45 protein-coding genes (2 of these 45 cut by a window edge) are annotated in these 57,671 nt (G+C 49.2%); 20 read left to right on the top strand and 25 right to left on the bottom strand.

Annotation, left to right across the window (positions count from 1 at the left end):
- The 8 genes from CBX96_RS12785 to CBX96_RS12750 form a co-directional block, all read right to left on the bottom strand.
- Window positions 1–117, bottom strand: the 5' portion of a protein-coding gene (locus CBX96_RS12785; protein ID WP_089068997.1) for an ion transporter. 708 nt of this gene lie to the left of the window's left edge; 117 of the gene's 825 nt are visible here — the first part of the coding sequence; it begins with the start codon at window positions 115–117; its stop codon lies beyond the left edge, outside the window.
- 133 nt (window positions 118–250) lie between these two features.
- Entirely contained in the window at window positions 251–580 is a 330-nt protein-coding gene (locus CBX96_RS12780) for a hypothetical protein (RefSeq protein ID WP_011715971.1), read from the bottom strand.
- 107 nt (window positions 581–687) lie between these two features.
- Entirely contained in the window at window positions 688–1,341 is a 654-nt protein-coding gene (locus CBX96_RS12775; RefSeq protein WP_109286968.1) for a hypothetical protein, read from the bottom strand.
- A 148-nt stretch (window positions 1,342–1,489) separates the two neighbouring features.
- Complete coding sequence (locus tag CBX96_RS12770; RefSeq protein ID WP_011715973.1) at window positions 1,490–2,179, bottom strand: PspA/IM30 family protein; 690 nt, start codon at window positions 2,177–2,179, stop codon at window positions 1,490–1,492.
- Between the two features lie 12 nt (window positions 2,180–2,191).
- Window positions 2,192–2,605: a YjfI family protein gene (locus tag CBX96_RS12765; RefSeq protein ID WP_007645549.1), complete on the bottom strand. Its 414-nt coding sequence runs from the start codon at window positions 2,603–2,605 to the stop codon at window positions 2,192–2,194.
- Between the two features lie 78 nt (window positions 2,606–2,683).
- Window positions 2,684–4,417 (bottom strand): polyamine aminopropyltransferase, encoded by a 1,734-nt coding sequence (locus tag CBX96_RS12760; protein WP_109286967.1) that lies wholly within the window; start codon window positions 4,415–4,417, stop codon window positions 2,684–2,686.
- Window positions 4,418–4,421: 4 nt separating this feature from the next.
- A complete protein-coding gene (locus CBX96_RS12755; RefSeq protein ID WP_109286966.1) occupies window positions 4,422–5,321 on the bottom strand; it encodes a DUF350 domain-containing protein in 900 nt (299 codons plus the stop codon).
- 15 nt (window positions 5,322–5,336) lie between these two features.
- Window positions 5,337–6,320 carry a hypothetical protein gene (locus CBX96_RS12750; RefSeq protein ID WP_109286965.1) on the bottom strand — a complete coding sequence of 328 codons (984 nt, stop codon included), beginning with the start codon at window positions 6,318–6,320 and terminating at the stop codon, window positions 5,337–5,339.
- A 265-nt stretch (window positions 6,321–6,585) separates the two neighbouring features.
- On the opposite strand from CBX96_RS12750, the gene glnE reads away from it, so the two are divergent.
- Together glnE and CBX96_RS12740 are read left to right on the top strand one after the other, a co-directional pair.
- A complete protein-coding gene (gene glnE, locus CBX96_RS12745; protein WP_109286964.1) occupies window positions 6,586–9,450 on the top strand; it encodes a bifunctional [glutamate--ammonia ligase]-adenylyl-L-tyrosine phosphorylase/[glutamate--ammonia-ligase] adenylyltransferase in 2,865 nt (954 codons plus the stop codon).
- A 59-nt stretch (window positions 9,451–9,509) separates the two neighbouring features.
- Complete coding sequence (locus tag CBX96_RS12740) at window positions 9,510–10,481, top strand: diguanylate cyclase (RefSeq protein ID WP_109286963.1); 972 nt, start codon at window positions 9,510–9,512, stop codon at window positions 10,479–10,481.
- Window positions 10,482–10,562: 81 nt separating this feature from the next.
- Here the strand turns inward: CBX96_RS12740 and CBX96_RS12735 are convergent, their stop codons facing one another.
- Window positions 10,563–11,522, bottom strand: a complete 960-nt coding sequence (locus tag CBX96_RS12735) for a sodium-dependent bicarbonate transport family permease (protein WP_109286962.1) — start codon at window positions 11,520–11,522, stop codon at window positions 10,563–10,565.
- A gap of 136 nt (window positions 11,523–11,658) precedes the next feature.
- On the opposite strand from CBX96_RS12735, the gene CBX96_RS12730 reads away from it, so the two are divergent.
- Window positions 11,659–12,636 (top strand): LysR family transcriptional regulator, encoded by a 978-nt coding sequence (locus tag CBX96_RS12730; protein WP_109286961.1) that lies wholly within the window; start codon window positions 11,659–11,661, stop codon window positions 12,634–12,636.
- 76 nt (window positions 12,637–12,712) lie between these two features.
- The gene (locus CBX96_RS12725; RefSeq protein ID WP_109286960.1) at window positions 12,713–13,339 is read left to right on the top strand and encodes a LysE family translocator; all 627 of its coding nucleotides are present in this window, start codon (window positions 12,713–12,715) and stop codon (window positions 13,337–13,339) included.
- Between the two features lie 95 nt (window positions 13,340–13,434).
- Here CBX96_RS12725 and CBX96_RS12720 read toward each other — a convergent pair whose 3' ends face one another.
- From CBX96_RS12720 to zapE, 3 genes are all read right to left on the bottom strand, one after another.
- Complete coding sequence (locus CBX96_RS12720; protein WP_109286959.1) at window positions 13,435–14,370, bottom strand: NAD-dependent epimerase/dehydratase family protein; 936 nt, start codon at window positions 14,368–14,370, stop codon at window positions 13,435–13,437.
- A gap of 237 nt (window positions 14,371–14,607) precedes the next feature.
- Window positions 14,608–15,045: a MerR family transcriptional regulator gene (locus tag CBX96_RS12715; RefSeq protein ID WP_109286958.1), complete on the bottom strand. Its 438-nt coding sequence runs from the start codon at window positions 15,043–15,045 to the stop codon at window positions 14,608–14,610.
- A gap of 50 nt (window positions 15,046–15,095) precedes the next feature.
- Window positions 15,096–16,298: a cell division protein ZapE gene (gene zapE / locus CBX96_RS12710; protein ID WP_181382200.1), complete on the bottom strand. Its 1,203-nt coding sequence runs from the start codon at window positions 16,296–16,298 to the stop codon at window positions 15,096–15,098.
- 229 nt (window positions 16,299–16,527) lie between these two features.
- On the opposite strand from zapE, the gene CBX96_RS12705 reads away from it, so the two are divergent.
- Window positions 16,528–17,400, top strand: coding sequence for a polymer-forming cytoskeletal protein (locus tag CBX96_RS12705; protein WP_109286957.1), 873 nt, complete (start codon window positions 16,528–16,530; stop codon window positions 17,398–17,400).
- Window positions 17,401–17,403: 3 nt separating this feature from the next.
- Here CBX96_RS12705 and CBX96_RS12700 read toward each other — a convergent pair whose 3' ends face one another.
- Window positions 17,404–18,942 (bottom strand): pitrilysin family protein, encoded by a 1,539-nt coding sequence (locus CBX96_RS12700; RefSeq protein WP_109286956.1) that lies wholly within the window; start codon window positions 18,940–18,942, stop codon window positions 17,404–17,406.
- Entirely contained in the window at window positions 18,939–20,354 is a 1,416-nt protein-coding gene (locus CBX96_RS12695; RefSeq protein WP_109286955.1) for a pitrilysin family protein, read from the bottom strand. The genes CBX96_RS12700 and CBX96_RS12695 overlap by 4 nt, the downstream gene beginning before the upstream one ends.
- A 161-nt stretch (window positions 20,355–20,515) precedes the next feature.
- Here CBX96_RS12695 and CBX96_RS12690 point away from each other — a divergent pair, with 161 nt between their 5' ends.
- Window positions 20,516–21,343: a M14 family metallocarboxypeptidase gene (locus CBX96_RS12690; RefSeq protein WP_109286954.1), complete on the top strand. Its 828-nt coding sequence runs from the start codon at window positions 20,516–20,518 to the stop codon at window positions 21,341–21,343.
- 97 nt (window positions 21,344–21,440) lie between these two features.
- On the opposite strand, the gene CBX96_RS12685 is transcribed toward CBX96_RS12690, so the two are convergent.
- The 3 genes from CBX96_RS12685 to CBX96_RS12675 form a co-directional block, all read right to left on the bottom strand.
- Window positions 21,441–22,355: a L,D-transpeptidase family protein gene (locus CBX96_RS12685; protein WP_011623835.1), complete on the bottom strand. Its 915-nt coding sequence runs from the start codon at window positions 22,353–22,355 to the stop codon at window positions 21,441–21,443.
- A gap of 171 nt (window positions 22,356–22,526) precedes the next feature.
- Window positions 22,527–24,083, bottom strand: coding sequence for a nitric oxide reductase transcriptional regulator NorR (gene norR / locus CBX96_RS12680; RefSeq protein ID WP_109286953.1), 1,557 nt, complete (start codon window positions 24,081–24,083; stop codon window positions 22,527–22,529).
- Window positions 24,084–24,275: 192 nt separating this feature from the next.
- Window positions 24,276–26,561, bottom strand: coding sequence for a nitric-oxide reductase large subunit (locus CBX96_RS12675; RefSeq protein ID WP_109286952.1), 2,286 nt, complete (start codon window positions 26,559–26,561; stop codon window positions 24,276–24,278).
- A 621-nt stretch (window positions 26,562–27,182) separates the two neighbouring features.
- On the opposite strand from CBX96_RS12675, the gene CBX96_RS12670 reads away from it, so the two are divergent.
- Window positions 27,183–28,907: a potassium/proton antiporter gene (locus CBX96_RS12670; RefSeq protein WP_086902080.1), complete on the top strand. Its 1,725-nt coding sequence runs from the start codon at window positions 27,183–27,185 to the stop codon at window positions 28,905–28,907.
- Between the two features lie 166 nt (window positions 28,908–29,073).
- Here CBX96_RS12670 and CBX96_RS12665 read toward each other — a convergent pair whose 3' ends face one another.
- Entirely contained in the window at window positions 29,074–30,000 is a 927-nt protein-coding gene (locus CBX96_RS12665; RefSeq protein ID WP_089068385.1) for an LpxL/LpxP family Kdo(2)-lipid IV(A) lauroyl/palmitoleoyl acyltransferase, read from the bottom strand.
- A gap of 102 nt (window positions 30,001–30,102) precedes the next feature.
- Between CBX96_RS12665 and hldE the strand changes: the two genes are divergently transcribed.
- From hldE to CBX96_RS12650, 3 genes are all read left to right on the top strand, one after another.
- Window positions 30,103–31,533: a bifunctional D-glycero-beta-D-manno-heptose-7-phosphate kinase/D-glycero-beta-D-manno-heptose 1-phosphate adenylyltransferase HldE gene (gene hldE, locus CBX96_RS12660; protein WP_109286951.1), complete on the top strand. Its 1,431-nt coding sequence runs from the start codon at window positions 30,103–30,105 to the stop codon at window positions 31,531–31,533.
- Window positions 31,530–32,357, top strand: coding sequence for a hypothetical protein (locus CBX96_RS12655; protein ID WP_109286950.1), 828 nt, complete (start codon window positions 31,530–31,532; stop codon window positions 32,355–32,357). Before hldE ends, CBX96_RS12655 begins: the two co-directional genes overlap by 4 nt.
- 153 nt (window positions 32,358–32,510) lie before the next feature.
- Window positions 32,511–32,990, top strand: a complete 480-nt coding sequence (locus tag CBX96_RS12650; RefSeq protein ID WP_011623828.1) for a TetR family transcriptional regulator — start codon at window positions 32,511–32,513, stop codon at window positions 32,988–32,990.
- Window positions 32,991–33,077: 87 nt separating this feature from the next.
- Here CBX96_RS12650 and CBX96_RS12645 read toward each other — a convergent pair whose 3' ends face one another.
- The 3 genes from CBX96_RS12645 to CBX96_RS12635 all read right to left on the bottom strand — a co-directional run bounded on the left by CBX96_RS12645 (window position 33,078) and on the right by CBX96_RS12635 (window position 36,644).
- Window positions 33,078–33,467, bottom strand: coding sequence for a hypothetical protein (locus CBX96_RS12645; RefSeq protein ID WP_109286949.1), 390 nt, complete (start codon window positions 33,465–33,467; stop codon window positions 33,078–33,080).
- Window positions 33,468–33,621: 154 nt separating this feature from the next.
- On the bottom strand, window positions 33,622–35,106 hold the full coding sequence (gene pntB, locus CBX96_RS12640) for a Re/Si-specific NAD(P)(+) transhydrogenase subunit beta (RefSeq protein ID WP_109286948.1): 1,485 nt from the start codon (window positions 35,104–35,106) through the stop codon (window positions 33,622–33,624).
- A gap of 11 nt (window positions 35,107–35,117) precedes the next feature.
- A complete protein-coding gene (locus CBX96_RS12635) occupies window positions 35,118–36,644 on the bottom strand; it encodes a Re/Si-specific NAD(P)(+) transhydrogenase subunit alpha (protein WP_109286947.1) in 1,527 nt (508 codons plus the stop codon).
- 417 nt (window positions 36,645–37,061) lie between these two features.
- Here CBX96_RS12635 and CBX96_RS12630 point away from each other — a divergent pair, with 417 nt between their 5' ends.
- From CBX96_RS12630 to CBX96_RS12605, 5 genes are all read left to right on the top strand, one after another.
- Complete coding sequence (locus CBX96_RS12630) at window positions 37,062–38,873, top strand: assimilatory sulfite reductase (NADPH) flavoprotein subunit (protein WP_109286946.1); 1,812 nt, start codon at window positions 37,062–37,064, stop codon at window positions 38,871–38,873.
- A 74-nt stretch (window positions 38,874–38,947) separates the two neighbouring features.
- Entirely contained in the window at window positions 38,948–40,645 is a 1,698-nt protein-coding gene (cysI, locus tag CBX96_RS12625) for an assimilatory sulfite reductase (NADPH) hemoprotein subunit (RefSeq protein WP_109286945.1), read from the top strand.
- Window positions 40,638–41,435 carry a phosphoadenylyl-sulfate reductase gene (locus tag CBX96_RS12620; RefSeq protein ID WP_011623822.1) on the top strand — a complete coding sequence of 266 codons (798 nt, stop codon included), beginning with the start codon at window positions 40,638–40,640 and terminating at the stop codon, window positions 41,433–41,435. Before cysI ends, CBX96_RS12620 begins: the two co-directional genes overlap by 8 nt.
- A gap of 676 nt (window positions 41,436–42,111) precedes the next feature.
- Entirely contained in the window at window positions 42,112–42,897 is a 786-nt protein-coding gene (gene mtgA / locus CBX96_RS12610; protein WP_109286998.1) for a monofunctional biosynthetic peptidoglycan transglycosylase, read from the top strand.
- Window positions 42,898–43,264: 367 nt separating this feature from the next.
- Entirely contained in the window at window positions 43,265–45,001 is a 1,737-nt protein-coding gene (locus CBX96_RS12605; RefSeq protein ID WP_089068379.1) for a hypothetical protein, read from the top strand.
- Window positions 45,002–45,055: 54 nt separating this feature from the next.
- Here CBX96_RS12605 and CBX96_RS12600 read toward each other — a convergent pair whose 3' ends face one another.
- Window positions 45,056–46,603: a S41 family peptidase gene (locus CBX96_RS12600; RefSeq protein ID WP_109286944.1), complete on the bottom strand. Its 1,548-nt coding sequence runs from the start codon at window positions 46,601–46,603 to the stop codon at window positions 45,056–45,058.
- 187 nt (window positions 46,604–46,790) lie between these two features.
- Complete coding sequence (locus CBX96_RS12595; RefSeq protein WP_109286943.1) at window positions 46,791–47,675, bottom strand: phospholipase A; 885 nt, start codon at window positions 47,673–47,675, stop codon at window positions 46,791–46,793.
- 429 nt (window positions 47,676–48,104) lie between these two features.
- Between CBX96_RS12595 and cobA the strand changes: the two genes are divergently transcribed.
- The 5 genes from cobA (at window position 48,105) to cysC (ending at window position 53,885) form a co-directional block, all read left to right on the top strand.
- Window positions 48,105–48,935, top strand: a complete 831-nt coding sequence (gene cobA / locus CBX96_RS12590) for a uroporphyrinogen-III C-methyltransferase (RefSeq protein WP_109286942.1) — start codon at window positions 48,105–48,107, stop codon at window positions 48,933–48,935.
- A gap of 74 nt (window positions 48,936–49,009) precedes the next feature.
- Window positions 49,010–49,918 carry a sulfate adenylyltransferase subunit CysD gene (gene cysD, locus CBX96_RS12585; RefSeq protein ID WP_109286941.1) on the top strand — a complete coding sequence of 303 codons (909 nt, stop codon included), beginning with the start codon at window positions 49,010–49,012 and terminating at the stop codon, window positions 49,916–49,918.
- Between the two features lie 128 nt (window positions 49,919–50,046).
- Window positions 50,047–51,489 carry a sulfate adenylyltransferase subunit CysN gene (gene cysN, locus CBX96_RS12580; protein WP_011623815.1) on the top strand — a complete coding sequence of 481 codons (1,443 nt, stop codon included), beginning with the start codon at window positions 50,047–50,049 and terminating at the stop codon, window positions 51,487–51,489.
- Between the two features lie 3 nt (window positions 51,490–51,492).
- A complete protein-coding gene (locus tag CBX96_RS12575) occupies window positions 51,493–53,217 on the top strand; it encodes an SLC13 family permease (protein ID WP_109286940.1) in 1,725 nt (574 codons plus the stop codon).
- Window positions 53,218–53,267: 50 nt separating this feature from the next.
- Complete coding sequence (gene cysC, locus CBX96_RS12570) at window positions 53,268–53,885, top strand: adenylyl-sulfate kinase (RefSeq protein ID WP_109286939.1); 618 nt, start codon at window positions 53,268–53,270, stop codon at window positions 53,883–53,885.
- Here the strand turns inward: cysC and CBX96_RS12565 are convergent.
- Together CBX96_RS12565 and CBX96_RS12560 are read right to left on the bottom strand one after the other, a co-directional pair.
- Complete coding sequence (locus CBX96_RS12565; RefSeq protein ID WP_258294586.1) at window positions 53,877–55,757, bottom strand: sensor histidine kinase; 1,881 nt, start codon at window positions 55,755–55,757, stop codon at window positions 53,877–53,879. The two genes, cysC and CBX96_RS12565, sit on opposite strands and share 9 nt — an antisense overlap.
- A 14-nt stretch (window positions 55,758–55,771) precedes the next feature.
- A protein-coding gene (locus tag CBX96_RS12560) for an EAL domain-containing protein (protein WP_109286937.1) crosses the window boundary here: on the bottom strand, window positions 55,772–57,671 show its 3' portion. 335 nt of this gene lie beyond the right edge of the window; the window shows 1,900 of its 2,235 coding nt (coding positions 336–2,235); the start codon falls outside the window, past its right edge; it ends in the stop codon at window positions 55,772–55,774.

The following is a 57,671-nucleotide window of genomic DNA, read 5'->3' as shown; positions in this document are numbered from 1 at the left end:
GCCAAAGGTCATCACTAACACTATGATGACCGAGAGCAGCGACAGCAGCATCATGGCGAATTCGAAGGGAGATGGATTACCCAAAGAGCGGAGCGACCAAGGGGTTTTATCTGTCATGCCTAACATGATCCCTGTGTTTTAAGGCGAATGTCTAAGGTAAAAGAGTTTACGCTATGAGTAAATTAACTTTGTGATAAATCGCCCGACTTAGGTTTGTCGGGCGCTTAAATGCTTAGAGGCGTAACTGCGATTAATCTTCGGCGACAAAGCGTACTAAGTCTTCGAGTACGCGGCGTTTAATCTCAAGCTGAGAATCGGCGCTAAGACCATATTTTTCAGCGAGTTGTACATAATCTTCGGCATTTAGTGAGACGGTTAAGCGGGGGCGAGTCGGACGTTTTGAAACACTTAAGCCTAAAATGGTACGGATTTGATCGGAAGGGCTGACACCCGCATCGAGCGCGGCTTTACGAATAGAATATTGAAACTTTTCATCGAGATCGAAGGCCACTTGCGTCGCTTTTGCGGCTTGCTGGTTCTTTTGCCATTGCTCTGGGAGAGGGTGTTTCGTTTTACTCATTAGGCGTTACCTGTTGCTATCAACCGTACATTTCGAGCGAATTCAATTGGGATTGTAATGGCTTAAGCGATAAAGTGCGAGTCGCGCACTTTATCGTATGCCAAACTTTATTGACCGGGCCAGTAGTCGCGAATGTCCGACAGGGGGCGGTATAAGGTCAGTACCACATCGGTATCGCCACCTTCGTACACTTCGACTTCTACCGCGCGGCTTTCGTCATCATCGAGCAGTAAATAATATTCGAAGGGCTCGCCGGTTGCACCATTGGCATCCTGCGGCGGTTTTAGGCCGCGGTAGTCTTCACGGTGAAAATAGCCAAACAGCGCAAAGGTCACTTGATGGTATTGCTTACCCAGCCATTGTTCGAGCTGCTCGGCTAGCTGTGGCGATAACTCTTGGGTGGTAAGTTCGGCATGACCTGGTTCATCGAACAGGGTACTGAATTGCTCTAAATCGAATAACTGTTCCACCTGTGCGCGGGTAATTTTCATAGAGAAGGCGAGGTAAGTTTCATCGTCTTCTTCAAGACTCAAAAATAGCGTCTCGCTACCATGACCTTTTAGCACCCACTCGCTTTGCTGATTGCGTTCAAACTCATAGGTATTCACCGCTTCGACTTTCAGTTGTTGACCGCGCAATTGTGGCGGCAGAGCAAAACTATTGTCGATGGAGATCATATCGCCGATCTTGAGCGCAGAGGGATGATTGAGTTCACGCGCTGGCGGCGCCTTTTTACCAAAAATACTGTTAAAAAATCCCATATTCGCTCCTAAACAGTGCGCACCATGCCAAAGCTCACACCGTGAGTGGCTGATTGGACATATCCGCGTGTCTAAAACAAAAACAAAAAAGCCGAGCACAATAGGGGGTGATGGTCCCATCGGTGCTCGGCGTTTGGTCAATCATGAATTAGCTTTTACGTGCCTTGATACGTTCGAGCACGGCGTTGGCATTCGATTTTTGCTCACCAATGCCAGCTTCGGCTAATTTGGCTTGCAATGATTTATCGCTGCCTTCTTCGGCTAAGGTTTCAGCGGCTTTCAATCTGTCGTCAAACTGTTGTTGACGCGCTTTGATACGCTCTAATGAATCTTTGGCATTCAGCAGCTTAGAGTTGCTTGAGGCAAAAGAGTCGGTAATGGTCGCTGTCGCCTTTTGCACGCTTTCGGTGGTTTTGACCATGCTTAACTGACGTTGATAATCAGACAGTTGACGCTCGGTTTTCTTCACTAAATCTTTCAGACGTACTGCATGGGCGCTGAAGCTATCATTGGCAGTTTGCTGCTCGGCCAGCTCTTGCTCTAATTGAGCAATTTTTTCAGCCACTTCAATGGCTAAGGCTTCGTTGCCTTTATCTAAAGCTTGTGTTGCATAGCCTTCGTGTTCGGCAATTGAGCGCTTTAAGCGGTCAACTTCGCGGCTGGCTTGCATTTCTTTCGCCATCACATCGGTCAGTTCGCGCTTGGCGTTGGTTAAATGTTTCTCGGCATCACGGATTTCCTGTTCGAAAATTCGAGTCGAGTTTGCGTCTACGATGCTTTGGCCTACTTCGGTGGCACCACCGCGAAACGCTGTTAAAATTTTGTTCAGAATGCCCATAATTGTGGCTCCTTATTTCAGATAGTCGACCATTTCATCGATAACTTCTAAGCAGTTATCGGATAAGACTGCTAACTCTTGCTCGATTTCGAGCATGCTAGATTGCAGAGACAGCGCGCCGTAAACTACGTATTTGTCATCAATTTTGGCAAAGGCTGACAATGGCATTGGAATGTTTAATTCGAGCATGGTCTCAAACATTTCGCTGCGACGCTCTTGGTTTACTTCGTTCTCGCCCCACAGGTAGCTGATGCAGAGAATTTGGTTGTCCGTAACCGATACGAATACCGGGATTTCTTCACGGCCGACCACATTCACTTGCAACACTTCGACTTCACCATCAATTGGATAGCAATCGAATTGGAAGCCGGTCTGGCTATTATTGCCAAGGCTGTTGAGGTGATTAGCAAGAGTATGGATATTCATATTTGTCCTTATTGACATATTATGTCTGTGTTCAAAGATAGCACCGAGACATAATATGTCAAGCACTATCTTTATCCGTTAAAAAAGATCCAGTCCTTGGGTTTCGGACCATGCCTGTTGATGGTAATGGTACAACTGCAACGAACCGAGTTCGTTAGGCTTAATATTGGCGGCGTCCTGATAAAAATTGGCAGGAAATTCAAAGGCGCCTTTGACTAAACCTAAGGTTAACCAGTCATCCGCTATCGGCAGTGTTGTCAGCTCGCCAAGGCGATGCTGAGCATCTTTTCCCGATACAGTGGCAATGCTCCAGCCCCATTCTCCAAAGCTTGGGACGTTATGGTGATACTGTTTTACGTCAAACCCTGCTAAAGCCAAGGTTTTCGCGACCGAGATAAAGGCCTTTTGCGCGTGATAGGGCGAGGTTGACTGTACAGTCAGAGCGCCATCACTGCTCATTAGTTCCTTGAGCTTGCGATAGAAATAATCCGAATAGAGCTTATTTAAATCGGGATGGCTAGGATCGGGCAAGTCCACAATAATGGCATCGTATTTATCTCCTGCGGCAATCAATTTATCGACTCCGTTAAAGGCATCGTCGTGGATCACCTTAACGCGAGGATCGTTAAAGGCATTGCCATTGAGGGCTAACAGGGCTTGGCTTAGACGCTTAGGCATATCCGTATCGGGCGTTTTAAAGAGTTGCACCAATGCGGCATCAAGATCGAGCAAGGTCACTTGCTCAGGTTCCCAACGCAGCACTTGCTTTAGGCCCAGTCCATCACCACCACCAATGATTAATACCTTGTTGTGGCGAGCGCTGGCCGCAAGTGTTGGGTGAACTAAAAATGCATGGTAGATATGTTCATCGATACTCGAAAACTGTAATCGGCCATTGATATACAAAGAGTATATGGGGGAGAGGCCATTGCCACGTAAGCGCTCGGTAAAGGTGAGTTGTTGAAAACGCGTGGCCTTAGCGTAAACCACTTTGTCTTTATAGAGCAGATTGTTGAACTGTTGCTCCCAACTCGGCCCTTGAATGGCGAGCAGCAATAATACGCCCGTGACCACAAAATGCCCCGCGAGCAATAATTTCGCCCTTTGGATCTTGGGCCAAAAACGCCAGATAAACACAAAGCCCGCGAGCAAGTTAAAGCTGGCGGTCAGCGCGGCGGCGAGTTGAATATCGATGGCCAGCATAAAGCCGACCCAAATGGCCGCGCCAATCCCTGCGCCAATATAGTCGGCGCCATAAATGGTACCGGCATTATGCAGTAAGTGTTCATCCGACAGGGATTGTCTCACCCTCGCGATCAGCGGGATTTCCATCCCGATCATCAAGCCGAGTAAAACGCCCCAGACATAGGGCAGATGTTCGCTCAACTTTTGCAGCGAGCCAATCATGCCACCCTCAGGCAGTTGATCCGGTGGTAAACCTAGGGTGGAGGCGATAAGCATCGGCAGTTGCTGACCAAAACCTATCACGGCTGCGGTAATTAAAATCGCCAGCGAGCCACAGAGCGCGACCGTGAGTTCCAGCACCACAAAGCCGGTAAAGGCATCTTTAATTTTACGTGCGGCAAAGGCGCCAAGACCCATGGAGACGATCATCAGGCCGATCATAGTGTAAATGGCGGCTTCTAACGCGCCTAAGATCCGGCCTGCGTAGTGGGACAACAGGTATTCGTAGATCAGGCCGCACCCAGCGAGTACGGCCATAATGCCCAATAGTAGGACATCATCGAACCAGCTTAGGCGACTCGTTTTTACCGCTTGAGTCGCCGAGCAGGTTGTTTGGGATTCGTGCATTGGATTACGCCATTAGGGCCGTGAGAATAAGTGCGATAGCAATACTGATGGCCATTTCTACGGCAGCGAGACCAATGTTGTGCTGTCTTTCGACTTCATCCGCTAAATCGATTCGTGCCAGCACCAGCTTTTTGATCACGAATAGCAGCAGTGTCAGTACGACCAACATGATGATGGAGAACACTAACCAGCCGATGATGTTAGTCACATAGGCGGTTGGGTTGAACAGGATAAAATGACTCGCGGCATTAAAGCTTAGCGCCATGGCGATCATAAAGCCTGCGTGGCGGATGGCTAATGCCGTGTGGCCTTGGGCGAGTGCCTGTTGCATGGAGGAGTCTTGATTACGACTCGCGAAGCGTTTTTCGCGTAGGCGGGTGAGTAGAACTAGCATCAACTGCGAAATTGCAAAGGCGCTGAAGATGGCGATAAAGGTATCGAGTGTTAAATCCTCGGCCCATAGCAGTACGGCGCGAATAATGATCGCGGTTGCGATGGCGGCGCTGGCATCTACAATGGCGACAGATACGTTACCTTTAAGGATTTGCTGATTCTTATCTAACTCGTTTAGTGCGATTTTATCGTGTAAAAAGCGTCCGAATTTAATCAGCACTAAGCCAAATAATCCGTAGGCGCTCATGCCAATAGCTTCGGTTAAATAGGAGGGCGCAGCAGCGCCAGTAATTGCGCCAGTCAACACTATGCCGAGGGCGGCAACGGCGCCGGCGGTACTGATCCCAAAGGCAAAGTTATCGCGTTCAGCCAGCTCTTTACTGCTGTTGACTCTCACACTCCAGCCCTGCAAATAACGCATTAATGTCAATAAGATAACTGCAATAGTGAGGTCAATTGCCAGTATGGTGACTAGCTCTGGTGTGATACCGAAATCCTGAAATAATGTCATAAGAGATCCTTTAGGTTACTTGCCTCGGCGCACACTGCGGGTCGTGCGGTTGCTGGAATTACGGAAACTGCTGTCTTTAGAATAATTAGAACGGAATTTGCTGCCTGACTGCGCACCCGACTTATTCGCGGTACTTGCGGTATTGGTTTTAGGCGCGCTGCTGCTCTCACGGGAGAGCGCCGTGGCACCTGTACGCGATTTAGCATAGGGGCTATCGAAGCGTTTCCCTTGGGAATCGAAACGTTTTTTGGTCTGCTCGAAGGTTTTTTCCTGCGCCTGTGCTTGTTTTGGCGAAGTATAGCGATAGCGACCTACGTCGTTGTAATAGCTGTAGCCACGGTTACCCGACCAACGGTCGTAATAAATGGGGCGGTGGAAGATATTCGAAAACATCGAATACATGCCGTACCAAGCCCAGAAGGACATGCCGCTCGAGTCTGTCTGCCAGCTGCCGTAGGCCGGGTTACCCACCAATTGGCTACCAGGGCCAAAATCTTCGGCATTATTGGCAAGGGCCGCCGCCTCACGGCTGATGGCATTGACGCGGGCAAGCTTGCCCTCAGACATATCCGCGATCACGTTAACAGGATCGGAAAGCATGTCGTTATATAGACTAGGATCGGCCGCTTGGTAGAGATTCTCAATCTCGTTGAGTTGCTGGTCGAGATCGGTAAAGTTGGCCGAATTTTTGGCATCAGCTAAACGACGCTTCAGCGAGGTGTACATAGGCCCTTCGGCGGTTGCATCCTTGGCTAATTCATCCACTAATGGTGCTAAATCAGGCTTTTGCTGTTTTAGCAAACTGCTATATTGCTTGAGCAGATTGGCGTTACGCACCTGACCGTCCTCAAGCATAGTATTGAGTGTCGAGAGGCGCTGCTCAGTGAGTTGTTGATACTTCTCAATTTTCTCTGGCCTGTCATCGCCACAACCTGTAAGCGATAAGGTCGCAGCCAAAATGAGCATCGACGTGAGAACCCGCATTAGCATTCCTGCCATGTTTTCTCCAAAAGTGCTGAAATAAAACTCAAATATGGGCAGTCAATAATAATCTATTTGCCCAATATGTTTGCCTCACAGGTTATAGTACCCTAAACAGCCAAAAAAGAGGGGTTACTTTCTTTTGGGCTGAGTTCGCATCTGCCATGAAGGGATAATGCGAGAATTTGCCTTTAGGCATGACAATGGCATCAAACCTGATGTGATTTCATTCTATATCATTTATGACATAATATGTCGATGTTTAAATTTGTTAGGGATTATTATGGCCGTACAAAAAGACAGTAATAAGTCATTGTCTCCCCTCATTACTCAAGCCGCGGAGCGTCATTGGGCACGTCTTGCCGAAGTATGGTCAGAAGGACTGGCAAATTTAACACCTGCGCAGCAGCAGGAACTGAAAAACGTTTTAGGATTAAGCGATTATATCGCAGCGCAGTTAACTAGGTCGCCCGAGTGGATTAACACTTTATTCGCAGGCGATCTGCAGCAAGTGGAGCGGCAGACTTTTGATGCCCAGTTACACGAACAGTTAAATAGCGCGACGACTGAAGACCTTGCAAAACGTCAATTACGCCGATTCCGTAACTATCAAATGGTGCGTTTAGCCTGGCGAGATTTTTTAGATTACGCCTGTTTAGAAGAATCACTGTTAGACCTCTCGGCACTCGCCGAAGCGTTGGTGATTGGTGCAAGGGATTGGCTCTATAAAGAAATGTGCGCCCAATATGGCACGCCTATGGATAAGGCGGGCAACCCGCAGCCTTTGCTTATTTTGGGCATGGGCAAGCTCGGTGGGCGTGAGCTTAACTTCTCCTCCGATATCGACCTTATCTTTACCTTCCCCGAGCATGGCGAAACCGTGGGCGGGCGAAGAAGCCTCGATAACCAACAGTTTTTCATCCGTATGGGGCAGCGGCTAGTTAATTTACTCGACCAAATTACTGTCGATGGGTTTGTGTTCCGCGTCGACATGCGCCTGCGTCCCTACGGCGAGAGTGGTCCATTGGTGGTGAGTTTTAGTGGCCTTGAGGATTATTACCAAGAGCAAGGACGGGATTGGGAACGTTATGCCATGGTCAAAGCCCGTTCGCTCGGACCTTGGAACCATTTTTCCGACGAATTACACAGCTTACTGCGCCCCTTTGTCTATCGTCGCTATATCGACTTCTCGGCGATTGAATCCCTGCGCAAAATGAAACAACTCATTGCCCAAGAGGTGCGTCGCCGTCAGTTAACCGACAATATTAAACTCGGTGCGGGTGGGATACGTGAGGTGGAGTTCGTGGTGCAAAGCTTTCAACTGATCCGCGGCGGTCGTGAGCCCGCCCTGCGCCAGCAGAGCCTTTTCGGAGCCATGGATACCCTTTACAGCCTAGGGCAATTCGAGTACTTGGCGGTCGATGAGCTAAAACACAGCTACTTATTACTGCGCCGAGTCGAGAACCTGTTACAGGCGATTGATGATAAGCAAACCCAGACTCTGCCAAATAATCCCCTCGATTGGGCAAGACTTTGCGTAGTGCTGGATATGACTAACGAGACCGATCTTCGCACCCATATTGAGGCGGCGATGGCGAAAATTCATTGTCATTTTAAAGCCACAGTTGGCGGCGAAGAAGGCGAGGAGAAAGCGGAGCATTGGACTGCGCAGCTGTGGAATGTGCAGCAGGACGACCACGCGATCAATCTCCTCGCCGAGCAGCAGATTGACGACGATAAACTCTGGCCGCTGCTCAGCAGTTGGCGCGACACCGTGACTAAACGCTCGATTGGCCCCCGTGGCCGTGAGACCCTAGATAAATTAATGCCAAGGTTGCTGGACGAGTTACTCAATCAGCCGAGCCCTTCAGCGGCCTTCGAGCCTGTCTCAAAGGTGCTAGAGCAAATTCTGACGCGCACCACCTATCTTGAGTTGCTGTGCGAAAACCCCGGCGCACGGCAACAGCTTGTGAGCCTGTGCTGCGCCAGTCCTTGGATTGCGGCGCAGCTCGCTAAATTCCCGATGTTGCTCGATGAGCTTATCGACCCAGCGCATCTGTACGACACAACCTCGCTCGATGATTATCCGAGTGAGCTACGCCAGTATCTGCTGCGAGTACCTGAAGATGATATGGAGCAGCAAATGGAGGCGCTGCGCCAGTTTAAGTTGTCACAACAGCTGAAAATTGCCGCCGCCGATGTGACAGGCGTTTTACCCGTGATGCAGGTGAGCGACCACTTAACCTTCTTGGCCGAAGCCATTATCGAGCAAGTGGTGATGCAGGCATGGCAACAAGTGGCGGTGCGTCATGGTGTGCCCAGTTATCTTGAAGAAGGCAACGATACTGGCTTTGCGGTCATAGGCTATGGCAAGTTAGGCGGTATCGAACTGGGTTACGGTTCGGATCTGGATTTAGTTTTCCTCTACGAAGCGCCCGAAAATATGGCCAACAGCCTTACCAATGGCGACAGACCGATAGAAGTGGGCCATTTTTATTTGAAACTGGCTCAACGTATTCTGCACTTATTCTCGACCCGAACCACCTCGGGTGAGCTATATGAAGTGGATATGCGCCTGCGTCCGTCTGGCGCATCGGGCTTAATGGTGAGTGAGATTGCGCGCTTTGGTGAGTATCAAGCGCAGGAGGCCTGGACATGGGAGCATCAAGCCTTAGTTCGTTCACGTTTTGTTTTTGGCGATAATAGTTTAGCGGCTAAATTTAGCCAGATCCGCGCCTCGGTGCTTGAGCAACCAAGGGATAAGGACGAGCTGAAAAAGGCCGTGCGTGAGATGCGCCAAAAGATGCGTGACCATTTACTTAAAGTCAGCGAAGGTGAATTCGACTTAAAACAGAGCCCCGGCGGGATCACGGATATTGAGTTTATCGCCCAATATTTAGTGCTTGCTCACGCACATGAGTATCCCGAATTGTCGATTTGGTCTGATAACGTGCGTATTTTTGGTGTGCTGGCCGAGCTTGAGCTGTTGCCGCTGATGAGCGCGCAGCACTTAACTCAGAGTTATTGCTGGCTACGGGATGAAAATCATCGTCTCACATTGCAACAAAAAGCTGGTAAGTTGGCCTTTGATGATGTGGCAGCTCACGCTGAGCGAGTGGTTGTGATTTATCAGGCAATCCTTGAGTAAATCAACGTGGGCCTTGCAGTTAGTCTAAGCTTGTTAGAGAGCCATTAGCGGAGTGTACTATGCAACTACCTCCCATTCCTGAGAATGAGTTACAACGTTTAGCCACCCTAAGGGCGCTGAATGTACTCGATACCGATGCCGAGGAAAGATTCGACAGGATCACTCGGCTAACGCGGCGGATCTTTGCCCTGCCGATTTGCGTGGTGACTTTAGTCGACGCGAATCGTCAGTGGTTTAAGTCTCGCCAAGGGTTAGAGGTGACTGAAACTCCAAGGGATATTTCCTTTTGCGCCCATGCTATTAACCATGATGGCGTGTTTATCGTTAACGATGCCCTCAAGGATCCCCGTTTTTTCGATAACCCCTTAGTTACCGAGCCTCCGCATATCCGGTTTTATGCGGGTTATCCTCTTACCATTCAAGGGGAATATCGGGTTGGGACGCTGTGCTTAATCGGCAATGAGCCGCGGGAGTTTAGCGACGATGATATTGAAACCTTAACGGATCTGGGACAAATGGTTGAGGCCGAGCTGCTGTTTATCGCGCAAAATACCTTAGATCCGCTGACCATGATCTCTAATCGCCGAGGGTTTGAGTTGCTCGCCTATCAATCGCTGGCGAGTTGTCGTCGTACCGATGCCGAGGCCGCCTTAGTCTTTTTCGACCTCGACTTTTTTAAGGAAGTGAATGATAGTTTTGGCCACCGCAAGGGCGACCAATTGCTCTATGACTTTGCCCATATTTTGATGGCGGCTTTTAGGGAGTCCGATGTGATTGCACGGCTAGGCGGCGATGAGTTTGTGGTGCTGCTCAGTTTTGTGCAGCCTGATACCGTCAGTTTTGCCATCGAGCGTTTTAAGTTATTGCTTGAGCAATATAATCAGCAACGTCCGCAGCAGCGCCCGTTAGAAACCAGTATAGGTGTTGCCCATTGGTCGCCAGAATCCGATATGAACCTTGAGGATTTACTCGATACCGCCGACCGGGCTATGTATAAAAACAAAGCCTTGCACCACTTAGATAAGCCCTAGGGTATTGGGCGTTGGTTCAGTGATAAGCAGATTGAAAAGCTAAAAAGGGAGACTGTCGTCTCCCTTTTTTATGGGCGAAGTTTAAGCGGTAATTTGTAGCACCCAGTGCTGATACAGGGGCAAACCGATTAGCACGTTTACCGGGAAGGTTATCCCCAGCGATGCCAGCATCGCCAAACCGATATTGGCCTCGGGAATCGCGGCGCGGATAGCGGCAGGCGCTGCAATATAGGAGGCGCTAGCACTTAAGGCTGCAAGTATTAAGATGCTGCCTTCGGGCAATTCCAACCATAAACCGACTCCGATACCACACCATGCCAAAATAAACGGCGTTACGGCGGCAAACACTAACAGACGCCATTGTTGCAGTGGCAGCGGTAAACAGACTTTCGCTGTGACTAAGCCCATCTCTAGTAAAAACAGTGCCAGTAGGGTTTTAAAGCCGCCGAGCAGCACTGGTGTGAGAGGGGCTAGTCCCGCCGGGCCATAGAGCCAACCTATCACGACACCACCTACCAGTAGCACGACGCCACGGCTGGTTAGCGCCTCATGCAACACACTGGATTTATGGGCCGTTGGCGCAGCATCTTGCCCCGCCTGTTTTGAGCTTAAGTATCTGTGCAACCAGAGCATGACCACAATCGCGGGCAGTTCGAGTAGCACTAGGTATAGGGTGGTTTCGGGCCTTAATGTCATCCCTGATTTTTCCACCATGGCGAGAACCACAGCAAAGGTGCCCGCACTGACCGACCCATAATGGGCGGCGATGCTAATGGCATCGGTTCGACCGAGTTGCACTAAGCGCGTCAGCACAGGGTAAAGCACTAAGGGGATCAGTAAGCCTAAGGCGACAACGGCAACCAATTCGGTGATCACTAGGTTTTGGGTATGACCGTGCAGCGCCATACCGCCCTTAAGCCCTAAGGTCAGCATTAACAAAATCGAGAGGGTTTCGTAGATGGCGGGGGGGACCTTAAGATCGGATTTAACCAAACCGGCGAGTAAACCTAAGGCGAAAAACGCAATGACAATATCTGGCATAAGTATCTCATTAATAACGACATCAACAGAATAATGCGCCGAGAAAGTTCTGCGGGCATCGATGGCTGGAGATTCTGAACCCAATTCGCTATATTGAAAAATAAATTGTTTGCAGATTAGGTATAGATAATCATCTATGAGTAAATCATCCCAAGGCCAACTTAAACTTCGGCACTTAAGCTTTCGTTTGCTCGAGGTCTATGTGCAGGTCGTCAGGCTTGGCAATATCTCGGCCGCCGCGCGCGCCTTGCATCTCACTCAGCCGACGGTCTCGCTACAACTGAAGAAATTGGCGGATATTTTGGGTGAGCCTCTGTTGGTAAGCGCTGAGGGGCGAATGCAGCCGACCTTAGTTGGGCAAGAGCTCTATCGGGTTGCCTGCGATACCTTGAGTCGTTTCGAAGACTTCGATGCCTTTATCCAGCAGGCGAGGGGCGGCAGTGTGGGCCATATCAATATTGGTCTAGTGACCACGGCAAAATACGTGATGCCTCGGATTCTAGGGGCCTTCTATCGGCAATTTCCGCAGGTCAAAGTTACCTTAAATATTGGCAACCGTGCGCATATTTTGGGGCGATTCGAACGTCAAGAGGATGATTTATATCTCTTTAGTCATCCCCCAAGTGGTGAGCATGTATTATCGGCGCGGATCATTAAAAATCCGCTGCAACTGATAGCCCCTAAGGACCATTGGGCAGTTGAGCGCCAACATCTCAACTTTAGCGAGTTGAAACAAGAGCGCTTTATCATGCGCGAGCCAGGCTCTGCCACACGGCTGATGTTTGAGTCTTGGTGTAGCGCCCAAGGCATTGCCTTGAGCGACACTATGCAAATTGAGAGCAACGAGGCAATTCGTTTAAGTGTGGCGTCGGGCTTAGGCTTATCGGTGATTTCGGCCCACACTCTGCAAGAGGGGCGTGAAAAACCCGCAATATTGTCGGTGAACGGATTTCCACTGGAGAGTAACTGGTATCTGGTGGGGCGCAGGGATAGGCGCTTACCCTATGCTGCCATGCAGTTGGTGTCGTTTATGGCGAGCCAACTTGCCGATTGTATTGAACCTGAGTGGGTTGCTGCGGATATTCAGCAGTTAAGCCAACGGTTTAATGGATGATACTCCGTCTTGTCGCTTAACTGACGATGGGGTAGTTTAGGCAAAATAATAGGTACAGAAGTAAAGAGGAATTTAAATGGAGCTAGATTCGTTGTTGATGTTTGTGATTGCGTGCCTCTCAATCAATCTGATCCCAGGACCCGACGTCATCGATATAGTCTCTAACACCATGAAAGGTAAGAAGGCCTACGGTCTTAAAGCGGCGTTAGGATTAGGGACTGGTTATTTTGTGCATACCTTGGCCGCTTGCTTGGGGCTCTCCGCCATTATCTTAAGTTCGGCCCTGGCCTTTAATATAGTGAAATGGCTCGGTGCGGCTTACTTATTGTATTTAGGTGTAAAAGCCCTGATATCCTGCTGGCAGGGCCAGAGCAGAATCGTGATTGGCGATAACGCGACGCTAAACACCAATGTGTTTTTACAGGGCGTAGTGGTGAGTGTGTTAAATCCTAAGGTAGCGCTGTTTTTCCTGTCGTTTTTGCCGCAATTTATCGACCCCGCCTCGGGCGCGGTTGCCACGCAGCTGTTGATCTTAGGTTTACTCTTCAGTGGCTTAGCAACCTTGGTCAACCTGCTATATGCCGCTAGTGGCAGCTGGCTATTTAATCGAGCCGACTCACAGCGTTACGCTCGCGGACTTGAGGGCGTTTCTGGCGTGTTACTGGTCGGTCTGGCCGGAAAAGTCGCCATTAGCGAGTCATAGCCTAAGCGTTTATTACTCACTGCCTGTTAGTGAATGCTTGTTAATGAATGGATGAGATGGCGTCATGCTTATCTACGACGCCATCGAGCATGCTCTTAGATTAACTGGCGCTCTTTGGCGATTTCAGCCAGCCCTTGTTCAAAGCGAGTGACCTTAAAATCAGGGAAACGGGCTTTAAATTTATCGGAAATAAACAGATTGTCGCAGCGATAACGGGGCAGCAATTCTCCCGCATCACGTATGGTGGGGTTGAATTTACCCGCGAGCCACAGTTGCCATTCTTTGACCACAGTATATCGAGCCGACACCTTAAAAATGTCGGCTGCAAGAGTAATAAATTCTTTATAGGTCAATATATTGTCATCACAGGGTAAGTGCCATGTTTGGCCATAGGCATCGGCAGTATTCCCGAGTAAGGCCATGGCGCGACTGGCATCTGGGGTGTAAATCAAACTGCGTTTTGTATCATCGCGCAAAAACACTTTGACCTTTTTCCCTTGGGCGAGATTGTCGATAACCGTGGTGTTGGTAATGCTCTGGGTTTGGCCTGGACCGTAAAATTCTGGTGCGCGGCAGATCATCGCCTCGAGTCGCCCTGCATGGATTTCATCGAGTAACATTTGGGTAATTTCGCCCCTCACGCGGCCTTTGGCGCCATTGGGCGCAAAGGCTGCATCCTCTCGCTGCGGCGCCGCCGTTTGCGGATACATATAGGTATTATCGAAATACACCAGTTTGGCGCCGTGAGTCTTACAGGCTTGGATAACATTACCCATAATAACAGGCCATTGCTCGACCCAAAGCTGTGTATCCATAGGCAGTCCCGCTGTGAGATAAACGATTTCAGAGCCTTCCACCGCGGCTAAGGTTTGTGCTAAGTCGAGCAGGTTGGCGCTCTTTAACTCGTCCGTGGCATTCACTTTTTGCGGATTACGGCTAACAAGGCGAATGTCACAGTCAAACTCGCGGTTAAGGCTAAGGGCTAGTTCTCTGCCGATTTGGCCGTTGGCTCCGAGTATGGTTTGTCTCATGTTTTCTCCAAAGGGATGACTCGTTTGCCACTATCCTAAGGTTAAAGCTAAGTTTAAGGTCAATAGTCTATCTTGGGATTTATTCGCTTGAGCTTAAACCGCACCTAGTGATGCCATAAGAATAAAGAGGGCAGTTGGGATGTGATGACTCATTTAGGCTAAATCCACAGCCAGCAAAGTGGTGACCAAAAGAGGGGGCCGTTATTGTTTTCGATATGAGTCCTTTCAGTAATCGGGTTATTTGGACTTTGGTTGCGATTGAGTGGGGAAAATATCCCAACCGAATTGAGACATCACCCGCTGTGCATTGGTTTGGCAGTCCATATCTTGGGGTTTAGCCTCTATTTCGGTTAAGACCTCCAATAACTTGGCTTTGTTGAGTGCGATTTTTCGCTCGATTTCTTCGAGATCATTGACCTTTTGCCGCAGCGTAGTGAGTAAATGCTGATGATCCCAGTTGGCGAGATCGGCTGGCAGTAATAACCGCAGTTCATCGAGGCTAAATCCCGCTTGTTGCCCGGTGGTGATCATCTCGAGCGCCATCACGGCCTCAGGGGGATAACTGCGGTAACCATTGGCTTTACGTTTCACCGCTTTGAGTAAACCAATGCGCTCGTAGAACCGGATCCGCGACGCCGCAAGTCCGGTCTTTTGGGATAATTCACCAATATTCATCTTGATATCGCTTTCTTGCTGATGTTAATCGTGACCATGGACGTTTTGCCTCATTCTACTCTTTGCTGGCTCATCTCAATGAGTCGACTATAGGTGCGGCGAAACTCAAAACTGAGGGCGCCGCCTTGGTAGAGTTCGCTCAGCGGCACTTCGCAACTTAAATATAAGCTCACCCCTTGATCGTATAACTCATCGATAAGGCTGATAAAACGCCGCGCTGGATCATCATTAGCGGCATAGGACAGTTGCCGCTCTCCCGTGGTGGCCGCTTGATTGTCGCCTGTGCCATCTTCAGTGCCGCGGGCGCGGATCCAACCTTTTACTTCGCCTCCGAGTCTTGGCACATTACTGAGCATTAACACCTTAAATCGGCTCGCAATTTCAATATAGTCGAGTTGCGAGCGCGGGCCATCACACAGGGCATGAAAATCAAACCAGGCGACCGAAGACTGCTGGTCTTCTGCTGTGGCGCGCACGACGGGAATATCCCGCTGACAAACTCGCAGTGTGCTGGCTTCAAGCACGGGCGCGCCATGCGTCAGCGCCGTGAAAATGGCCTCGAAATCCAGTGTGCCCGTCAGGCCAATATTCTTTGAGGTGGCGGCAATGGCCTCTGCCGACGGTTCGTGATTCAAGGCGTGCAATCTGTGGTCTTGCTCGCCATTCAGATGCAGCATTTGGGTATGGGTTTGGAGCAGGGCAATGCAGGGTAAAAATCTGTGTCTGGCGAGGCCATTCTCATATAAGCGCTCGATGGGAATGTTGGATGTGGCGACTAGCACCACCCCTTGGGCAAACAAGGTTTCAAATAAACCGGCGAGGATCATGGCATCCCCTATGTCTGAGACAAAAAACTCATCGAAACAGAGCACCTTGCACTCCTGCGCTAGATTTTTTGCGATCAGCTTAAGCGGATCGCGCTGCCCTGCATGTTGCTTTAAGGCTTGGTGCACCCGCGCCATAAAGCGATGAAAGTGCAATCTAAGCTTTCCCTGTTGTGGCAGGGCATCGAAGAACAAATCCATAAGAAAGGTTTTACCCCGGCCGACATCACCCCACAGATATAAGCCTTTGATTGGCTTAGCGTCTGTTCGACCAATAATCTGCTGATACAGCTTATCTAAGGCGAGCACCGCCTGTGCCTGCGCGGGATCCTCAATCAGCTCGGCGCCGATTTTGGCCTGATAAATGGTCAGAGGTGATTGGGGGGCGGTTGCCGTTGTGAGCGGGTTTAAGACCATGGAATTTGTCATCAATTGAGCCAGTGTTATCCCTTTGCGGCAGCAAGCTTGGGCTTATTTGGTGTGAGGTGCTAAGCCTAAGTCTGCTGAAAAACCTTGCCAGCCTAACACAGTTAATTAGCGGACTAAAATCTTACCTAAAACCGACTCAAGTCAAATATCAAGGGAATCCAATGCTTTATTCTTCAGGTATTTTCACTTAACATCTTTTTCACAAAAATAATGATATGGAATTAAACCTATGGGTAGCAAAGGTAATGGTGTCACTTTTATCAGTGCCTCAACCTCCATTGAGGGCGAGATGCAACTGGCGGGTACGGCATTAGTTGCGGGGAAATTAGCGGGAAATATCCGCTGCGCCGGACAGATTAAAATCGAGCTTGGTGGCGAAGTTTCGGGTGAGCTCAGCTGTGATGAACTGAAAGTCTGCGGAGTTTTTCGCGGCAAGGTGCGTTGCAATAAATTAGTGATTGTCAGCTCTGGCACGGTCGAGGGCGAAGTGCTTAGCCACCAATTAGAAATTTATGAAGGCGGGCAATTTATCGGTCAGCGCATCATCGGCCAAGAGCTGGAACATCTACCCGAGCTATTACAAACCTTAGCGCCAGAGGGCGCAGCCAAAAATACCAAAACCGCTCAGACTAACGCCTTGTATGCTCCGGATAATCAGCCGAGTGCGCGCAAATGGTTACCCTATGGCGCCGCGGCCGCAGCCGTCATTGTACTGGTCAGTGTTATAACGCCCGCAAAGTTAACCTCTTGGCTAAGCACCCTTAGTCAACCAGCGGCCATTACAGCAAATACTGCCAAGGGCGAGGCACAGAATCGTGAGAATTTGCACGCGCAGAATGAGGGCGGTGAAACTCTACTGCCATCACCCGTGAAAGATGACTCGCTCGTCAATGATAGCGCTGCTGCAAGCGATAACGACACGCAAACGGCTTCAGTCATGGGATTAGATAACCACGATGGCAGCAATCCAGAACACCCAAGCGAAGGGCATCCTAATATGGAGTCTGGCGCCGCCATGGAAGACTTAGCGCAAATGGAGCAAGGCCATGCCCAGATGTTACAACAGGGCACGGCGAGCGATGTACCTAGCGGTAAACTCTAAAAATTAATCGTTTACTTTGACCACCTCTAGCTGCCAGCCCGGCAGCTTGTGGGTGAGGTCGGCCGTTATCCTATCGACATCCCCCCGTAAAATCACCAAAGGTTCGCCGCTAAAGGCTTGCTGAGTTAATTGCTGCAACTGAGCGGGCGTCAGATCCTGCAGCTTTGCGCTCATCGCTTGGTTCGACTGGGGATCTAATCCCAACACGAGTTGATGAATAAACTGGGTTTCGCGCTGGCTGGGATTGTCTTGGGTTAACAGTGCTTCGCCAATCAGATAGGTTTTAAGGGCGGCAATTTCCCCTTCGCTTGCGGGCGCCGAGGCCAGCAGGTTGAGATGATCTAAGATCCCCACCACAAAGGCGCCCGTGTGTTCTATCGCCGTACTGCCATAAAACTTGATGCTGGTGGCGAGCGGTGCATTAGCACATTGGCCGTAAATGCCATAGGTTAAGCCGCGCTGTTCACGTAAGTCGTAATAGAGCCGCCCCGAAAAACTGCGTCCCAAGATGGCGGCCAAACTGCGGCAAGCGAGTGGAATATCCTGTGCTGATAAGTGTTTATTGTCGAGGGCATAACCGACTCGTACCTGAGTTTGTACACTCCCCGGCGCATCAATCAGATAGATAGTGTGAGACTGCTTTATCGACGAAGTCGCTTGATTAAGCGGCTTTGGTTTAGTTGATCTTGTGGGCAAGCTTGAGTTTGTAGCACTCGGCCACAGGGCGAGGCTTTGCTTGAGATCAAACTCGGCTTCTGCGGCCTCTGTGCCTTCTAAAAACAGGTGCCACTTTGCTTGGGCAAACGTGCGCTGCTGCAATTGCGACAGTTTACTTAAGGTGAGAGAGTCGTACAGTGCTTGATTATTGATGCTCTGATTATAGGGATGTGCTGCCCCAAGGAGTTTATCGCGCCAGACTTTATCAATTTCGACGCCACTAAAGGCATTTAAGTGCTTATTGAGTTTCAATTGGCGGCGGATATTGTCGATATCGACTGCTGCCACTCCATGTTCGCTAAACGCATCGGCTTGCCAAAATTGTATCAATAGGCGGTAGAGATGATTAACCGGCATGGGGCAGGCTAGGCTCAGATTGATACTGTGTAGGGTAACGCGAGTCTCAAAGGTTTCAAGGCAGGCATCGGGTTGGTTCAGCGCCAGACTGCGGGCTTTTTCCTGCAAGGCAAACTGTAAAATATCCGGATTTTCGAAGGGCATGCTGGGACTGATGGCGACGAGGCTCACCCTATTACTCAGCCCTTGGCTGCTGTGTACTGTGTGGAGCTGGTAGGGGAGTGTTAAGCCATCGGGCACCGCATCGATAAAAGCCGATTCCGTGGGCAGGCGGATCAGCCCCACCTCCGGTAGCTGAGTTGGGGTATCGAAGCTTGCCAAGCTGGGCGCTTGGGTGGCGGTAAAGTTAAGCTGGGTCTGTTGGCAGGCCATTAGCGAGATACCGATAAGGCCAAGGCTCATGGCTTTTAGGCCTTTAAGGAGATTTTGCACTATTGCCAATCTAGTGAATGGAATCGTTTTTGTCATAGTACCGCGTCCTCAAGGCTATCGCTCACACCCGATGGCAGCCACTCCAGCAATGTCTTTCCTACGCGGATATACCAAGGCGGTAACAGGTCAACCCTAACCATATCGGTGGTAAAGTATCGCGTGGCAACCCGTTGAATATCCTTTGCACTAACGGAGTTAATCCGTTGCCATTGGGCCGTTAAAGGATGCATTTGGTCTTGTTTCGCCGTAGCAGATAGCAGGGTGGCAAGTGCTTGAGTGTTATCGAGCAGCGCTAACTGATTGTTCAACCAGGTTTGTTTAAGTTGGCACAGTTCTGCGTCGCTTAATGGTGTCTGCTGCACTTTGGTAACCACGCTTAAAACCTTTTCCGTTAAGTCGTCGAGGGAGGTTTTGGCCCTAGGCACTAAGACCAGATTAGTTATGCCATGATTTTCCAGTTCAAAGGGCAGTGAATAACTCAACATTTGTGCCGGATCGTGCTGGCTGATTTGCGCTATGGCGCTGCTGGTATTTTGGAATAAATCGCCTTCAAGCAGGCGAATCGCGGCGGCGTCGGGATGATTTTTACCCACAGTATGCCAGGCGAGCAGTAAGCCGGGCCAAGGACCTCGTTCATCGATAAGCTCTGCATGCACGGGTTTGGGAGTGATTTTCAGCTCATCAAATTCAGCTATGGGCTGACTAGGCGTGGGCCAAGCATTAAAGTATTGCTCGACAAGCGACTTAACGTCTGAGGGAAGCTTGCCGACTAAGGATAACTGCATCGCATCGGGACGATAATGGTCGCGGTGAAAGGCGGTTAAACGCTCGGGACTCGCCTCGGTAATATCCTCGCGGCTGCCAATAATACCGTGGCCGTAGGGCGTATCCTTAACCTGCTCTAGCAGAAACTCCATCGCACTGCGCACGTAGGGCTGGTTATCTATGGTTTGCGCCATTTCTTGGAGCACGGTTTCCTGCTGATTTTTCACCGTAGTCTGGTTCAAATCGGGGCGAATAAAACGATCGGCCTCGAGGAACAGCCCTAAGCCGAGGGCTTGGCTGGGTAGAGTGACGTAGTAATTGGTGTAATCGAAGTGGGTGCTGGCATTAAAACGCGCCCCAAGGGCACTTAACTGCTGGGCATAGCTGTCGCCGGGAGCCTGCTCACTGCCCTTGAAGAGCATGTGCTCGAATAAGTGCGCATAGCCCGTTTGGCCTTTGGCCTCATTGCGCGCGCCGACATTAAACTGGCTGGCAATGGTCAAGGTATGCATATCTGCTTGCGGCAAGAGGTGCACCGTGAGGCCATTGGCCAAAGTGTAAGTCTCAATTTGCGACTCGAGTTGATACAGTCGCTCGGCGCCCGTTATCTGGCACTGCGCCTTAAGTGAAGGGCTAAGCAACGCGATAACTAGGCCAAAATAACCGCTAAGGTATGGTCTCATTTAGCATCCTATCTAAATTACCCGCTGAAGGCTTTCATCCGTGTGGTTGTGAAGCCGGCTAACCCACTCGTCTGATTTCATCTAAATCAGTTGAATAGCATTCAGTTTTTTAAAAGAACTGCTATGATGGCACAGTTCTTTTTCTGGCATAAGTACAAGATATGGTAAGCAGATCTCCGTTCGAATCCTTTCAGTGGAAAAGCGATATTTTTAACTGTGAAAGCACTGATATCGATAATTTTTATCTACAGCTTGAGCAGGAAATGTCCCGTTTGGGGATGGTTGAGAAAAAACTCGGTGAAGTCGGCAAGTACAGCGTCAGTCTGTATCAATCTCCCGCCGCCAAATCTGGCTTACCTTCGTTATTGATCAGCGCTGGGTTTCACGGCGAAGAATCCGCAGGCCCTTGGGGCTTACTACACTTTTTAAGTGAAGCATCGGTCGATTTATTCGAACGGGTGAATTTGAGCATTCTGCCTCTGGTGAATCCAACAGGCTTTAAGCGTGGTCATCGATTTAACAAGTTTGGCGAAAACCCTAACCGTGGTTTCGTGTTTGAAAACGGTAAACCTAAGGCGAACGAGAGCACCTCGGTGGAAGGTAAACTGCTGTTAGAACACGCACAATTACTCATTGGAGCGAGCCGAGACGGTATTTTAACCTGCCATGAGGATGTGCTGAGCCGTGATGCTTATGTGTATTCTTTCGAACCAAGCCAAGTGCCGGGACGTTTTAGTCTCGATTTACGCGATACCTTAGGGGGTTATTTCCCTATCGCGGCCGATGGTGAGATTGATGGTTGCCCGGTTAAAGATGGCTTGATTTTCAATCATTTCGATACCTCATTTGAGGCGTGTTTAGTGCGTAGCGGCGCGCGTGTCGGTGCCTGTACTGAAACGCCAGCACTGCAAAACTTCGACCAACGCGTCTTGGCAAATAGCGCGGCAATGACCCATTTCTTGGCCCTTTGCGCACCATTATGCGATTGATTCGATAAGTGCTATTTCGATTGAAACAAAAATACCCGCCTAGGCGGGTATTTTTATGGGGGTAGCGGCATCAACCGCTACTCTATTGATTCGCTTATTACTGATTAATAATCGTTGGCACGCCTGTACGCTCATCGAGCAGTTTTTTAATCACTGCTGAATCGGTATCGGCCTTGGCAATAAACTTGGCGATGTCTTTCGGTAAGGTCAGAGAGACTGGCTCTGCTGATTCAAACTCGGCAATGGTGCGCGACAGTGGCTGGTGCACGGCTAAGTAGCGCTTACCATCTGGCTCTTCGGTCGCTTTAATCGGTTGGTTCACAAATTGTACTCGGGTACCCACGGGAACCGTTTTGAATAAGTGTTCAATGTCATCGTGGCGTAAACGTACGCAGCCTTGGCTAACACGTAAACCAATACCGAAGCTGGCGTTGGTACCATGGATGGCATACAAGTTACCTATGTAGAGCGCGTAGAGTCCCATTGGGTTATCGGGACCTGCTGGCCATACCGCAGGCAGAATTTCGCCCCTTGCCGCATATTCTTTACGAATACGTGGTGTCGGTGTCCAAGTTGGGTTAGCGCGTTTACGTTGAACACTGGTGACCCAGTTTTCAGGGGTATCTTTACCAATCTGACCAATACCGATTGGCAGCACTTCAACGGTGTTCTTACCTTTTGGATAGTAATACAGGCGCATTTCGGCGACGTTGATGACAATGCCTTCACGCGGCGCATTTGGCAGAATGAGCTGTTGAGGAATTAATAGCTTGCTGCCTGGTGTTGGTAGGAAAGGATCCACGCCAGGGTTTGCTTCCAGCAAGTTGCTTAGACCGAGTTGGAATTTAGCGGCAATATCTTCGAGGGTGTGTTTACCCTCTGGCACTGTGTAATACAGGTTCTCGCCAACTAACCGACTCTTCGAAGACGGTAAAGGGTATTCCGTTGCTAAAGCGGAAAGACTCGGAAAAACCAGAGTCAATAATAAAGCTGTGGTGCGAAGCATACTCATAAGCGGATACTACGATTCCTGTTAATAAAATAACCTGTTTTACGCGGCTTTTTCTCCCCAAAACAGGGCTGCAAATTGTCGGGCAAAGTGCACTGGCGCGCGAAGCTCGCATCCTTCCTTATTTTGGCCATTATTTCAACTGAAATATGATCCGTACGGCGTATTTATCACTTATTTTAGCCTTAAGCGTTTTGCGAGGCGATGCAGATTACCTGGGTCGAGTCCTAAGGCTCTGGCCGAGGCGGCCCAATTGCCGTTTTGCGCCGTGAGCACTTGTTTGATGTAGTCACGCTGAAAGGCGTCGGTCGCTAGGGCTAAACTGACACCTTCTAACGGGCGAAGCTGCATATCGTTTACGCTTAAACTTGCCGATGCGTTTGTCTCTACAGAGCTTTGTTTAAAGGGTAAATCAAAATGTTGTGGCGCTATGGTGCAGCAGCCATCCTGTGCCGAGACGCGCGCCAGTACGGTTGCCCTATGAATGGCGTGCTCGAGTTCGCGCACATTGCCCGGCCAAGCATATTGATTGAGCAACATTAAGCTACTGGGGCTGAAGTTAAGCTGTTTCATCCCAAGCTTTTGCCGATATCGCTCGGCGAAGAATCCGCTCAACAAGGTGATGTCCTGCTCACGTTCCCGCAGGGGCGGTACTAGCAGGGGGAACACACTTAATCTATGGTAGAGATCGGCCCTAAAGCGGGCAGCCAGCACTTCTGTTTTAAGATCTTTATTGGTGGCGGCAATGATACGCACATCGACTTTAAGACTGCGATCATCCCCCACTTTTTGAATATCGCCATATTGTAGTACCCGCAGCAACTTGGCCTGAAGCGTGAGCGGAAGCTCGCCAATCTCATCGAGAAAGAGTGTGCCCTTATCGGCCATTTCAAACTTGCCACTGCGATGGCTGATGGCGCCGGTAAACGCGCCTTTAATATGGCCAAAGAGTTCGCTTTCGGCAACCGATTCAGGAAGCGCCGCGCAATTGAGATAAACCAAGGGTTTGTGCTGTCTCGCGGACTTTTGGTGAATTGCCTGTGCGACTAATTCTTTGCCCGTTCCTGTCTCGCCTAAAATCAGTACGTTAAGGTCGCTATGGGCAACAACTTCTATCTCTCGATTCAAGCTTTGCATCTGGGGCGAGTTACCGATGATTTCGGCATCGTGGTTAAGGTTGGGGCTTTTTTCTTGCACATGGGTCGAGTGGCTATTGAGGGCCATGCGCTCCAACTTTTCAACCAGCAGGGCGTTGCTTAAGGATGCGGCGGCAATCGCACTTAAGCTGCGAAGCTCAGTATTGCTGAATTGGTCGAACTGCAGGGGATTAAAGGCATCGATGGTCACGGCGCCGATAAGCTGCTCGTCGGCAAATAAGGGCAGTCCGATACAGGCATGGACTTTCAATGCCCCGGTTTGATTGGGGATCAAACCATCGTAGGGATCGGCAAGTTCACTGTCGGCGGGAAAGCGCACTATATCCCCTGCACGGGCAATGGCCTCAAGCCTTGGGTGCTCATTCAGGATAAAGCGTCTGCCGAGCACATCCTCGTTCAAACCATCGATAGCCAGCGGGGTAAAATAGTGTCCATGGAAGGTGAGTAGCGCAGCCGCGTCACAGTGCAGGTTAGCTCTCACCGTATCGAGCAAGCGTGTGAAGCGGTCCCTGTGAGCTAAACCTGAGGTGATATCCAGAGCGATACGGGTAAGGTCGGTTTGACTAAGGGCCATAAAAACTCCTGCTGCGGGGCTTCTCTGATTTATACCATTGATTGTTATATTGACACAGGTTATTTAGACACAGCTAACCGTTAATGCGGTATGGCTATAAAAGCGTGGTGGACGATAAACGGCGCAAGCTATAAAAATCAGCAACCAAGGTGCCTAAACGACACCTTGGTCAGACCGGATTTATCGCTGTGGTTAGTGATTTGTTTGTAAGACTTCCTGTTGCATTTTGGCAGGTTTATTCAGGGCTTTTCTGATCAAATCGAGCAAGAAGGCGCCCATTAAGAGACCACCGATACTGAAGATGACATCCCCAAACATGCGCATCCAAACCAGCCTTTCAACCAGTGGACTATGGATCACTTCTGGCGAACGGGCGAACCAATATCCATGGTCGATGACGGCAAAGAACTGCGTAATCCCCACGGGTAATAACGACATGAACACCATAGCCGCTAGGCCAATATTGAGGCTCCAGAAGGCGCCTTTGAGCATTTTATCATTCCACTGCATATTGCCGGTGAGGCCTCGCAGACAGAAGAGCATCAAGCCCATGCCGAGCATACCGTAAACGCCCATAAAGGCGGCGTGACCATGGGTGGCCGTGGTGTTTAATCCTTGAATGTAATAGAGCGAGATAGGTGGATTGATTAAGAAGCCCAGCATACCGGCACCGACCAAGTTCCAAAACGCGGTAGCCACAAAGAACATAATCGCCCAGTGATAACGTTGCATCCAGCCACTGGCTTTACGCAGGCGGTAGGTTTCCATGGCTTCGAAACCAATAATGGCGAGGGGAACAACTTCTAAGGCGGAGAAGATGGCGCCCCAGGCAATCACCGAGGTCGGTGTGCCTGTAAAGTAGAGGTGGTGTAGGGTGCCAATCAAGCCACCGGTTAAGAAGATCACCGTTGTAAATAACACGGCGCCGTTGGCACTGCGGCCGCGGATTAACCCTAAACGTACTAACATCAAGGCGATAACGGCAGTGGCAAAGGTTTCGAAGAAGCCCTCAACCCACAGGTGTACTACCCACCAACGCCAGTATTCTGCAATCGCTAAATTGGCGTGTTTACCCATAAAGAGGCCGGCGCCATAGAACAAACCAATCGCCACGCAGGAGGCATAGAGTACCCAAATAACAGGGCGCATTTCGCCTTGCACTTTGAGGGCGGGTTTGATGGCGGCGGTGACTAAGGCAAGCCAAATCAATAATCCTGCGAGGAGTAAGATTTGCCATACTCGGCCAAGATCTATGTATTCATATCCTTGGTGACCAAAGAGGAAGTTCATATCGAGGTCAAAATACTGCTGTACACCAATCCATTCGCCCGCCATCGAGCCAAGCACTACGACGACTAAGGCTACCCAGAGTACGTTAACGCCAAGACGTTGATATTTCGGCTCATAACCCGATAAGGCGGGAGCAATATATAGCCCTGTGCCTAACCAGGCCGTGGCAATCCAAAATACCGCTAATTGGGTGTGCCAGGTACGAGTGACAGAGTAGGGCAGTATTTCTGAAATCGGTAAACCGTAAAACTCTTGGCCTTCTACCGCATAGTGGGCAGTGATCCCGCCGAGTAAAATTTGCAGTAAAAACAGACCAATTGCCGTGATGAAGTATTTGCCGACGGCTTTTTGTGAGGCGGTTGGTTTAGTGAAAAACAGCGGATCTTGCTCCGAAGGCTTGGGCAGGCTTTCATGTTTGCCGCTTGCATGGTGCCAGATCAATCCGCCAATCCCCGCAATTAAGGTCACAATACTGAGTATCGACCAGACGATATTATCCGAGGTCGGTGTATTGCCTAACTGGGGATCGAAGGGCCAGTTATTGGTGTAGGTATAGGGGGCATCTGGGCGTTCAGTGATTGCCGCCCAAGCTCCCCAAAAGAGGAACGCATTGAGTTGTTCGCGGCGGGCAAGATCGGGCACTGTGCCCTCTTTCATGGCGTATTGTTCACGAAGATTGCTAAGCTCTGGATCGCTCCCAAACAGGGATAGATAATGCTGCTCGACCCTGTTAATCGCTTCGATACGAGCGCTAGACAAGCGAATAAGCACTGTGCCATCGGCCTGTGGCTCGACGCTGTTATGGCGTAAATCTTCCCTTAATGCTTGCTCAAGCCCAGCTTTTTGTTGGGAGTTTAATTGGGCAAACGGCGTTTGATATTGCTGCTCTGCGCGAATATCGAGCCAAGCTTCGGCTTCTCTGTGTAACCAGTCGGCGGTCCAATCTGGGGCAACATAAGAGCCATGTCCCCAAACCGACCCCAGTTGATGGCCGCCCATGGAGCGCCAGACCAATTGGCCTTGTTCGATATCATTTTCGCTGTAGATAACCTGGCCATTTACATCTGTAAATGCAGTGGGGATCGGTGGTTTTTCCCGATAAATTTCACTGCCTACGCTCAGCAGTACAGTGAATGAAGCAATCAGCACAACTAACAGTGCGATAGCGGTGAGTTTTTGTTTGCTCATAAGTCTCCTTGATGCAACGTCATTTTGATACGTTTCACCTGTTATTGCGTAATACGTGCCAAATGTTTTTGTTGTTAAAAATAAAGGAAAATATAAGTTTTATTCTATGATTTATTGTCTTTTTGATACTGGTTTTTTGTTGTCGATATGACAGCTATTGTCTTTATGACAGCTTTAAGGGCTTGAATGTCGATAACACAATGGAAAAAGAGATTTTATCTATGCTTTCAAGTTATTGCGGAGTTAATGGGATTTAAGTCGGCATTTGGAAGATAGTGTACATTTTTATATGGTTACCCCCACCATTTAGGCTGTATGCGGTGAGTTTGTATGGAATAGGTTTTTAAAATGTATTGATAAATAAAGATTTTATCTTGTTTATGGGCCTTAGGTTATGTTCAGTAGGCATTTTTGCTTGTACTGGTTTTTATATAAAAGTTAGTCAAAATGGCCTATTACTGAGGATTTCAATGTAGATGTTTGAAATTTAATATTTAAAACTCCATTAATTTGCATTTTTTATGCTAGTATAGAAACACAAAAATTTTCAACTGAGTCATTTTTAATCTAGGTGATTTCTTTATCGTTTAACTAAACACTCTTGTATTTAAGGAGGCATGTGTGGATGCAGATTCCATCAATAGTTTTTTTCTGATCGGTGCCTTGCTTGCCGCAGTGAGTGTTTTGTTAAGTCCCGTATCTTCACGCCTGGGTATCCCTATCTTATTAATTTTTCTCGCAGTAGGGATTTTAGCTGGGGAAGATGGTCCCGGCGGCATTCTGTTTGACGACTACTCAACCGCTTATCTTGTCAGTAACTTAGCCTTGGCCATTATCTTGCTCGATGGCGGTATGCGCACGCGTGTCGCAAGCTTTAGGGTGGCACTCTGGCCGGCATTGTCGCTGGCGACCTTCGGAGTCGCTATCACCACCAGCATCACTGGTGTGATGGCCGCATGGTTATTTGACTTACACTGGCTACAAGGTTTGCTGGTGGGGGCGATAGTCGGCTCCACCGATGCGGCGGCGGTATTCTCACTATTAAAGGGGCGTAGCTTAAACGAGCGTGTAGGCGCGACGCTGGAAATCGAATCGGGTAGCAACGACCCTATGGCGGTGTTTTTAACCGTAACCCTGATTGCCATCCTCGCGAACGTGGATGCCGAGTTATCCGCAAGTTTTATGCTGATAAGCTTTATTAAGCAGTTTGGCTTGGGGATTTTCCTCGGCCTCGGTGGCGGTTGGCTGCTGTGGAAGTTGGTTAATTTAAGCAAACTTGCCGAAGGCTTGTATTCAATTTTAGTGCTCAGTGGCGGCCTGATGATTTATGCCGCGTCGAACAAACTTGGCGGCAGCGGCATCCTGTCGATTTACTTAGTCGGTTTATTCCTTGGCAACAAGCCTACCCGTGGTCGCCATTCAATCTTAAACGTGTTGGATGGCATGACCTGGGTCAGCCAAATCGGTATGTTCCTCGTATTAGGGCTGCTGCTCACACCGTCTGACTTGTTGGATATTTGGCTGCCGGGCTTGGCATTGGCCTTTGGAATGATCCTGTTTGCCAGACCGTTAGCCGTTTGGCTCAGCTTGCTGCCCTTTAAGAGTTTTAGCAGTCGTGACCGTTGGTTTATCTCGTGGGTTGGGCTTCGCGGCGCCGTGCCGATTATTTTAGCGGTATTCCCTATGATGGCGGGATTACCTGGCGCTCAGTTGTACTTTAACTTGGCATTCTTCGTGGTGTTAGTGTCACTGTTAGTGCAAGGGGCATCACTCACCACGGCGGCGCGTTTAGCTAAGGTGGAGTTACCGCCTAAGCCATTACCGATTTCACGCTCTGGGGTCGAAATTTACCCGAGCAGCGAGTGGGAAGTGTTTGTGTATCATTTGAGTGAAAACAAATGGTGTATCGGCGAGCCGCTTAAACGTCTCTCTATGCCGGATGGCACGCGGATTGCGGCGGTATTTCGCCAAAACACACTGTTGCATCCATCGGGCAGTACCTGCCTTGAAGCGGGGGATATTTTGTGCGTGCTCGGGCAAGAGAAGAGCCTAGAGGCCTTGAGTAACCTCTTTAGTCAAGCGCCCGAAACCAAAGAAGTGCCACGTTTCTTCGGGGACTTCTTTATCGATACCGAGGTTAAGCTGCTGGATCTAGCGCCGATTTATGGTCTGGAGTTAGACGAAGCAACAGGTGATATGACGGTCGCGGATTTAGTGGCGGCAGAATTAGGCTCACATCCGGTACTTGGGGACCAGTTCCTGTGGCAGTCGTTGCATTGGGTGGTTGCAGGGCTCTATGAAGGCAAAGTCACCAATGTGGGTATTCGCTTACCGGCAGAGGCATAACCAGTGCTTAAGCCTGCTATGCTGGGCTTAACAGGATATGATGCTTAGGGTTTCAAGCCCTCAAGAATGCTTTAAACCGAAAGTTCTAAGATAAAAAATGCCAAGCGATTGCTTGGCATTTTTTATTCGCGTTTAAGCGCTTATCTCGAACAGATTGAACAAAAGCTTATTTATATAAGGACTTGTCCGTTGGATCTGGGCGAGTCTTAAAGCGGCGGTGAAGCCACATATATTGGGCGCGATTTCTATCGATAATCCCTTCGATAATGTTGTTACCGCGAATGGCATCGGTCAGTTCATCTTCGCCGGGGAAGTTATCCAGCGGCGGCATAATCTCGATATGGTAACCCTTATCGCCTTCGGTGCGCTCCACGAAGAAGGGGAGCACTTTGGCCTTGCCTAGTTTGGCCAGTGTGGTGGCGCCAGTAATGGTCGCGGCATCGGGCACGGCATAGAAGGGAATAAATACCGCACTCGAACGCCCAAAATCCTGATCGGCGGTATACCAAATCACATCGGGATTGCGTAAACAACGTACCATCTGACGTAGATCGCGTTTAGGTACTAAGGCTTTGTTTGAGCGTAGGCGGCCTTTGACCTGTAGGTATTCCATCACCGGATTGTTGTGTGGGCGATATACCCCAACACCAGGTTGGAATTGACCAAAAATACGCGCGCCCATTTCCAGTGGTAAGCAGTGCACTGCAAACAGAATCACCCCATGGCCAGCGTTCAAGGTGTCTTGAACGTATTCTTTGCCGGTGATCTGCATATGTTGTTGGATTTTTTCATCTGACCACCACCAGGCATTGATGGTATCGAAAATCGCTTTACCCGTTTCTTCAAAGTTGCGGGTCAGCAGGGCTTCACGCTCCGACTCAGGCATATCGGGGAAACAGAGGGTTAAATTGCGGCGCGCGGTATGGGTACGACTGCCTGCAATAGCCTTGACTAATCGGCCTAGGCCTTTGCCTAACTTCATCTGCCACGAGAGAGGTAATACTTGGGTAATCCGCATCACTAACACCCCAAACCACATGGGCCAGTGCTTCGGATGATATAAGGATGATGAAAACTCAGCTTTCTCGACCACAAAAATACTCACTACTTTTGAAAATTAGTGCTTATTCTAACTCATATTTTGCCGAAAATTAGGTACAATCACGGTTTAATTTCTGCAATAGATAAGAGCGCTATGAAGGTTTCTCTGCCAGCATTTGAAAAAGCCAAAGTGTTAGTTGTCGGCGATGTGATGTTAGATCGCTACTGGGTTGGGCCGACGGGACGTATCTCGCCCGAAGCGCCAGTGCCCGTGGTGAAGATTAACCAAGTCGAAGATAGACCGGGTGGAGCGGCCAACGTAGCGCTAAATATCGCGACCCTAGGCGGCCAAGTACAATTGGCGGGGTTAGTGGGCGAGGATGATACCGCTAAGGCGTTAACCCTTGGGGTGCAAGCTCTGGGTGTTGAACCACAATGGCTAAAAATTGCCGACAAACCGACCATTACCAAGCTGCGGGTATTGTCGCGTAACCAGCAACTCATTCGCCTCGATTTTGAAGAGTCCTTCGATAAGCAGGATAGTGCGCGTTTACTCAAACAGTCTGAAGCCTTACTCGATTCGGTCGATGTGGTGGTGCTGTCGGATTATGCAAAGGGTGCTATCGATAAGCCGCAGGATTTTATTGCACTGGCTCGCGCTAAAGGCGTGAAAGTGCTTGTCGATCCAAAGGGTTCCGATTTTAGCCGTTACCATGGCGCTTCACTCATCACACCCAATATGAGTGAATTTGAAGCCGTGGTAGGCGCGGTAACCTCGGAGGCGGATCTGCTCGAAAAGGCCCGAGGCTTACTCAATAAACATCAGTTCGACGCTATCTTAGTCACTCGCTCCGAAAAGGGCATGACCTTAGTGACGGCCAATGCCCCTGAGTTACACATTCCTACGGTGGCCCGTGAGGTGTATGACGTAACAGGCGCTGGCGATACTGTGATTTCTGCTCTGGCGACGTCACTCGCCGCGGGCGCAGAATTGCCGCAGGCATGCGCCATTGCCAATACCGCCGCAGGGGTTGTGGTGGGTAAATTGGGCACTTCAACCGTGTCTCGTATCGAGCTGATTGAAGCCTTAGCACTGCACCACGGTGAGTCGGGTTTTGGGGTGGTGAGCGAAGATCAGCTTGCCTATGCCCTAGAGCAAGCCAAATTGCGTGGCGAGCGAGTGGTAATGACCAACGGTTGCTTCGATATTCTGCATGCTGGGCATGTCAGTTACCTCAAGCAAGCCAAAGCCTTAGGCGATAGATTGATTGTGGCTGTGAATGATGACGCCTCGGTCAAACGCTTAAAAGGCGAAGGTCGCCCTGTCAATCAAGTGGATAGACGTATGGCGGTGTTAGCGGGATTAGCCGCCGTCGATTGGGTGGTGCCTTTTAGTGAAGATACGCCACAGCGGATCATCGCCAGATTGCTCCCGGATCTTCTCGTCAAAGGCGGTGATTATAAGGTTGAAGACATCGCCGGTGGTGCCGAGGTGATTGCCGCGGGCGGCCAAGTCCAAGTGTTGGGATTTGAAGACGGGATATCAACGACGGCCATTATCCAAAATATCATGGCAAAACAGTGAGTCTCATTGCTCTGACGCTGATCTCTAGCCTGACTTGGGTGCCTATTGGCGACAAGCAGGCGTTAATTTGCCCGTTAGCGCAATTGAGTCAGTGTCTGGCAAGCTTTCCAACTCAGGTCCGTGAACAACTCCCCCGTAGCGAAGCCCAATTTCAAACAGAGCTTGGGCTTCGCAGTGCGATGGTGTTACCCGTCGAAAATAGTCATTTCTCCGGTTTAATCCTGGTAAATGAGCGAGAAACACCAGAGTTTCAACTGCTCAATATCGATGGCACAACCTATCAATATGACCTCAAAGAACAGGCATTATTAACCCTGTGGCATGAGCTAGGACACCTTGAGAATCTGGCCTTGCAGGGCAGTTTATTGCCAAAAGAATTAACAGCTTACCAGCATGAGTGGTTAGCGGATCTCTATTTGGTTTGGCGTGTTGCTAAGGCCAAAGGCAATCTTGATTTAGCCTGGCAGCAATACCACAGACGCAACCTTGCGGCGTTAACAAGTTCGCAGTATATGTCTCACTGGAGCAGCCCGATGATGATACAAGTGTTAAAAAAGTATCATGTGAGCCAGATTGCCCACTACAGCCAATATCGTGATTTTGTCGCCGATTTTTATCCTAAAATAGTACAAATAGAACCAGAGGTATTTCGCGAATATTCGAGTTTAATGCAGCGCACTTTTGGTGAGACTGTGCTGCAACCCCTGCCAGCATACCTATCTTGGCGTAAGCCGGATCTTGGGCGTTACCTTAACCCGACACTGACATTGCTAATGGGGGAGGCAAAGGCCCACGACTGGTTAGTACAAAATTCAATGTTGTGAATATGTAAACAGAATCGATAAATCTCCCTGTTTCAAACTGAACCCTAGCTGAACAAAAGCGAAATACACTTGTTTGGCGTTTCCAAACAGCAGTAATCCCTGAAAGGCTTTGGTAAGCTCTACCCCAGAAAAAGAACAACGGGAGACTTTACTATGGCTAAGCGCTCGCGAGTACAGACTGAGCAGACCATAAATCAGATTATGGATGAAGCGTTAAGACAAATTTTGACTATTGGCTTTGAGACTATGTCTTATACCACGTTATCTGAAGCAACGGGGATTAGCCGCACCGGTATTAGTCATCACTTTCCGCGTAAAAACGACTTCTTAATCCGTTTAGATAGTCGTATTGGCAATTTATTTGTTGCCGCGCTCGACTTTTCTAGCCAGGAAGCCTTAGAAGCCTCTTGGATGAAAGCGATGCAAGAAGAGCATTACCGCGCAGTGTTAAGATTATTCTTCAGCCTCTGTGGTGGCGCGAATAATGAAATCACGCTCTTCAGAGCGGTCAGCACAGCACGTCAGCAAGCCATTGCTGAATTAGGATTGGTCGGTGATCGCACCATCAATCATCTATTAGGCCGTACTGCGGTTATGCTGCTGTCTAATTTTGATGTTGCCAAAGCGGCATAATTATAAGTATCACCACAAAAAAGGAGCCTCTGGCTCCTTTTTTGTTTCTATGGTTTGGCGCGCCGATTACGTGTTCGCGCTGTTAAGTTAGTTAAGCTGTAATGGGGTAGACAGTTGCGCTTGTTTTAACTTTTGTTGGGTAAGATAAACGCCGACAGCCATAAAGGTCAGCGCCGCGGCGATCAGGGCGCAAAGCGCATGATGGAACACCAAATGGCTGATAAAGAAGGCTGGAATATCCTCAATACTATCGATAAGGAAGAGTTTAACGATAAGCCCAAGGTACAAGAGTAAGTGCAATATCGCTCCTGTAATAAAGAGGCGCTTAAACTTTTTCACCAAACGAGCGGCGAGATTGATGCGGTAATAGCGGCAAAACAGATAACCGCCGGTGCCAATGCCAATCGATATCCAGCCGAGCCCCAGCAATGAGGTTTTAATCAAAATTGCCGACAGCATAAATAATCCAAGCAGCATCAAGCTATCCTTTCAATGAATGGGGCGACTACAAACAAGTTGCGCAGAGACTAGCTGAGCAGGCTTAAAAACGTGTGAAAACACATCCCTAAGCAGGGGAAAAGATAAAGGGAGCAAAGTGGCTCCCTTTATGGTTAATACGCAAACTTAAGCATTACAGCGCTTTTAAAATCGCCTCAACGCTGGCCTTAGCATCGCCGAACAGCATTTGAGTATTGTCTTTAAAGAACAGTGGGTTTTGTACACCCGCATAACCTGTATTCATTGAGCGTTTAAAGCCAATCACGTTTTGCGCTTTCCACACTTCGAGCACTGGCATGCCTGCAATTGGGCTGCCTGGATCTTCCATCGCCGCAGGGTTCACCGTATCGTTGGCACCAATGACGAGTACTACGTCGGTATCGCTAAAGTCCTCGTTGATTTCGTCCATTTCGAGCACGATATCGTAGGGCACTTTGGCTTCAGCCAAGAGTACGTTCATATGGCCTGGTAAGCGACCCGCCACTGGGTGAATACCAAAGCGTACCTTCACGCCGCGATCACGCAGTTTTTGAGTGATTTCAGCCACAGGATATTGCGCCTGCGCCACTGCCATACCATAGCCTGGGGTGATAATGACAGACGTTGCGTTTTTCAGCATGTCAGCCACATCTTCGGCGTTGGTTTCACGGTATTCGCCCATCTCTTCATCGCCAGATGAGGTCATACCATCGGTGCCAAATCCACCTGCGATAACAGAGATAAACGAGCGGTTCATCGCCTTACACATGATGTAAGACAGAATCGCACCCGATGAGCCCACGAGCGCACCTGTCACGATCAGCAGATCGTTTGACAGCATAAAGCCCGCAGCCGCAGCCGCCCAACCTGAGTAGGAGTTCAGCATAGAGACTACAACTGGCATATCCGCACCGCCGATTGAAGCCACTAAATGCCAGCCAAAAGCGAAGGCGATAAGTGTCATCAACAGTAGGGCAGGCATAGTGCCACCCGTTTGTACGAAATAAACCAATAGCGCCAATGATACTAATACCGCTGCGAGATTCAGTTTATGGCGATGTGGCAACATCAAAGGTTTTGAGGAAATTAATCCACGTAACTTACCGAAGGCTACGATAGAACCCGTGAAGGTCACCGCACCGATAAAGATCCCGAGGAACACTTCCACTAAGTGAATGTTGAGCATAGCGCCAGTTAAATGGGCTTTCTCGGCGGCTTTGGCCGCTTCGCTTAGCGCATCCTGCACTGCGGCTAAGGTAGAGTTGATATCTCCGCCAACGGCCACAACCACTTGCGATACTTGCTCTGGGTGTAGGTCGATAAAACTGTTAAAGCCCACTAATACCGCCGCCATACCCACAAAGCTGTGAAGTACTGCGACCAGTTCGGGCATTTCCGTCATTTCGACTTTAAGTGCTAAACGCACGCCGATGGCACCACCAATCACCATGGCGACAATAATCCAAGCGACACCGCTGGTGTCAGGATTAAAAATGGTCGCCAGTAGGGCGATGGCCATACCTGTGATACCAAATAAATTGCCGTGTTTGGCCGTTTCTTGCTTCGACAATCCTGCGAGACTGAAGATAAAGAGCACGGCGGCAATAATGTAAGCTGCTGTTACCAGTCCTTGAGACACGTTATACCCCCTTAATCTTTACGGAACATCTTCAGCATGCGCTGAGTGACGGTGAAACCGCCGAAGATGTTAATACTGGCGATCAGCACGGCGATAAACGCCAGCACAGTGACCAAGGTTGAACCTTGTCCAATTTGCAGCAAGGCGCCGACCACGATAATGCCCGAAATCGCGTTAGTCACTGACATTAAAGGCGTATGTAGTGAGTGGGATACGTTCCACACCACGTAATAGCCCACCACGCAGGACAGGACAAAAACCGTAAAGTGGGATAAGAACTCGGCCGGAGCAACCGAGGCAACCGCGGCAAAACCCGCAGCCCCAAGGGCGGCGAGAATATACTTAAGTTTGGATGGCTTTTTGGCCTCTGCCGCTTTGGCTTCGACCTTAGCCGCAGGTTTGGCGGGCGCTGCCGACACCGAAATCGCCGGTGGCGGGAAGGTCACTTCGCCCGCTTTGACCACTGTCATGTTGCGCATCACCACATCATCGAAGTTGATGCTGGCGACGCCATTTTTCTCTTTACACATTAACTTCATCAGGTTGACTAAGTTAGTGCCGTAAAGCTGTGAAGACTGCGCGGGCAGGCGGCCGGGAAGATCGGTAAAGCCGATGACTTTAACGCCATTCTCGGTCACAAAAAGCTCGCTTGGCTGAGTGTATTCACAGTTACCGCCCGCTTGCGCGGCCATATCGACAATCACAGAGCCGGGCTTCATGCTGTCGACCATCGCCTTGGTGATGAGCTTAGGTGCAGGGCGACCTGGGATCAGCGCTGTGGTAATGATGATATCGACTTCTTTAGCCTGCTCGGCAAACAGTGCCATTTCGGCGGCAATAAACTCGTCCGACATGGTTTTAGCGTAACCATCCGATGAGCTGCCATCTTCATTGGTGAAGTCCAGCTTGAGGAACTGGCCACCCATGGATTCGATTTGTTCGGCCACTTCTAAGCGCGTGTCGAAGGCGCGAACGATAGCCCCTAACGAACCTGCGGTACCAATGGCGGCAAGACCCGCCACACCGGCGCCAATCACCAGCACTTTGGCTGGCGGAACCTTACCCGCGGCGGTAATTTGTCCGGTAAAGAAACGGCCAAAGTGGTGCGCGGCTTCAACAACGGCGCGATAACCGCCGATATTGGCCATAGAGGAGAGAGCATCGAGGGATTGGGCACGGGAAATACGTGGCACCATGTCCATCGCCATCACATTGATGTTGCGTTTAGACAGTTTCTCGACCAACTCTGGATTTTGAGCGGGCCAGATAAAGCTGATTAAGGTCGCGCCTTCTTTAATTTGCGCAATTTCAGCATCGGTCGGTGCATTGACTTTAAAAATCAGATCCGCTTGCCAAACCTCTGCCGTGATCTTCGCCCCAGCGGCTTCAAAAGCGGCATCGTCAAAGCTAGACAGTAAGCCAGCATTGGCCTCAACAACAACTTCAAAGCCGAGCTTTTTAAGTTGTTCGACGGTGGCAGGGGTCGCGGCGACCCGAGTCTCACCGGCGAGACTCTCTCTCGGTATTCCAATCTGCATGATTACTCCCTGGTGGTTTATATAATCGTTCCGCCTGAGTGCTTCCCCTGAGCTAAACCTAGGTAGGGCTAGGCCGCGGTAAGAATGGACTCGTTTATTCAGTTGTGACAGTTAGCGCATTCAATCTTGGTATGAAATTTGTGCTTGAAAACAAACTTCTTTGCGAGCAACAGAGGTCACTGTACAGCAGGCTCGTCACCATTGTGGCAATACTTTGGTTTGACACAAGCGCATATTGCTCAAGCTGGCCGTTTCTGAACTGGTCGTATCAAAAACTTTTAACCAGTGCACACTTTTGTAGCTTAAATTTTGCGCTTTGTATATTCCAAAATGGAATTAAAAATCAAATATTATTCTTTTTTGCTTTTCTAAAACCACGTTAATCTGCTGGACATTACACTGTCATAGGGCCGTCTCATGTTGTTAAAAGAACTTTCATCACTGGCTTCACCCCTGTCGCAACCGCAGGTCGAAAAGCTGAAACAACTCACCGCTGAATTAAACGCGGTGCAACTTGCTTGGGTGAGCGGTTATTTAGCCGCAACGGCCAATGCGGGCAATCAGGCCCAGCTCGCGCCCGTGTCCGACGCACAGGCGGCGCAGACAGTGACCATTCTCTATGGCAGCCAAACCGGCAATGGCCGTGGCATTGCCAAAGCCTTGGCCGAGAAGGCGAAAGCTCAGGGCTATGGCGTGAATCTCGCTTCTATGGGGGAATACAATGTGCGCCAGCTCAAGCAAGAAACCTTGTTATTGCTGGTGGTCAGTACCCATGGTGAAGGTGAAGCGCCGGATGATGCGATTGAATTACATAAGTTTTTAGCATCGAAACGCGCCCCTCAATTAAACAACTTACATTACTCTGTGTTGGCGCTGGGCGATTCAAGCTATGAGTTTTTCTGCCAGACAGGTAAAGACTTCGATGCCCGTCTTTCGGCATTAGGCGCCAAAGCGCTGCTGCCTCTGGTTGAGTGTGATGTGGACTATGAGGCTGCGGCCGGACAGTGGCACGCCGATGTACTCACCGCCGTGAAGCCACTGATTCAAACCACGGCTAATGTGGTGGCGCTCAATGATACCAGCTCGGCACTCGCTGCCAGCGAGAGCGAATTTACTAAGCAAAACCCTTACAGTGCCGAAGTGTTGGTGAGCCAGAAGATCACCGGACGTGGTTCAGACCGAGACGTGCGCCACGTTGAAATCGATTTAGGCGAGTCAGGACTGCGTTACGAAGTCGGTGATGCCCTTGGGGTGTGGTTTAGCAACAATGAAACTTTGGTCGATGAGATTTTAGCGGGCTTAGGGTTAGCCGCCGATACTAAGGTGACTGTTGGTAATGAGTCCATCAGTCTCAAACAAGCCTTGCTCGAGAAGAAAGAGCTGACACAGTTATATCCTGGTTTAGTCAAAGCGTGGGCCGAGTTATCTGCAAGCCCAGAGCTGCTTGCCCTGAGCGGAGATAAAGAACAGGTTCGCCAGTTTATCTTACACCATCAATTTGCAGACTTAGTGGCGAATTATCAGCTCAAGGCCGATGCTAATCTCGATGCAAACAAGTTAGTGGAGTTATTACGCCCATTAACGCCAAGACTCTACTCCATAGCCTCGAGCCAGAGTGAAGTCGATACCGAAGTGCATCTCACCGTGGCTTTAGTGGAAGATGAGCACCAAGGACAAGCCCGTTTTGGTGGCGCATCGCATTTCTTAGCTTCGGCAGAGGAAGGCGCCGAAGTAAAAGTGTATGTTGAACCGAACAAGCATTTCCGTTTACCTGAAGATCCACAAACGCCAGTCATCATGATTGGTCCTGGCACAGGGGTTGCGCCGTTTCGCGCCTTTATGCAGGAGCGCGTGGCGCAAGGCGCTGAGGGCGATAGCTGGTTATTCTTCGGTAATCCTCACTTTGAGCAGGACTTCCTGTATCAAACCGAGTGGCAACAGTATCTGAAAAACGGCGATTTAACCCGTATCGATGTGGCATTTTCGCGGGATCAGGCCCATAAGATTTACGTGCAGCACCGCATTAAAGAGCAGGGACAAACCCTGTGGCAATGGCTGCAAAATGGCGCGCATCTCTATATTTGTGGTGATGCCGAACGTATGGCTAAAGACGTACACCAAGCCTTATTAGCGGTTGCGGTGGAGTTTGGCGGACTGTCGAGCGAGGCGGCGGAAGAATATTTCGAGACCCTGCGCAGTCATAAACGTTACCAAAAAGACGTGTATTAATTAATCGATCCCAAAGATAGAGAGCAGTATCCACGGAGATACTGCCGCCGAACGAATTTTAAGAGGCAGTTGCCATGAGTGAGCAAAAGTTAGCATTAAACGAATACCTTAAGACCGACAGTGATTATCTGCGTGGCACTATTAAAGAGGGATTAGATTCCTCGGTGACGGGCAGTTTTAGCGACGGCGATCAGCAATTAATCAAATTCCACGGCTTCTATCAGCAGGATGACCGTGATTTGCGAAACGAGCGCAAAGAGCAAAAACTCGAGCCTTTGTATAGCTTTATGTTACGTGCCCGCGTGCCAGGCGGTGTGTGTACGCCTAAGCAATGGTTAGGTGTGGATGAAATTGCCTCGACGCTCACCAGCTCTAACAGCATTCGTTTAACGACGCGTCAGACGTTCCAATACCACGGCATTCCAAAGCGTAATCTCAAGACCATTATTCAAGGCTTGGACCGTGAGGCGCTCGATTCAATCGCCGCCTGTGGTGACGTTAACCGTAACGTGATGTGTAACCCGAATCCGGTCGAATCTAAGCTGCATGCGCAGGCCTATGAAGTCGCGAAAAAGCTGTCTGATCACCTGCTGCCCCACACTCGTGCCTACGCCGAGATTTGGTTAGATGAAGAGAAGTTACTGACCACAGAAGACGAAACCGTTGAACCTGTATACGGCAAAACCTACTTGCCACGTAAGTTTAAGATGGCCGTTGCCGTGCCGCCGGATAACGATGTTGACGTCTACACCAACGATTTAGGCTTTATTGCGGTGGCTGAAAATGGCGAATTAGTCGGTTTTAACCTGACCGCTGGTGGCGGCATGGGTTCGACCCACGGTGAAGTGGAAACCTTCCCGCGCTTGGCCGATGACTTTGGTTTCATCAAAACTGAAGATGTGATGAAGTTTGCCGAAGCTGTGATGACAGTGCAGCGTGACTGGGGTAATCGTACCAACCGTAAGCGTTCGCGTCTTAAGTACACTATCGTTGACCATGGTTATGAGAAGTTTAAGGCCGAAGTGGAAGCCCGTGCTGGCGTCAAGTTTGAGCCCAAGCGCGATGTGGTGATTGGCGATCGCGGCGATCGTTACGGCTGGGTCGAAGGTGTCGATGGTAAGTGGCATTTAACCCTGTTTATTGAAAGCGGCCGCATTAAAGACGTGCCCGGTAAGAGTTTGCAAACCGGTATGCGTGAAATCGCGAAGATCCACAAGGGCGATTTCCGCATGACCTCAAACCAGAATATGATTATTGCGGGTGTGGCTCCCGAGGATAAAGCGACCATTGAAGGCCTTGCCCGTAAACACGGTTTACTCGGCCAAGTGTTGACCCAAACTCGCGGTCATTCGATTGCCTGTGTGGCCTTGCCAACCTGTCCATTGGCGATGGCGGAAGCTGAGCGTTATTTCCCTGAGTTTATCGACCATATCGATGCGCTGCAGGCGAAAAATGGTATTAGCGATCAAGCCATTGTGGTGCGTATGACGGGCTGTCCAAACGGTTGCGCACGTCCATTTGCCGCTGAAATCGGCTTAGTGGGTAAAGCGCCGGGTCGCTACAACCTGTATCTTGGGGCGAACTTCGAAGGCACTCGCCTGAATAAGATGTACAGAGAGAATATCCAAGAGGCTGAGATCCTTGCTGAATTGGATGCATTATTTGCCCGCTACGCGATTGATCGTAATGCAGGCGAAACCTTTGGTAACTTCACCGTCCGCACGGGCGTAGTGAAGGCGGTTATCGATGCCGCTAAGGATTTCCATGGCTGATCTTGATTCTGGGGTGACGGGTTCCGGCTTGCCGAACGCGTTGCAGAGCGTGGTAAGTCACAGCGAACTTAAAGCGCTGCTGACGGCGCCTAAGGATGTGCAGCGAGCGGAACTGGAACGCATTAATCGCTTCTTGGCCGGATTGACGGCTCAAGAACGAGTGCTCTGGGGCTTAGCCTATTTGCCGGGTAATCACGCGCTGTCATCCAGTTTTGGGATCCAGGCGGCGGTGATGCTGCATATGGTGAGTCAGGTGCAATCGGATATTCCGGTGATCTTAACGGATACTGGGTATCTCTTTCCTGAGACATACCAGTTTATTGACCAGCTTACCGAGCGCTTATCCTTAAACCTCAAGGTTTACCAAGCGCCGATGACCTCGGCATGGCAGGAAGCGCGTTTTGGCAAGCTGTGGGAGCAGGGCTTAGATGGGCTCGAGCGTTACAATCGACTGAATAAAGTGGAGCCGATGCAACGTGCTTTGGCAGAACTTGAAGTCGGCACTTGGTTTGCGGGACTTCGTCGCAGTCAGTCGAGCACTCGCGAAGAGTTACCGATATTGGCTATCCACGGAACTCGCTTTAAGCTGCTTCCGATTATCGAGTGGTCGAACAAAGATGTGCATTTGTATCTGACGCAATTTGACTTGCCTTACCATCCGCTATGGGATCAAGGGTATGTTTCTGTTGGGGATACCCATTCGAGTAAACCCTTAGAATTAGGGATGACTGAAGAAGAAACCCGCTTTAATGGCTTAAAACGCGAATGCGGTTTGCATTACGAAATATAGTCATCTATTTGATTTAATAGATAAATGCCACAGTATCCCCTGTGGCATTTTTTATTTTACGCCACCAAAACAGTATTTTGCTCAATTTTAAAGCGGCTTGGCCGTTAAAGTATTTTGTGTGTCATTCTGGCGTCATCAAAGTCAGATAAATTGTATTTTCATAGAGTTAGTTAAGGTGCGTTTGCCTGAGTTAAAATTTTTGTACATTTTTACTCACAGGGTTATGCACATTAGAATGTTCTGAGCTATATTACAAAGTTCCCGTAGATGGTTTTGAGGGAGTTTACTGCGCAGATATACCTTAGTCGGTATTTTGCCAAGTTAAGTTGTTGAATATCGTTATTTATGGGCTTAGTTTGCTGTGTAACGATATAACGAGACGGAAAATAGTAGCACTTCCAAAAGACCTTGCTCGCCGCCGCGAATATCAAGCAGTTTGATTGACTTGCTAGCCCTCGTTAATCTGCCCATTTCACCTCGGTCAGCTGTGGTCAAAGCTGCCGAGGTTGAGCCAACATAGTTAACATCGTTTATTTCGCTAATTCATCAATTCAGCTCGGTTTTTGGTGCTGTTTATGACAATATTATCATCAACTTACACTGTGCTATTTTATGCGGTGTGGCCAATGCCACCGCAAACGGCCCCTTTGGTGGAACTATTGATGAGGATTATTGGATGACCGCCCCTATGTATGCCATGCGCGATCATGTCAATCGTCCTCAAGGGAACAAATCCAATCGCCCAGCACCCAGACCCAAGGCGCGCGGTTTTAAGCGCATAGTCGCTTGGTTCGTTAAACTCATCTTGGGCTTATTACTCGCCTCTGTTCTAAGCGTGGTGCTACTGCGTTTTATTGACCCGCCGATGTGGACTTGGCGGATTGAACGGGCATTATTCCCGCCTGCACCAGTGACAGAGGTGCGACATCAATGGCGCTCACTCGAGCAAATTTCCCCTGAATTACAATTAGCCGTGATTGCCGCAGAGGATCAAAAATTTGCCAACCACACGGGGTTTGATTTAGCCGCAATAAGTTCGGCCATCGAATACAACCAAAAGGGCAACAAGGTTCGCGGTGCGAGTACCTTAAGTCAGCAAGCGGCGAAAAATTTGTTTATGTGGTCGAGCCGCAGTTTTATCCGCAAGGGAATTGAGGCCTGGTTTACCCTGTTGATGGAATTGATTTGGGATAAGTCGCGGATCCTCGAAGTGTATCTGAACATCGTCGAATTTGGCCCCGGAATATATGGCGCCGAAGCAGCATCGAAACATTATTTTGGTAAGAGTGCCGCCAAATTAACCCGTTATGAGGCGTCATTATTAGCGGCGGTATTACCCAATCCTTGGCGATATAAAGTCTCACCGCCTTCACCTTATGTTGAGCAGCGCTCCGCTTGGATCCGTAAGCAAATGCGCCAGTTAGGGGAAGTGACGCTTAACCGTGTTCATAATGCCGATTAATGGGTAAATAAGGCGATAACCTTCGTCTTATTAACATTTCATGCGCTTTATCGCTGCGATGAACTTTATCATTAATATGAATTAGGCGCTGAATATGAAATTAATTTAGTTTGCTAAGCGAATTCGCCTTAATAGAGCAGCTTGATTCGCATCCTAGGTTAATTAATGGTAAATTAGCGCACGAACTTCCCCTTCAAATACACTCAGTCCTTGGGCTATTCCCCTCGCTAATTCTTAGCTTGTGTCGGATGTTGGTTTGCCATGACGCGTGTAAAAAGGAATGACAACAGGTCAGTATTTAAATACCGAAGGCGAGTGCTTTCGGTATTATTTTTGTCACTTTGACGGTAATTAAATGGAGTTTTAGATGAAGAAGATTGTTATTGCTGCGGCTATTATTGCAGCGGGCGCAGGTGCTTATTGGTACACTCAGCATGGAACTAGCTCGAGTGCTTCGGCCAATCCTTTGCTTGATTATATCCCTGCCGACACCCCAGTATTTTCAGGTCAATTAAAACCTTTCCCACTGAAAAACTACCTGCAATCCATTTCTAGCAATTACCAGCAATTCTCAACGGATTCGTTGGCCGAGTTAGGTGCATTAGATAGCCCTATGGCCAAGTTCTTTGTTAGCATCTATACGCAGTATATGGATGGGATGAAAGATCCAACCCAATTGCTTAAGACCTTTGGTTTGCCAAATGAAGTCGAGCCTTTTTTCTATACCTTGGGTGTGATCCCTGTTCTTAAAACCAATGTGGATCAAATTGATGCATTCTGGGCTGTCTTGGATAAAGCCGAGAAAGACAGCGGTTTCACCCATGAAAAGCGCACCTTAGCGGGCGTTGATTATCGCGCTTATTCACTGGCCGAAGAGGGTTCTACTGAGAAGGTTGACCTGTTATTTGCCCATAAAGATGGCATCTTAACTGTGACCTTATCTGGCACAACGATTGAGCCAGAAATCTTAGAAATGGCCTTTGGATTAAAGAAACCGACTCAATCCTTAGCCGCTTCTGGCATGCTGAAAGACATCATCAAAACCCATGGTTTTATGGAAGATAGCATCAGCTTTATCAACCACGTTGAGATTGTTAAAGCGATTACGTCTCCCGATGGCAATATGCTAGGCAAACAGCTCACTCAATTCATGGCTGAAGAAAACCATGGTGAAGATCCGTTAGCGGAAATCCGTACTCCTGAGTGCAAAACTGAGCTAACCGCCATTGCTGCCAACTGGCCTCGTACGGTTGCGGGATTAACGGCATTTAGCTCAACCGAAAAAGAAAGCCATATGGCGGCCTCTTTTGTGGTTGAAAGCAAAAACCAAGCAATCCTAACTGCGCTGCAAAAAATGCGCGGCTACATTCCAACCCACTTAGCTGACATTAACAGCACTATCTTCTCGATGGGACTGGGGATTGACGTTAATGAAGTTGCGCCTTCACTGACGGCGATTTGGGACGATCTGCAAAAGCCACAGTTAACCTGTGCGCCGCTTGCCGAGTTACAAGCCGAATTAAGCCAACAAAGCCCTGCGATGCTGGGTATGTTTACTGGCATGGCGAACGGCGTTAAAGGTGTGAGCCTATCATTGCTCGATTATAAGATGAGCTCTCAAGACCAAGAGCCTAAGCTTGAAAGCTTAGATGCCTTAGTGAGCTTAACGGCCGATAACCCATCAATGCTGTTCAACATGGTGAAACCTTTTGCTCCAATGCTGGCTGAACTGCAAGTTGCAGATAATGGCGAGCCTACCGATTTATCACCACTGTTAATGTTGCCGCCTGAGATGAACATCAAGCCGATGCTGGCAATTAAGGGACAACACTTAGTGGTTTACTCTGGCGATAAAGGCTTAGCGTTAGCCAATAAACTGGCTGGCGAAAAGCCATCGGCCAATGGGCTTTACAGTATGTCGGCTGACTACGGTAAGATGTTTACCCCAGTGTTAACCCTATTAGAACTGACTGGCGAGCCGATTCCTGAAGAGCTGCAAGCGCTGAAAGATTACAATATGCGCGTCCAAATGAGCTTCGATGTGAATAAACAGGGCTTAGTGTTTGGTTCAGTGATGAACTCAAAGGCGAGCGAGAAGAAGTAAGCTTTATGCCAATCGTGCATTAATTGAAAAGCCAGCTTATTGCTGGCTTTTTTGTTAATTGGCTTGGGCTAACTTAGGTTGAGAACCAAGGGGCGTATCTGTGGGTTTGGGTTTAGCTGAGCGCACTAAACTGACTAGCCCTTGCCATTCAATATCGTTGTTCTGTGGCAGCCAAATATCCGGCTCAGTGCCTTTTCCTGAAAGCAGCTCGCCTGCGGCGTCATAGGTGAGTGAGCTACTAAAACGAACATCTAAATCACTGTTAGGTAAGGTAAGTTGATACTGTCTGGCAAAATCCCCCGAGGTATTCTCACCAATCAAATTGACTCTAGACCAGGCTTTTGTTCGGTAGGCTATCCACTCGCACTCTTGTTTACACAAAGGGCTGACAAGTAGCGCAAGGCGATTATTACCTTCGGCGAGCACTTCGGGTTTAGTGCGGACAAACCAAGGGCTAAATCGGCTCTCATCTATGTTGGGCAAGCGCCGAGTTAATACATTCAGCCGTGGCGAACTGAGTTCCAATGCTTCGAGCGGCCTAAAATTGAGGGGCCTTAAATAATCATTCCTAAGTTCCGGGGAGCGGCGATAATGGGCAAAGCCCATGATTTGTTCTAGCGCCGAATGATATTGCTGGCTTTTGGGCGGCATATCTTGATAACGCGACAACATGGTTAATAACTTAGGGCTAAATCCCTTGGCTTGCCTCAAATCGACAATCAGTAATGGCTGCTGCATTCCCTGTCGGAGCGCATCCTGCTGGTTTTTATCGAGTTCAAAGGCGTAGAGATCATCAATCTTGAGTTTAGCCGTGGTTGGATTGACCTGTTCCAGTAAATAATCGGGCTTGATTGGTGCCGTCGGGGCCAAATTATCGAGTTGGGTGATGAGGCTTTCAAGACTCAGTTCAGTCTCATCTTCAATCGGTTTGACTATGGTTTTTGACGGTTGCGGCAGGGCGATAGTCACTTGCGTGGTCTGCAAATCATCATTAATCAAGCTGATAAGTACATGGGGCTTGATGCTTAAGCCTAAGTCCTCCCGCAGTAAATTGAGTCGCTTGAGCCAAATCAGCTGCATCTCTTGGCTGTTTTTCGCAGGCTCAGATAAATAGGCTTGGCTGGCCGAAATCCACTTGCTTAAGGGGATGCCATCAATATGGGTAATAAAGGGAAAATCGGCGCTGATGGGGTTATTTTTGCTGTCCAAGGCGAGCCATTGCTCGTTGACAGGCCTGAGCGTTAAGGGCAGTTCACCGCTGCTATTTTCGACTTTCGCGACCTGTGTTCCTGGATCTTTCAAGGTATTGAGCAGTTTGGTGAGCTCGGCGGCAAAGCGTTCTTTAGGGATAACATCTTGATATTGTTCTGTGATTAATCCAGCTAATCGTTTGAGTTGCTGCCCATTAGCCTGTGGGGCCAGTGCGTAAAATGCCGAGTGTTGTTCAATTTGATCGAACAGAATATAGAGATCTTGGCGAATATCTTTGGTCGTCAGCGTGGGTTGGGCTTTTTCAGGAATAGCGAAAAACGCGAGCCTGATGAGGCTCGCGCAAATGATCACGCTCAGTAAAGTAACGACAGTGCGATAGCTAAAATTCATACTCCTCCATGACCACTTTACTTTTACCGCTAAAAAGGTGTGCGACTATCGATGTAAATGCCTATTTTGGCAATAAAAATCATCATTAGGTCCCTTTCGCTCCTGTCCATTTGAGCAATTTAGCAGCAGTTTTGGCAAGTCAGCATAGAATTATGGCTATTTTTCGTGCTCTGTCACGGTTAAATCGTTAGAGAATATCGTTGAGTGATACGCCGATACCGATGCGTTGGTTATGGTAATTGTAGTCAATAAGACTCTCGCCATAACCATTAAAGTATTGAGTATAAAGGCGTAAATTGCCGATGATTGGGTAGCTCCAAGTCAACTCCGCCGAGCCTCGATCAATATCTTTAAAGTTGGTTTTTAGGGTGAGGGTGAACCTATGATCATCAATCCCATACACACCCACAAACTCGGCTTTGCCTATGTATTCATCGATATCGGGGTTATCGTCACCACGGGGTTGATGGATATCGGTTTTTTCATCCTCAGGAATACGCCACCACACCTTGGTTGAGAAGGCCAATGGGCCAGCATCGAAGATCATGGTGCCGTAGATACGGTTCCAGCTTCGGGATAATAGCCCTGACTTTCCATTGGATTGATGCACAGCGCCAAAGCCCCAGAAAGAGTTAGTCACGCTGCCGATTTTCCAATCATTGTTAAACAGCATCAAGATTTCGGGTTCGTGGTTAGTCTCACGGAAGGGGGAAGAAATATCTTTGTTATACAGCTGCCAATAGGATTGGTTCGTGTAGGCAAAAAACAGGTGGCCATTGTCGCCAAAGACGTTGTACCAAATAGGAAACTTAAAACTTATCTGGAACTTAGCTTCCATCTCGTCCAGTGTGTAATTGTTCTCCGCCGCATCTTGAGCAAAGGGGGCCATGTTGGGATCGGGATTGTAGGTGGCGGGTAAAATGTAATTCACTTTATGTGGCGTGATCACGAAGGGACGTTCTGAGGTGGCAAGCTCGTCCTGCACGCGCCCTTCAACAAGGGATTCTTCCGCCTGAAGCCCTGTACAAGTTAACAGTCCAATTAATGCGATACCTTTATTAAATCGGGACATCGGCCCTCCTTGATGTGTCTGTTTGCCTTACGCTTTCTCGTTGTTTGCCCAGCTTAACATTAGTTTGTGGATCTATTGTGAGAAATCCTGCCAGAGAGTTACGCAACTGGTGCGAGCTTGCGCCTATTTTTATGTGCTAAAGAGACGCTTGAGTAGAATTTTTAGCAATAACATAGTGCGGTTATGTGAGGTGACGCAAGTTTTGATTGCCGATATATTCGGCATGAAATCCTGTTTTATTTAATTATTTCATTTGCTTAAACGATTTTTCGGCCATTGGCGTTTTGGTTACCCTCACTTATCGTTAACAGGCTTAATTCGCAGCGCTTTTGTTATTTCTTTTTGATATAACAATTAATGATTTTATATTTATTAAGGAATATAACTAGGGCTATATTGCTACACATTGATCTCATATCGGGGAATGTGATGGAAATTTTATCTTTACCGTGCCAAAGGGCGAAGGGCAAAGTCTGGCTTGTTGGCGCAGGCCCCGGAGACGTTGAACTCCTAACGCTCAAAGCCTGGCGCATTCTCAAGTCGGCCGACGCTGTGCTATACGATGCGCTCGTCAGCCAAGATATCCTCGATCTAATCCCTAAGGATGCAGAGAAGATTGCCGTCGGCAAACGTGCCGGTAAGCACAGTGCTGCACAAGATGAAATTAATCAGTTACTGGTGACGAAAGCCTATACCCGTAAAAACGTGGTACGCCTCAAGGGCGGCGATCCGTTTATTTTTGGCCGCGGTGGTGAAGAGTTACAAACCTTAGTTGAAGCGGGCGTCGAATTTGAAGTGGTTCCTGGCATTACCGCCGCCAGTGGCACTTCGGCCTATGCGGGCATTCCATTAACTCACAGGGATTATGCCCAAGGGGTGACCTTTATCACTGGCCATTGTCAGCTCGAAAGCCGCCCAATGGACTGGCAGGGTTACGCTAATCCAAACAATACCTTAGTTGTGTATATGGGGATTTTAAATGCGGGCATTATTCGTCAAGGATTAATCGATGCTGGTCGTAGCCCACAAACCCCAGTGGCTATTGTCTCTAAGGCGACCACTCAGTCGCAGCAGCGTTTTATTGGTCAATTAGATTCACTCGAACAGCTTGCAGCCGAGCCACAATTGCAAATGCCCGCCCTGATGATTATTGGCGAAGTGGTTGCGCTGGCAGACAGCTTAAACTGGTTCCAACCTAAGGGTGAAGGCGAGTCAGCGCTCGATACCGCAGATGCCGCCAAGATTGTGGCAAAAATTTAGTTAAATCAGATCATTAATAGTTAAGTTAAATCCAGCTGCCTGTAGCAGCCCATTTTAGGTAAACGGAGAAGAGTATGGCCGGGCGTGAATTAAGCCACTTACAACAACTGGAAGCCGAAAGCATTCAGATCATTCGTGAAGTCGCTGCCGAATTCGACAATCCAGTAATGTTGTATTCCATCGGAAAAGATTCTTCGGTGATGTTACACCTTGCGCGTAAAGCTTTTTATCCCGGCAAGATCCCACTCCCCTTGTTGCACGTGGATACGGGCTGGAAATTCAAAGAGATGATCGCCTTTCGTGATGCGCAGGCGAAAAAGTTTGGCTTTGAATTATTAACCCACACCAATCCTGAAGGCGTTGCCCAAGGGATCAACCCCTTCGACCATGGCAGTGCCAAGCACACTGACATCATGAAAACCCAAGGCTTAAAACAGGCCTTAAACCAATATGGTTTCGATGCCGCATTCGGTGGTGCACGCCGCGATGAGGAAAAGTCTCGCGCGAAGGAGCGGGTGTATTCGTTCCGCGATCGTCACCACAGATGGGATCCTAAGAATCAACGCCCCGAGCTGTGGCGCACCTATAACGGCGCAGTGAATAAGGGCGAAAGTATTCGTGTATTCCCTTTATCTAACTGGACCGAACTCGATATTTGGCAATATATCTACCAAGAAAACATTGAGTTAGTACCACTGTATTTTGCCGCCGAGCGCCCAGTGGTTGAGCGTGGCGGTCAGTTAATTATGGCCGACGATGAGCGCATGAAACTCGAAGAAGGCGAAACCATCAAGTATGAGGTGGTGCGTTTTAGAACCTTAGGTTGCTATCCATTGACGGCGGCGATGTATTCGCAGGCAGATAATCTCGAAAAAATCATCGAAGAAATGCTGTTAACTCGCTCGAGCGAACGCCAAGGGCGGTTAATTGATTCGGATCAGAGTGCATCGATGGAGCAGAAGAAGCGCCAAGGTTATTTCTAAACCAAGGCATTTCGAGCGCAGGTTGAGACAAATTAAACCGATTTCGTGAATGTCCCGATGACAGCTTTTAGAGCAATCAAGTACCAGCGACTTCACGAACAGTTGAGCAAGATAAGAGTGAGATAAAGATGGATAAAGCGGTCAATAAAACCAATCGTATGGCGGCAGAAATTAGCCAGCACGGGGTTAAAGAATATCTAGCCCAGCAACAACATAAAGGTTTGTTGCGCTTTTTAACCTGCGGCAGCGTAGACGATGGCAAGAGCACCCTGATTGGCCGTTTACTGCATGACAGCGCGCAGATTTATGAAGACCAACTCGCCAGCTTAAAAAATGATAGCGCTAAGATGGGCACAACAGGCGAGGCCATCGACTTGGCTTTGCTGGTAGATGGTCTGCAAGCCGAGCGCGAGCAGGGCATTACTATCGATGTCGCTTATCGTTATTTTTCAAGCGATAAGCGTAAGTTTATTATCGCCGACACCCCAGGCCATGAGCAGTATACCCGCAATATGGCGACTGGCGCCTCAACCTGTGATTTAGCCGTGATCTTAGTGGATGCGCGTTACGGCGTGCAGACTCAAACCAAGCGTCATGCCTTTATTGCCTCTTTGCTGGGTATTCGCCACTTTGTGGTTGCGGTCAATAAGATGGACTTACTCGGGTTCGATGAGCAAGTATTCAATCGTATCCGTAATGATTTCAGTGAGTTCGTGAAAGACTTTGGCGACTTAGATATCCACTTTGTGCCCTTATCCGCACTCAATGGCGATAACGTGGTTGAGCCGAGCTTGCATACGCCTTGGTATCAGGGCGGCACACTGCTGGAGCTACTCGAAACTATTGATACTCAACGTGAACTGAGTGCCTTACCCGTGCGCTTCCCTGTGCAATATGTGTCGCGTCCAAATCTGGATTTTCGTGGTTTTGCCGGTACTTTAGCCTCTGGCGTGATTAAGGTGGGGGACGAGGTGGTTGCGCTACCTTCGGGTAAGCGTAGCAAGGTTGAACGTATCGTGACCTTCGATGGCGATCTCGCCGAAGCGACGGCTGGTCAAGCCGTGACTATCACCTTAGAAGATGAAATCGATATTTCCCGTGGTGACTTACTGGCTCTGCCAGAGAGTGCGCCACAGGTTGCCAACCAAATCGTGGCTGACCTAGTGTGGATGGATGAAAAGCCATTACAACTCGGCCAGTTATACGACATTAAAGTCGCGGGTAAGAAGACCCAAGCCTCTGTTACGGCCATCGACTATGTGGTTGATGTGAACACGCTTGCGCGCAGCAGCGCCGACACTTTAGGGCTCAATGCCATCGCCCGGGTGACCTTAGAGCTGACCGAAGATATCGTCTTCGATGCCTATTCTCTGGTGCGTGATACTGGCGGTATGATCCTGATTGACCGTTTATCCAATGCCACTGTGGCGGCGGTGATGGTGGTGTCGGGTCAGCATGTGAACAAGCAAGTATCTTCACAATTTAGTGCTTTTGAAATCGAGTTTAATGCACTGGTGCGTAAGCATTTTCCGCATTGGCAAGCGATTGATATTTCAAAGCTTGGAGCCTAATACGTGAGTGACTTGTGGCTATTAGCTATTGTGTTGTTTGGATTAGTGGCTGGCTTAATCGCCGGCCGCATTAATCCCGCGGTGTTGTTTTTATTTGCTTTTTTACTCTGTTACCTCCTAGGAATGGTATCACTCGACACGGCGCTCACTAGCTTTACCAACACAGGTTTAGTCACTCTGGTGTTATTGGTGCTGGCGGCGACGGCGCTGGAGAAAACCTCACTGCTGGGCAAGTTAAGTCAAGTGATTGGTAACAGCTCGCTTGCGGTGACGATGGCAAAACTGGGATTTTCAACGGCGCTGCTGTCCTCTTTTACCAATAACACCGCGGTCGTCGCATCTTTGATTGGAGTGGTGCGCCGTAATCAGGCCCATGCTCCGGCTAAGTTGTTACTGCCACTCAACTATGCGGCGATTTTGGGCGGTACGCTGACCTTAATTGGCACTTCCACTAACCTTATCGTCAACTCGTTTGTCGAAAACGCTGGCTTGCCAGCGCTGGGATTCTTTGAATTCACTCCAGTGGCTACGCTGATTGTGCTCTTAGGCATAGTGCTGTTGATAGTGCTGGCCAATACCTTGCCCGACAGGCGGGATGAATCGACTGAAGAAGCGTTGCCCTATCTGTTGGAAGCCCACGTAGCCAAAGGCTCGTCTTTAGTCGGTCGCAGCGTGGTGGATAACAAATTAAGAGCCCTGAAAAAACTCTATTTAGTTGAGCTTGAGCGAAGCGGCATTTGTATCTGTCCGGTTCCGCCCCAGTTAGTGCTACAGGCGGACGATGTGCTGCGTTTCAGTGGCGCGGTGGAGTCGGTGGAGTTGTTACATCAATTCGATGGTCTCGATTGGTTTGGAAAACATCAAGCCAAGGGGCAAAATCTGGTCGAAGCCGTGTTAGCGCCTTCGTCGAGTCTGGTGGGCAGCACCTTAAAAGAATCCCGCTTTCGCGAGCAGTTTGATGCGGCGGTGATGGCGATTCGCCGTGGCCACCATCCGCTAAAGGGCGGCTTGGGCGATATCGTATTACAGCCTGGCGATGTGTTGCTGTTGACGCCGGGGGATGGGTTTAGTGCTAATCCAAAACTCGGTACCGAATTTGCGGCGGTGAGCGGACTCGATTTGAATGTGCGGTTAGACACTAAGCGTAGTCGTATCGTGTTAGCCGGATTTGTGTTGACGATTGGCCTGAGTCTGGCGGGGATTTTACCCTTAGCCAAAGGACTCGTGCTGTTATTACTCTGCTATTTTGCCATCGGCGCCGTGACCTTATCTGAACTTAAGCGTCGCTTCCCGCTCGAGTTAGTCGTGATTGTAGGCAGTGCCTTGGGACTGGCAAACCTGATGATGAGTACAGGTCTTGCCGATGGTTTAGCACAGGGGCTGCTTGGTGCCATCAATGGCTACGGAGTGTTTGGTGCCTTTGTGGGCGTTTATTTAGTCACATTGCTGCTGACAGAACTCGTGACCAATAATGCCGCAGCGGCCTTAGCCTTTCCTATTGCCTATGCGGTAGCGCTGAATTATGGCGTCGATCCTCGGCCGTTTATCATGGCCGTGGTGTTTGGTGCCAGTGCCAGCTTTATTTCGCCCTATGGTTATCAAACCAACTTGATGGTGTTTAATGCGGGGAACTATCGTTTTAGTGACTTTGTGCGTTTAGGGCTGCCCTTATCCCTGCTGTATTCGCTGATCGTGATTTTTATGGTGCCAGTTATCTTTCCGTTTTAATGATTTTTTTATCTTAGGTTGTTACTCAACCTAAGGTTTGAGGAGTGTTTATGAGCAATATTGTGTGGCACCAACATAGCGTTGACCAAGCGGCCAGAGCCAAACTTAAGGGACAAAATCCGGTATTACTCTGGTTTACTGGGCTGTCTGGTGCGGGTAAGTCGACTTTGGCTGGGGCGCTTGAGCGTGCACTGTTTGAGGCAGGCTTTCACACTTATCTGCTCGATGGTGACAATGTTCGCCACGGTTTATGTAAGGATCTGGGCTTTAGCGTTGCCGATAGGGATGAAAACTTACGCCGCGTCGGCGAAGTGGCAAAACTCATGGTGGATGCGGGCTTGGTGGTGTTATCGGCCTTTATTTCGCCGACCCGTGAGGAGCGCGATAGCATACGTGCACGTTTCCCGACTGGGCAGTTTATTGAGATCCATGTGTCAACACCGCTTAGCGTATGTGAGCAGCGCGATCCTAAGGGCTTGTATGTTAAGGCTCGTCGCGGTGAGATCAGTAACTTTACTGGTATTTCATCTCCCTATGAGGCGCCGCTCTCGGCGGAGCTGACGATTGATACCAGCAAAGGGGATTTAGCCTCGCAAGTACGCGCCTTGATTGACTATTTGACCGCGATTGAAGTGATTAATCCAGATAAAGTCAAAGCCTTAGCCTAAGGTCATTTTATGGGATTCGGGGGCATTTGTTGGCAGCGTTAGCGTAAAACAAGTGCCTTTTCCCTGTTCACTCGTCACCTTGATATACCCGCCAAGTAACTGCGTCACCAGTTGATGCGCCAAGTGTAATCCTAAGCCTGTGCCGCCTTTACCCCGGCGAGTCGTAAAGAAGGGATCGAAGATCTGCTTCAAGGTCGCATCATCCATTCCGCTGCCATTATCGCTAACAGTTATGGCGATGAAGGCATCTTCAAGACGGTAGGCCGTGATGTAAATCTGGCCATTACCGACATCATCAAAGGCATGGATGAGGGCGTTGGACACGAGATTTTCGAGCACTTGGCCAAGGGCGCCAGGGTAACTGTTTAATTCAATCTCAGGCGCAATATCGATGTTTAATTCATGGGATTGTTTCTTCATCCTCAGCCATGAGGTGTGCAGCATATCTTGAACTAAGCCTGTGAGTTTAAAGACGCGCCGTTCTTCACCGGTACGGTCGACCGCTAAGCGTTTAAAGCTTTTGACTAGCGAGGCGGCGCGCTCCAAGTTGGTTCTGACTATCTCTGCGCCTTCATTAAAGTGCTCAAAATACGTATCTACATCGGAACGTTTAAGGCCGGTCTCGAAGGCTGACTGTAATCGAAGACATTCATTCTTCATACTCGATAGGGTCATTAAAGATGCGCCCACAGGGGTATTTAACTCATGGGCTACCCCCGCGACCATCATCCCGAGTGAGGAGAGTTTGCCGGTTTCAATTAATTGCTGCTGGGTGTCGTGCAGGTGTTGTAAGGATTGGGCCAGCGCTTTATTGCTGCTTGCCAGTCGTCGCTGTTGCTCGGTTAAGTCGTCGTGGAGTTTATCCCGTTCATACATAGATTTAGCCGCGCGCCAACAGACTATGCCGCCTAATATCAACAACATTAGCCCGATAGTTAAAGACTCCAGAGCGCATTGCAGGGTGATTTGGCTTAACACTGTTGGGGAAATATGAGCAACCAAGCGCCAATTCGGTAGCGTCGCATTACCGAGATTTTGCACATTTTCATAATCCCAAAATCCATTTGATGTGGTAAAGGCAAGTTCGGTATTTTTGCTGATGGCTTGCCACGCTTCGGGATAGTTATTGCCAAACTTTAAATCTTCTCGACCATACATAAATCCCCATGCCATTTGCGGCTGCGGCGCGAATAACCAGTATCCGTCGGCGTTTAGCATCGACAGTTCGACTCCGCCTTTAGCTGTGCTGGCGATGGCGTCTAACAGGGTTTGGGCGAGAAAATTCAGCGCAATAAATCCTTGCCTTTCCCCCGAGGCTAAAAACACAGGGGTGGTGATGCGCAGCATAGGTTTAATCGGGGTTTCAATGACTTTGTTTTCAACGTTTAAGTCTAGGGGGGAGAAGTAAAACGTATCGGGCTCAAGCGCCAGACTCGGTGCTATGTAGTAGCGCCCCTGTTTAGATTGTAACTCTGTCTGCGGCACAATTTGGGCGACTTGGTTGATGAGATTAATGCGTACCTTTTCCATGGCGTCGTTATCGAGCCAGCGCACTTGGTCATATTGCTGTGACGCCTCACTGAATGCCTTAAAAAAGTGTTCGACGGTACTGAGATCGGTATTTTTGCCCGAAGCGGTATCGAGAAGAAGTTGATATTTAGCGAGAAACAGTGCATCCCGTTTAAGGCTGCCCAAATAGTAGGCTATGGTTTGGTTGGCATCGGCCAGCACCATCGCCGCCTGTCGCGCTAAAGGCGTCATCGCTTCTTCATGGCGTTTTTGATAAAGCACGAGACTTAGCAAGGGTACCAAGAGTAACCAAGGCAACATCAGTTTAAGCCAGTAGCGACTAAGCAGTTGTAAGGGCGTCATGGCTCGGCTCAATATCATTCGATAATGCGTTTTTGGAAGTTGGCCAACCAAATGAGTAGCTCTTTGAGTGGCATTGGTTTCGCGTAAAAATAGCCCTGGGCATCGTGGCATCCTCGATGTTTCAGCCAACGTGCTTGCTCTAGGGTTTCGACACCTTCGGCGATCACATTCATCTTAAAGCGTTCCCCGAGCAGGATAATGCTATCGACAATCGCCGCGGCACCATCATCCGTGGTGACATTATCGATAAAGGATTTATCAATTTTAATGCGATCGAAGGTGAGTTTGCTGAGGTAGGCCAGCGATGAAAAACCTGTGCCAAAGTCATCGATGGCGACGTTAATATTCATATTACGCAGGGCTTTGAGTTGCTTATTAATCACCTCAAAATTCTGCATGGCAATCGACTCAGTGACTTCAATTTCAATTTGATCGCTGGCAATTTGTGCCGCTTGGATATCTGCATTGAGCTGATTGACGATTTGCTCTTGCTCAAACTGCATCGCCGAGAGGTTAACGCCGATCCGCAGATTCGGGTAACCCGCTTCGGTTAAGGCATGCATGGCTTGGCAAGATTGCACAAATAATTGTTGACCGAGTTTTGTGATCAGCCCCGTTGCTTCGGCGATGGGAATAAAGCGCAAGGGAGGTACGCTGTCGCCATTGGGCAAGGTCCAGCGCGCCAGCGCTTCGACACCCACGACTTCCCCCGTTTGTAACGACACCTGTGGCTGCAGCGCGATATTGATATCTCCTTGGGTTATCCCAAGTTGCAAGGCCTGCAGTAATTCAAAATGCGACGCCACATCATCTTTAGATGGTTGATATGTCACATGTTGACGTATCCCGAGGCTCTTGGCCTTTTTCAGTGCCATATTCAGCTGAGTGATGGCGGCGACAGCATCCCCTTCGGCGAGCTCCAAGGGCAGGGTAACTGTACTGATATTGACAGTAATACAGGAGGTACCCTGTTGATAGGGCGCGACAAATAACTGCTCAATCAGAGCGGCTGAAACTAAATGTTTAGGGCCTAAAATGGCAAACTTATCATCCTTTAAACGGCTGACTAGCACGCTGGCGTCGAACTGATCTTTTAGACTATTTGCCACATGCTTGAGCATGTTGTTGCCATGCTCTGAGCCAAATACATGGTTGAAGTCTGAAAACTTATCTATGTCTATGAGTAGTAAATTAAATTTGTCGCGAATGTCTTCCTTCAAAATGCCATCCAGTGTGCGGATAAGCACATTGCGATTCGGTATTTTCAGTAAGGGATCTTCAAAGGCGATTTTATCCAGTTGGCTCATTAACGATACGCTGTGCAGGCCGCCGCAAATGTTCATGCTAAAAACACGGATAAGCTCGGTTTCGGTCGCATCGAGTAGTCGCCCCGTGGCGAGGTAAACGGCATAGTCATTACCGGCAAGCTCGCCGGGGAAAAACAGGCAGGTATATTGCGACTCGATTCGGGAGTGTTTGCTGCTTAGACACAACTCGAGTTGGATGCGGATATGTTGCTGTTCGAGCTGCTGTAAGGCTTTACCGTAGTAGGATTCAAACTCTCCTGAAGCGCCAATGATTTGATGCATATGGCCAAATTCATGCAGATCGTTAATGGCTTTGACACAGACTATGCCGCCCGAGGGTAAATTTAGCAGAATTGCCAATTGTTGAAGCATTTTGCTCGACAGTTCTTTGATATTGCGCGAGGTGTAGAGGGCACCGCTGGACTCGGCAATTAACTGCAACCCGCGCTTTGCATTAGCGATATTACTGATCTGTTGATAGGAGCGCAGGTTAGTGGTCAAGATGGTTTGCAGACGGTCGGCGGAAAGCTCGGATTTAGTCCAATAGTCATTGATATCATAATCACGCATCACGTTAAACACGGGCGCCATACCGGGTTGCCCTGTG

The organism is Shewanella sp. BC20 (assembly GCF_003129585.1).
In the GTDB taxonomy this organism is placed as follows: domain Bacteria; phylum Pseudomonadota; class Gammaproteobacteria; order Enterobacterales; family Shewanellaceae; genus Shewanella; species Shewanella seohaensis.
The sequence above is the reverse complement of the archived record's forward strand: the minus strand, read 5'-3'. Positions and strand labels throughout refer to the sequence as shown.

Coding starts and splice junctions, on each gene's coding strand:
- CBX96_RS12780 (WP_011715971.1), bottom strand. CDS start 580: ATGAGTAAAACGAAACACCCTCTCCCAGAGCAATGGCAAAAGAACCAG.
- CBX96_RS12775 (WP_109286968.1), bottom strand. CDS start 1,341: ATGGGATTTTTTAACAGTATTTTTGGTAAAAAGGCGCCGCCAGCGCGT.
- CBX96_RS12770 (WP_011715973.1), bottom strand. CDS start 2,179: ATGGGCATTCTGAACAAAATTTTAACAGCGTTTCGCGGTGGTGCCACC.
- CBX96_RS12765 (WP_007645549.1), bottom strand. CDS start 2,605: ATGAATATCCATACTCTTGCTAATCACCTCAACAGCCTTGGCAATAAT.
- CBX96_RS12760 (WP_109286967.1), bottom strand. CDS start 4,417: ATGCACGAATCCCAAACAACCTGCTCGGCGACTCAAGCGGTAAAAACG.
- CBX96_RS12755 (WP_109286966.1), bottom strand. CDS start 5,321: ATGACATTATTTCAGGATTTCGGTATCACACCAGAGCTAGTCACCATA.
- CBX96_RS12750 (WP_109286965.1), bottom strand. CDS start 6,320: ATGGCAGGAATGCTAATGCGGGTTCTCACGTCGATGCTCATTTTGGCT.
- glnE (WP_109286964.1), top strand. CDS start 6,586: ATGGCCGTACAAAAAGACAGTAATAAGTCATTGTCTCCCCTCATTACT.
- CBX96_RS12740 (WP_109286963.1), top strand. CDS start 9,510: ATGCAACTACCTCCCATTCCTGAGAATGAGTTACAACGTTTAGCCACC.
- CBX96_RS12735 (WP_109286962.1), bottom strand. CDS start 11,522: ATGCCAGATATTGTCATTGCGTTTTTCGCCTTAGGTTTACTCGCCGGT.
- CBX96_RS12730 (WP_109286961.1), top strand. CDS start 11,659: ATGAGTAAATCATCCCAAGGCCAACTTAAACTTCGGCACTTAAGCTTT.
- CBX96_RS12725 (WP_109286960.1), top strand. CDS start 12,713: ATGGAGCTAGATTCGTTGTTGATGTTTGTGATTGCGTGCCTCTCAATC.
- CBX96_RS12720 (WP_109286959.1), bottom strand. CDS start 14,370: ATGAGACAAACCATACTCGGAGCCAACGGCCAAATCGGCAGAGAACTA.
- CBX96_RS12715 (WP_109286958.1), bottom strand. CDS start 15,045: ATGAATATTGGTGAATTATCCCAAAAGACCGGACTTGCGGCGTCGCGG.
- zapE (WP_181382200.1), bottom strand. CDS start 16,298: ATGACAAATTCCATGGTCTTAAACCCGCTCACAACGGCAACCGCCCCC.
- CBX96_RS12705 (WP_109286957.1), top strand. CDS start 16,528: ATGGGTAGCAAAGGTAATGGTGTCACTTTTATCAGTGCCTCAACCTCC.
- CBX96_RS12700 (WP_109286956.1), bottom strand. CDS start 18,942: ATGACAAAAACGATTCCATTCACTAGATTGGCAATAGTGCAAAATCTC.
- CBX96_RS12695 (WP_109286955.1), bottom strand. CDS start 20,354: ATGAGACCATACCTTAGCGGTTATTTTGGCCTAGTTATCGCGTTGCTT.
- CBX96_RS12690 (WP_109286954.1), top strand. CDS start 20,516: ATGGTAAGCAGATCTCCGTTCGAATCCTTTCAGTGGAAAAGCGATATT.
- CBX96_RS12685 (WP_011623835.1), bottom strand. CDS start 22,355: ATGAGTATGCTTCGCACCACAGCTTTATTATTGACTCTGGTTTTTCCG.
- norR (WP_109286953.1), bottom strand. CDS start 24,083: ATGGCCCTTAGTCAAACCGACCTTACCCGTATCGCTCTGGATATCACC.
- CBX96_RS12675 (WP_109286952.1), bottom strand. CDS start 26,561: ATGAGCAAACAAAAACTCACCGCTATCGCACTGTTAGTTGTGCTGATT.
- hldE (WP_109286951.1), top strand. CDS start 30,103: ATGAAGGTTTCTCTGCCAGCATTTGAAAAAGCCAAAGTGTTAGTTGTC.
- CBX96_RS12650 (WP_011623828.1), top strand. CDS start 32,511: ATGGCTAAGCGCTCGCGAGTACAGACTGAGCAGACCATAAATCAGATT.
- CBX96_RS12645 (WP_109286949.1), bottom strand. CDS start 33,467: ATGCTGCTTGGATTATTTATGCTGTCGGCAATTTTGATTAAAACCTCA.
- CBX96_RS12635 (WP_109286947.1), bottom strand. CDS start 36,644: ATGCAGATTGGAATACCGAGAGAGAGTCTCGCCGGTGAGACTCGGGTC.
- CBX96_RS12630 (WP_109286946.1), top strand. CDS start 37,062: ATGTTGTTAAAAGAACTTTCATCACTGGCTTCACCCCTGTCGCAACCG.
- cysI (WP_109286945.1), top strand. CDS start 38,948: ATGAGTGAGCAAAAGTTAGCATTAAACGAATACCTTAAGACCGACAGT.
- CBX96_RS12620 (WP_011623822.1), top strand. CDS start 40,638: ATGGCTGATCTTGATTCTGGGGTGACGGGTTCCGGCTTGCCGAACGCG.
- mtgA (WP_109286998.1), top strand. CDS start 42,112: ATGACCGCCCCTATGTATGCCATGCGCGATCATGTCAATCGTCCTCAA.
- CBX96_RS12605 (WP_089068379.1), top strand. CDS start 43,265: ATGAAGAAGATTGTTATTGCTGCGGCTATTATTGCAGCGGGCGCAGGT.
- CBX96_RS12600 (WP_109286944.1), bottom strand. CDS start 46,603: ATGAATTTTAGCTATCGCACTGTCGTTACTTTACTGAGCGTGATCATT.
- CBX96_RS12595 (WP_109286943.1), bottom strand. CDS start 47,675: ATGTCCCGATTTAATAAAGGTATCGCATTAATTGGACTGTTAACTTGT.
- cobA (WP_109286942.1), top strand. CDS start 48,105: ATGGAAATTTTATCTTTACCGTGCCAAAGGGCGAAGGGCAAAGTCTGG.
- cysD (WP_109286941.1), top strand. CDS start 49,010: ATGGCCGGGCGTGAATTAAGCCACTTACAACAACTGGAAGCCGAAAGC.
- cysN (WP_011623815.1), top strand. CDS start 50,047: ATGGATAAAGCGGTCAATAAAACCAATCGTATGGCGGCAGAAATTAGC.
- cysC (WP_109286939.1), top strand. CDS start 53,268: ATGAGCAATATTGTGTGGCACCAACATAGCGTTGACCAAGCGGCCAGA.
- CBX96_RS12565 (WP_258294586.1), bottom strand. CDS start 55,757: ATGACGCCCTTACAACTGCTTAGTCGCTACTGGCTTAAACTGATGTTG.